This window comes from Pseudomonas sp. BF-RE-21 (assembly GCF_019947305.1).
In the GTDB taxonomy this organism is placed as follows: Bacteria; Pseudomonadota; Gammaproteobacteria; order Pseudomonadales; family Pseudomonadaceae; genus Aquipseudomonas; species Aquipseudomonas migulae.
Map to the genome: position 1 here is coordinate 1 of NZ_JAGYGF010000056.1, position 43,804 is coordinate 43,804.

The window sequence follows — 43,804 nt, forward strand, 5'->3', positions numbered from 1 at the left end:
GTGTGTCAGTCAACATCACTGTGTCTGACACACCATCGCCAGCAAGCCGGCTCCTACAGGGTTTTGTGCTGGGGCAAAAAAAGGGGCAGACCCGCTAAGGTCTGCCCCATTTTTTTGTTGCGCTGACGAGCTTAGTCCGTCTCGATCCGCGAATGTTTGCGGGTGTCTTTCATGGTGATGTACACCAGCAACGACACGGCAATACACGCGGTGACATACCAGTAGTAACCGGTTTCCATGCCAATGCTCTTGAACCACAGCGCGATGTATTCAGCGGTGCCGCCGAAGATCGACACGGTCAGGGCGTACGGCAGGCCAACGCCCAGGGCGCGGATTTCGGTCGGGAACAGCTCGGCTTTCACCACGGCGTTGATCGAGGTGTAGCCGCTGACGATGATCAGCGCCGCCATGATCAGGAAGAACGCGCCCCACCACGACTGGATGGTGTGCAGGGTGGTGAGGATCGGCACGGTAAACAGCGTGCCGAGGATGCCGAAGGCGATCAGGATCGGCCGACGACCGACCTTGTCCGAGAGCCCGCCGATGATCGGTTGCAGGCACATGAACAGGAACAGCGTGGCAGCGGAAATGGTGGTGGAGTCGGAGATGCTCATGCCGACGGTGTTCACCAGGTATTTCTGCATGTACGTGGTGTAGGTGTAGAACGCCAGGGTGCCGCCCATGGTCAGGCCGACCACGGTCATCAGTTCCTTGGGATGGCGCATCAGCGTGCGCATGGCGCTTTCTTTTTTCTCTTTCTCGACCTTGGTGAACGACTCGGTCTCTTCCATGCCACGGCGCAGGTAAAGCGCGACCACGGCACACAGCGCGCCGATGGCGAACGGAATACGCCAGCCCCACGCGTACAGCTCTTCGGTGGTCAGCACTTGTTGCAACACGATCAGCACCGCCAGTGCGATGAGCTGGCCGGAGATCAGGGTCACGTACTGGAAGCTGGAGTAGAAGCCGCGACGTTCCTTGGTCGCCATCTCGCTGAGGTAGGTGGCCGAGGTGCCGTATTCGCCACCGACCGACAGGCCTTGCAGCAGACGGGCGAACACCAGCAGGATCGGCGCGCCGATGCCGATGGTTTCATAACCGGGGCTCAGGGCAATCAGCAGCGAGCCGAAGCACATCAGGTACACCGAGGCCATCAACGCGCGTTTGCGCCCGGCCTTGTCGGCGTAGAGGCCCATCAGCCAGCCACCGATCGGGCGCATCAGGAAGCCCACGGCGAAGATCGCGGCGGTATTCAGCAGTTGTGCGGTGGTGTCGCCTTTGGGGAAAAACGCTTTGGCGAAGTACAGGGAGAAGGCGGCGTAGACGTACCAGTCGTACCACTCGACCATGTTGCCGACCGAACCGCTGAAGATCGATTTGATACGACTGGCGGTGGTTCTTTCTTTGACCGGCACGGCAGCCGACCCAAGGGGCAGGGCGTTGGAGTTATCCATTGAAGGATCCTTCGTTTAATTGTTTTTGTGGAGCGCGTTTAAACGCAGCCTGCGAGGGCTATAGCAGGAGGTGTGCCAACGGGGGGAGGGCCGGTTTAGAGGGGGGTTGAGGTTTGAGTGAGCGGAAATCCGCTTATGGTTGGCGGAGTAACGAGCGAAAATCCGCGCATCTTCGTGATCCTGTAGGAGCGAGGCTTGCCCGCGAAGAACGATAATGCGGTGTTTCAGGTAGACCGCGCTGACTTCTTCGCGGGCAAGCCTCGCTCCTACAGGGTTTGTGTTGGCCGTTAGAGGAACATCTCGCGGGTCAGGCCATGCCGCTGCATCTTTTCATTGAAGGTGCGGCGCGGCAGTTGCAGCTCTTCCAGCACCGCTTTCACATCGCCCTTGTGCCGCGTCAACGCCGCGCGCAGGCAATGCGCTTCGAACGCTTCCTGCTGCGCTGCCAGCGACTGCCCCGGATCGATACCCGCAGGCGTGGGCTCTTCCAGCCCCAGCACTTGCCGTTCGGCCACGTTCGCCAGTTCGCGCACATTGCCCGGCCAGTCGTGACTCAACAGATGGCTCAACTGCGGGCCGCTCAGCGGCGCAAACGTGCGGCCCAGCCGCTCGGCAGCCCTGTGCGCAAACGACTCGAACAACAATGGAATGTCTTCGCGTCGATCACGCAACGGCGGTAAGCGCAACTCGGCAACGTTCAGCCGATAGGCCAGATCCTCGCGAAAACGCCCGGCCCGCGCCTCGTCCAGCAAATCCGGTTTGGTCGCAGCGATGATGCGCAAATCCACGCGAATGCTCTGATTGGAACCCAAGCGCTCCAGCTTCTGCTCCTGCAACACCCGCAGCAATTTCACCTGCTGGGCCAGCGGCATGCTTTCGATTTCATCGAGAAACAGCGTGCCGCCATCGGCGTATTCGAGCTTGCCGATGCGCTTGCCCTGAGCGCCGGTGAACGCGCCGCTCTCGTGCCCGAACAGCTCGGCCTCGAACAATTGCTCGGGAATCGCCGCACAGTTCAGCGCGACAAACGGCTTGTCGGCACGCGGGCCGAAGTCGTGCAGGCAACGGGCGACCAGCTCCTTGCCGCTGCCGGTTTCACCGCGAATCAACACGTTGACCGGCAACGCCGCCAGATCCAGCACTTGCCGACGCAATGTCTGCAAGCCACGGGACACGCCGAGCAAGGTCGCGTCGAGTTTGGCGCGGTTATCCGCCTGTTCGTGCAACGCGCGGTTTTCCAGCACCAGTCGGCGCTTGTCCAGCGCACGGCGCAGGCTGCCGAGCAGGGTTTCCGGGCTGAAGGGTTTTTCGAGAAAATCGTAGGCGCCATCGCGCATCGCATCGACCGCCATTGGCACATCGCCGTGGCCGGTCAGCAGAATCACCGGCAAATCGGCATCGCGGCGCTGCACTTCGGCGAGCAGTTCCAGCCCGGTCATGCCGGGCATGCGCACGTCGCTGAGGATCACCCCGGGGAAATGCTTGGGCAGCAGAGCCAGGCATTCATCGGCGCGGCTGAACAACTGCACCTCGAAACCCGACAGGCTCAGCCATTGCTCGACGGCACTGCGGATGCTGCTTTCGTCGTCGACCACCATCACAGAATTCAGCATGCGCCAGGCGCCTCCGGATCGATGGGCAGGGTGAGGGCGAACACCGCGCCGTTGTCGTGATTAGCGGCGCTCAGGCGTCCGCCCGATTCGTGAGCGATGGCAAAGGATACGGCCAGACCGATGCCCAGGCCATCGCCCACCGGTTTGGTGGTGAAAAACGGATCGAAGACCTTCGACAGATTTTCTTCGGCGATGCCGCCACCGTTGTCGATGACGCTCAGACGCCACAGTTGTTCGTCGGCTTCGAGGCGGATTTCCAGGCGTTTGCAGGGTTTGTCCTGCATCGCATCCAGGGCGTTGCGCAGCAGATTGATCAGCACCTGTTCCAGACGAATCGCATCGCCCCGCACCCACGCAGGGCGTGTCAGGTGCAGCACGGTGCTGACCTGTTCATCGCGCAGGCGCGTGTCGAGCAGTTGCAGCGATTGGTCCACCACTGAAGCCAAGTCCAGCCGTTCGCGCAAGCCGCTGGGGCTTTTGCGGGCGAAGGTTTTCAGGTGGCCGGTGAGGGCGGCCATGCGCGTCAGCATTTCATCCACCGGTTTCAGTGCCTTGTAGGCGTCTTCGACCCGGCCGTGATCCAGCAGCAACCGCAGCGTCGCCAATTGCATGCGCTGGGCGGTCAGCGGCTGATTGATTTCATGGGCCAGCGCTGCCGACATCTGGCCGAGGGCGGCAAGTTTGGCCGATTGCACCAGACCGTCCTGCGCCGTGCGCAGGTCGCGGGTGCGTTCTTCCACTAACTGTTCGAGCTCTTCGCGACTGCGCTGACGCATCTTGGCCAGGCGCCAGCGCTGGTTGAGGAACAGCAACAGAAACACCAGCGTCAGCCACAACCCGGCAGCGGCGAGGGCGGCGTTGCGACTGTCTTCGAACGCCACTTGCGGACGACGCAGCAAGTGCAGCGTCCAGCCCTCGGCGGTCAGCGGCAGGGATTCCCACAGGTAATCCGCTTTGCCGTCCGGGCCTTCGACCCGCGCCAGTTCGCTGTTGTCGTCAAAGCGGCGTAATGATTGATAGTCGAGCAGCGTCAGTGGCTGCTTGTCGTATTGGCGGGTGGCCTTGAGTTCGGCGTGGTCGCTTTCACTCAGCGGTTTCAACTGGCGATAGCGCCAGCCCGGCTGATTGGCGATGAAGATGATCCCGCGTGCATCGCTGACCAGCAGCGTGTCGCTGCCCTGACGCCATTCGCGCTCCAGTTCGGGAAATTCGAGCTTCACCACCATGGCGCCGAGAAACTTCCCGCCGTCATCGGTGACGGCGCTGGACAGGAAGTAACCGGGAATCCCGCTGGTCACGCCCACCGCATAAAATCGCCCGGTGCCTTGGGTGCGGGTCTGGCTGAAGTAGGGGCGAAAGCCGTAGTTGTGACCGACGTAACTGCTGTGCAAACGCCAGTTGCTCGCCGCCACGGCGAGGCCGGTGTGATCGAGCAGTTCCAGGGTCGAGGACTCGGCGGCGCCGTTGATCTTTTCCAGTTTGCGGTTCAGCACGTCCTGCTGTTCCGGTGTCACCGGACCGTTTAGCGCCGAACGCAGCTCCGGGTCCAGCGCCAGCACGGCGGGCAGGGCGCGGTAGCGTTCGATCAGGGTGTGCAGGGACGTGGCGTACAGGCCCAGTTGCAGATTGGCGCGGGCGGCGTCTTCCACCAGGGCCTGGCGCTCGGCGTGGCGCATGGCTAGCGTGGCGGCGATGGCGGCACCGGCAACGATGACAAGGGAGTAGAGTGTCAGGCGCACAGCGCGGGCAGTCTGGATCATGCAATGAGTAACACGCAGCCGTATGGGCGGGCACAATAGCATGTGTTTACAGAGGGTTCATTCTATTTACCAAGTGCCCATTCCTCCAGCATCTATATATCGGGAGAGTGGCATTAGTATGTCCGATTGCGTTATAAGCTCTTCGTTAAGGACCGTGGTTCTACCTGCCTCGTATTCAGCGAAGTGGGTGACAATACTGTCGAATAGAGGGTCTCTTTGTCTTAAAATATCCGTCAGAACACCGGCACCCACCATTGATGTCAGAAGGTTTGTCCTGTCTAGTTTTTTGTCGTGAAGCGTCATGAAACCCAAGCCCATTGGGTCTAATTTTTCAACTGATTTAACTGCTTTATTATAACGTATGACCATTTCATCCAGTATTGCGCTTAATGATGCATTGTTTGCGTGGGCGGCGAATGAGCTGTTGTATATGTGAGGAGTTTTGTTCCAGTCACTAGTGCCAGGTAATAATGTAAGCACTTGATCGGGTTCTGCTTCCAGTGGCGTAGATCCTAGTCGGGAATATCTTCCCTTTTTGTTATCGTCGTAATAGATGTCGTCGGAGTCGGAGTAAAGGCCGCCGCGTTCGTTTACTAAATGCATTCTTAATACATCTACTGCAAACGCCAGATTTTTTTCGCCAGAATTCCTGAAATCGTCGTAGAGGGCCGATGCGGGAGTAGTGTAGAACTTGTTAAAGATATCACTGCCTTGCAATGAGTGCACCTCATGCACTTTTAGGTCTTTGAGGGTTTCGTTAAATGAATCCTCAACATAACTGTCCAGGAAAAGATGTACCTTGTAACCGTCGGCTTGTGAAACGATATTGTTAATGTTTTCTGAGCGATCTTTCAGTTTTTCAGGGTTTTCGCCAGCCCATATTAAAATTATCTCTTTGTTGATTGGAGTTTTTTTCCGACCTTGCATATCTCTGTACGCAACGGGGTTGTTGCCTACCATTTTAAAAAAATTAAGCCCATCAACATCTCCCGCAGGATCCGCACTCACCCACCGCCCCAACCACGGCGCAAAATACCGAAACCCATAATAATAAAGTCCACACGCATCCCGTTCCTTGCCCGAATACCGAACGGTCTTGTAATCCGCATCGACCTTCGAACGCGCCGCCCACCACGCCGTACCGCCATAGGGGTAATAACCCTCGTGGCTGATCACACCCGCGTGTTTATCCAGTTCCAGACTGCAAGACCCCAGATGATCGTCAACGCTGTAGCGCAACTGATCGGCCTCGATATCGCCGGGCTTGCCCTTGACCCAATGCAGGCACCGCACGCTGCCACGGGCCAGCGAAACGCAGATGACCTGAAGTTCTTCGTCGTCATCGCTGGTGCGCACTTCCAGCCCCGGAAGGTAATGAACGACACGCCGATGAGCCACGGCATGGGCCTGTTGGCTGCTGAACTTGGCCACCCGCTCACCGGCTGCGTTGTAGCGATACCCTTCAGCGTCATCGGCCTCGGTCGGGCGGCCGACGGTGGTCACGCTTTGCAACTGATTCAACGCGTCCCAGGTCATCGGCTGTGCACCGGGGGCCAGATATTGCTGGTTGCCGTTTGCGTCGAAATTGCGTGGGAAGTCCGGCTCGTCTTCACCCTCGTTCCACGGCAGGGCACGGTTGCTCTGCGGATCGACGCGCAGCTGTTGCCTGAACGGATTTCCATCACTGACATGACGCAGTTCGGTGCGGTTACCACTGGCGTCGTACGCGTAGTATTCGGTGTAGTTGAGCAGCCGCCCGGGGTCGATGGGACTGGGCGTGATCAGTTCCGGCAGACCGGGGATCTGCCCGGCATTGGCAGTCTCACGACCCGTGGCGCAGATCAGTTGGTAAAGACTGTCGTAGGTGTAAGTGTTTTCTGCCGCTACACGCTGGTTGGCGAAAAACGTGACGGGTTGGGTATGGTCCACCAGTCGCAGGATGTTGCCGACCGGGTCGTACTCATAACGCAGGTCCTGCAAGCGAGCACATGCCGAGGTGGTGGCGGTCAAGCGCTTCAACCGGCCGCTCGCCGCCTCGTAGGTCGCGCTGCCGGTGACGTCGTTGCCGGTCACTTGAGTCAGCAGTTGGCCTTCGGCGTTGTAGCTCGCCGCTTTCAACAGCGGTTGCCGGCCTTGAGAGTCGAGGGTCAGGTCAATGCGTTGCAATTGCCCGGCGCGATCAACGCTGAAGTGTTGTCGATGACCACCGGCATCGGTCTGCTCAAGCACTTGCCCCAACGGCCCGTTGCGGCTCGCGGTGATGTACCCCGCGCCGGGTTGCAGCAGGGCGTCGCGTTCCGCTTCGACGACGGGCCAGTGTGGATGGGCTTCAGAGTGATCCGGCAGAAACCGTCGGCGTTGGCGGATGACGCCGCCGTTGAGCGCTTGCTGGTCGAGCCAGACCACACCGGCCCGATCGTCGTGGCGGATCAGTTGTCCGCATTGATTGCGCTCGGCGAATTCACCCGTGTTGTCGGCGTAGGTCAGGCGTTCAACGGTGCGTGAGGTCGAGTCTCGGGTTTGTTCAAGGACTGCCGTCAGCCGTCGCTGTGTGTCGTACTCGTTCTGCCAATGGCTGCCTCGACCATCCCAATGCTCGCGCATGTGCCCGGTCCTGTCCGGCAAGCCCAGGCGCCATCCGGCGTCGCGACTTTCAGTGCACAACGCAGCGCCAGACAGGCTGTAAACCGTGGCCATGTTCGGGCGGGACGCGGGCGCGAGGAAGCGCGGATCCCGTTGCGCCACCAGGCGACCGGCGCCGTCATGCTCCTGAGCCGTCACCAGCGCTTCGGGCCTGAGCTCAGCCGCGTCTCGCCGCCAGTACGCGACCTGACGAACTGGCAGGCCACGGTTGTCGATGACCGCCAGTTGTGGCGTATGCGAATGGATGCTCATGTTCAATGGAGCGTTCTGTTGGTTCGGCGCTTTTCGGGTGGTGGCGGCTCAAACAGATCATTCTCGTCAAACGCCACGGTGCACCAGATCCAGTACCACATTTCCCGGCGCAGCGGTTTCAGCTCCGGTGGATCACCTTGCAGCATTTTTTTCGCCAGCACGGTTTCGGTCGGACGCCCTGCAGCATCGTAGAACTGCTGGTCGTGATAGGCGTGTTTACGCATTGAGTGGTCTTTGATGTTTATCCACCTATCCGCGAAATACGGCCGGTAGATCCGCACTTTTTCACCCTTGTTGTTGTATTCGACCGGCTCGCTGACCCGCCAGCGTCGCGCGGCTAAGGCTTCGTCCGGGGTGCCATCGTCCTTGAGTTTCAAGGCGCCGTCGTCCAACACCACCCAAGCCTTGCCCGGTTCGACCTCCTGCTTGGTTTGCAGTACCCGGCTGAAGCCGTCCTGATGACTGATGGCGATGCGAATCTGTAACTCCGGATCGCCGGGATAACGGTCTGCTTGCAGGATCGCGATGTGAACCGGCTCACGATGGGCGGCGTCGACGTATTGCTGGAGAAGTCGCTCGGAGGGTGTGGGGGTTTCAAGTTCGTGCAGATGCTCGCGAGCGCGATCACAAAGGTGGCCGCTGGGTAGCACAAACCCTTCTGCCAGCGCCCAGGTCAGCCATTCCTCAGCGGGCGGCTCGGTTGTCGGCAGACGGCCCATCCAGCTGAACGCGTCGCTGAACATGGCCATGGCGTAATTGCCGATGGCGACAAAGGGCGATTCGATGGCATGGGCCGGACTGCGGTCGTCGGGGCGCACGTAGTCGCTCAGCGGGTCGAAGCCGACCGCCTCACCCAGTTCGGTGCCATAAAAACTGGTGACCAGCACTTCGCCAAAAGCGTTGTAGCGCGCTTCCTGGGTGTTTTGATTGGGGTCTTTGATCGCTGCGGGCAGAAACGTGCAGTAATCAGTGTCGACGATCTGAGTGATGCAACCGTCCGGCAATTCGATGGCTGTGTGCAGGCACCAGTAAGGGTCGTAGGTGACTTTGGTGATGCCGTGGCTTCGGGTTTGCTGGAAGGATTCGACGTTGTAGAAACCCTCGGAATCATAGTATTTCGGAAACCCTCGGTGAATCGACCACAGGTATTCCTTCGCGTCAGTCGGGTCGGTGGGCTCCGACTGCTCAACCTCAGGCAAGAACCACTTCATGATGTGGTAACCCACCTCGGGTGATTCGAGCTTCTCCTTGAGGTTGAAGGGCATGTTGCCGTCTTTGTCCTTGAGCTTGTCATAAGCGCTCAAGGCCCTGCGATACAGTTCGGCAATCACCACATGGGCCAGCAGCGCATGGACAGTCGCCTTGCCTTGTTCCAGTGTCTGACTGTTGAGAGGATCGGTGTAGAGCTGCATCGACATGCCCGCGAGCACCGACTGCTTCGCCCATTCACCCTCGTCCTTGCTCCACTCCAGAAAGTTCTCGTGGTGGATATCTTTGATACTCAACTGCGCCTTTTCCAGCACCAGCGCATTACTGCGCTCCCGATACGGCAACCCCAGTCGAAAAGGCATACCCGGCTTCCAGGTCGCTTCGTCGTACACGTGAATGAATTCGGCCTTGGACTCGGTCAAATACCAGCACTGCTGCGCCTCATCGTGGGCGTCCTTCCAGTACCGGTTTTTATGCTCGTCATCAAAGGGGGGCGACTCGTCGGTTTTGCGCCGGGCGTAGTAGACGGTCATCGCGTGGAGCACGCTGCCGAACTCGTCCCATTTCAGGCTGAGGCTGTGCTCGCAGCGCGGGTCGTCCGGCAGTTCAGGTTCGTACTGATAGCTGATCGATTCCAGTGCCATGGGTTGCAGCACGGCATAGGGGTAATGCTCGTTTTTTGCCCGCAGCAGGCGTACCTGATAGCGAGCTTCCGTCACCGCATACGGCACAGCCAGGTTATCCCGAGCGAAAATTTCTGTGCGCAGTGGCGAGCCACTGAGCGCACGTGCGATCTGGCGGGCCGTTTCTTCGTCAGGCTCCAGCGGTTCGCCGGCCTTGTCGCGCGCGTGAAAACGTTCCAGCTTGGTGGCTTTCAGCGCAACGGCCTGCGCATCGCTGCTGTAATACCCGTCCCTTGGCAGATCAATGGTCTTGCCCGTGTGAAACCAGGTTTTACTCAGGATCGGCGCGGTGAAGCCCAGGCTTCTGCGTTCCGCCTCGGTCGCTTCGGTATCGGTCTGCAATAACAGGCCAAAACCGCGGAACTCCCGTTCGAAGGGGTCGTAATAACCCTGGCGGTAACTCATGAGCTGGGTCAGTTTATTGCCGGTAATTTCATCGATCTGGGTCTGGCGCTTGACCAGATGCATGGCGAACGGCACACCGGACTCGACGACTTTGTCTTTATCGATCTGATGGTGCTCGTATTCCTCGTCAAGGAACTCCTGTGCCGAACTGCGATAGTCGATGTGGCTGAGCGTGCCCATGTTGTTGTTGCTGCGGTTGACCAGATACGGTTTGGCTTTGACGAAATCGTAGCGCCAGTGCCGGGGCGACATGTGCGGTACGGTCAGGACCACACTGGTGCAGCCCAGTCCCAGCAGGTCGGCAGTCGTGACCTGGCACAACCGGTCGTAGCGCACGCCTTCAGGCCAGGGCAGATCAATCGACTCGGTGGTGAAACCCTTGCCACAGTGGTTCATGAACACCCGCATCCGGTCGGATTCCAGGTAGATCAGGTCAGTTGCCCCCGAACCATCCAGATCCGCCAGCAAGACTTGCGAAGCGTTGAATGACTCGTAAGGAAACGTCGGGGTGCTGAGCACTATTCGTTTACCAAAACGCCCGTGACCGAGGTTGGGCCAGCACTCCAGGCTGTTGTGGCGCAGACGAAACAGGTGCTGTTTGCCGCTGCCCAGTACATCACTGAAACCGACCACTTCGGTTTCGGAATTGCTCGGCAATGGCAGGGCATCGTCGTTGTCGTGCTCTACATTTCGGCCGGCACTGAACCCTTTGTCATCGCCCAGATTGGTGTACAAACGCACACTGTTGCTGCCGATCAGGGCCACGTGAGTGCGACCGTCGCCTACCAGGTCGGCCATCTGCGCCTGAGGATGGAAGTACTCCAGCGGGAAGGCTTTGTAGGGGACAAATCCTGACCACTGGCGGTCAGGGTTCATGGTGAAGCAGCCATTCATGGTCGGCGCGTGTACACCCCATTCGAGCTTGCCGTCACCGTTCAGGTCGGTGAGCGTCTGACGCAGCGATTTACTGCTGTCGGCCAGCGGAGTGTATGGCTGCTCAGTCAGGTCGCCGTAGCGAACTTCATCGCTGGGGTAGTTATCGCGCAACGGTTCGCGGTAGAACCAGGCCTTGTCGTAGCGACATAAAATGCCGGGCATGCCTTTACCGTACAAATCCACCAACTGGTAACGCTGACCGTCATTGAGGCCTGGCATCTGCGGGAACGCTTTCCAGCCGGGTTGATCGGCTTTTTTCAGATCGAAGGGCGCATAGCTGAATTCGAACGGCGGCCGGCTCTCGACTTTGCCTTGTTGATCGTAGGCCTGAAGATGAGCGGCAGTCAGGTGGTTGTATTCCAGCGCACCCTGGCGGTGCTGCAGAAAAAGCCGTTGGACCAGCGTTGGTGAGTCACCCAGTTCGTTGCGGAAATGGTGAAACATCAGCACCTGCCGACAGAGGCGCCGCGTGCCCAGTTCGAATCCGTAATCGTGATTCCAGAACGGGTCGCTGCGTTCGAGCCATTTGTCGTGCTGATCGCCTCCCTGCAGGTACTCGGGGCCGTAGACCGGTATTTGCGTCAAGTCGTGGCTGCGTTCGCCGTAATCGAACAGCAGATGAAAGTGGAAATCGACATCTTTCCAGCCACCGTCTTTCAACGAATACAGCTCTGACTCCGCCACTGCATTGCCGTACAGCACTCGCTGCAAATACCTCTGGGCACGGTAGTCGCGAAAATCGGGCGCGACCGGATTCTGCGTTTCGGCTTTGTATTCATAGACGATGTGCTCGCCCCGAGGCGTGACGGTTTCGTCCAGCAGCCAGACCCCGACGCGTTCGGGCTCCTGGGGTTTGTTCTCGTCCCTGGGTTCTGCCCGGCGCGAGGCCAGCGTCTTGCCATAGACATGGCGATTGCCGTCGGCGCTATGAATCAACCAGAAACCGGCCGCATCGTCGTCACTGACCAGCCGTTCGATTTTGGCAAAACCGCCCTCGATGCGTGGCTGATAGCGAATGGCTCGATAATTTGTTGTCCCGAGAGTGACGGGTCTGTCAACGATCTCGCCCTGGGCATCCAGCTCCGGCATCCAGGTTTCGCCATCGGCGCCGACCATCAGATCCTTGCGCTTGTCGTAAAGTGGAACGCCCTTGCTCGTGCGCACCGTTATCGCATTGACGGTCAAATGCCAGCCGATACCGAAAATACTGTTGCCCACGTGGCTGCTGTAGCTCAGCGAAAGAGCCGGCACCATTTCCCGATTGGGAGCCTGGGAAATGGGCACCGGTATGGCCAACGAGGCCGAACCTGTAGTCCCCACTGCTCCCCAGCCGCCAAAACTGGCAATGGCGCCGCCGATTTTCGGTTGGGCGGGGGCTGAAATATTGATAGTGCCTTTTTGTTCTTCCGTGGCCATTTCCGTTTCCACCTGACAAGGACGCACAAGTGCATTCAACTTATCAGGGGCAGCGGCGGCTGTGACCTGTCATATCTGACAGGTCAGCCCTGTTAGCCGGGGAAATTCCGGGATTACTCCAGGCGAAAAAAAACCGGTCTGTCGTCACCAACAGGCCGGTTTTTTCAGGTGCGTTTCAGCGCAACTTACTGCACTTCCACCGCCAGACTCTCACTGATCTTTTTCTGCCAGATGGCAGGACCGGTGATGTGTACCGATTCACCTTTGCTGTCGACCGCAACAGTCACTGGCATGTCCTTCACGTCGAACTCGTAGATGGCTTCCATCCCCAGTTCAGCGAAAGCCACCACGCGGGATTTCTTGATGGCTTGTGCCACCAGATAAGCCGCGCCGCCAACCGCCATCAGGTAAACGGCCTTGTGGTCCTTGATCGCGTCGATTGCGGTCGGGCCGCGTTCGGATTTGCCGATCATGCCCAGCAGGCCGGTTTGCTCGAGGATCTGACGGGTGAACTTGTCCATCCGCGTTGCAGTGGTCGGGCCAGCCGGGCCAACCACTTCTTCGCGCACCGGATCAACCGGGCCGACGTAGTAGATGAAGCGACCTTTCAGGTCTACCGGCAGGGTTTCACCCTTGTTCAGCATCTCGACCATGCGCTTGTGCGCAGCGTCGCGACCGGTGAGCATCTTGCCGTTGAGCAGGACGGTTTCGCCCGGCTTCCAGCTCTGAACGTCTTCCGGGGTCAGGGTGTCGAGGTTGACGCGACGGGCCGACGGGCCGGCTTCCCAGACGATTTCCGGGTAGGCGTCCAGCGGTGGCGCTTCCAGCGAAGCCGGGCCGGAACCGTCGAGCACGAAGTGCGCGTGACGGGTGGCGGCGCAGTTCGGGATCATGCACACCGGCAACGAAGCGGCGTGGGTCGGGTAATCCATGATCTTCACGTCGAGCACGGTGGTCAGACCGCCAAGGCCCTGAGCACCGATGCCCAGTTGGTTGACCTTCTCGAACAGCTCCAGGCGCATCTCTTCGATACGGTTGGACGGGCCGCGCTTTTTCAGCTCGTGAATGTCGATGGATTCCATCAACACTTCCTTGGCCATGACGGCGGCTTTCTCGGCGGTGCCGCCGATGCCGATGCCGAGCATGCCCGGTGGGCACCAGCCGGCGCCCATTTCCGGAACGGTCTTCAGTACCCAGTCGACGATCGAGTCGGACGGGTTGAGCATGGCCATTTTCGACTTGTTCTCGGAACCGCCGCCCTTGGCCGCCACGTCCACTTCCACGGTGTTACCCGGAACGATGGAGTAGTGGATAACGGCCGGGGTGTTGTCCTTGGTGTTTTTACGAGCGCCCGCCGGGTCGGCGAGGATCGAGGCACGCAGGACGTTTTCCGGCAGGTTGTAAGCCCGGCGCACGCCTTCGTTGATCATGTCGTCCAGGCCCATGGTGGCGCCATCCCAACGCACGTCCATGCCCACGCGAACGAACACGGTGACGATGCCGGTGTCCTGGCAGATCGGGCGGTGGCCGGTGGCGCACATGCGCGAGTTGATCAGGATTTGCGCCATCGAGTCACGGGCCGCTGGCGATTCTTCGCGCAGGTAGGCTTCGTGCATCGCCTGGATGAAATCCACGGGGTGGTAATAGGAAATGAATTGCAGGGCGTCGGCAACGCTCTGAATCAGGTCGTCTTGCTTGATCACGGTCATGAGTCGCGCTCCTCTAAAAGACGGGAACATTCAATAAGGTGCTTGCAGCTTGGGTGCATCGGTCGGTTGCAAGCACCTTTCAAGGCACGCCGGGCATGCTGGCGCGACGCTAAAAAGGCGCGGCAGTATAACGCGCCTCGCAGGCGGGCACACGCGCCGGCAGTCAATCGTTGGTCGCATAGGCCCGTCAGGCGGATTCGGCTTGCGGGAGCGTTGTTCCCTGTAGGAGCCAGCTTGCTGGCGATGGCAATGGGGCAGTCAGCGTATTTGTATCTGTCAGACCGCTATCGCCAGCAAGCTGGCTCCTACAAAGGTTTGTGCGCAAATTCAGGGCGGGTCTAAAGTCATGCCCTTGACGCCGGTTTTCCGGCCTGAAAATTGAATGGTCATTTATCAGACACGCCACTAAAGTGGCATTCGGTCTGTAGAGTAGGACACTCGGTCAGCCTCCTTTCGCACGGTGAGTCAACGATTGACCCATAACGCTATCCAGCGCCTTTTGCTCAAACGTTTTGCCCTTGCGGCCGGCACCTACGCCCTGGCTCTACTGCTGCTGTGGCTGGCGTTTTTCACCGGTCATTACGATGAACCCCTGGCGAATGTCGCCGTCGGCAGCGCCCTGGTGGTCATCAGTCAGGCGGCACTGTTCGCGGTGTTCTACAGCGGTTGCAACCTGCGGTTTTCCGACCCCAGCCTGACCGAAGCACAAGTGTTGCTGGGGCTGGGCTGGCAAACCTGGCTGATCGCCAATCTGGATGAGGCCCGTGGCGCGTTCCTGGTGTTCTACGTGCTGATTCTGTTGTTCGGGCTGTTTCACCTGTCGCGTCGGGCCTTTTTGCGGTGCGCGCTGCTGGTGTTTTTCAGTTTCAGTGGAATCACGCTGTGGGAGGGCTACCACTTTCAGTTGGCCGATCCGGCGCTGGCCGCGTTGCAGGTGTGCGTGCTGTTTATCGTGCTGGTCTGGCTGGAGCTTTACGCCCGTTACGTCCAGGCCTCACGCCTGCGGATGCGGCAGCGCCGCTTTGCCTTACAGGCGCATCAGGACACCCTGCGCGGAATGATGCGCCAGCTCGAAGACTTGGTGGCCACCGACGAATTGACCGGGCTGTTCAATCGCCGGCATTTCCTGCGCCTGGCCTCCCGCGAGCTCAACGCCATGGAACCCGGCGTGCTGCATGGCCTGGCGCTGATCGACCTCGATCACTTCAAACGCATCAACGACATGCACGGCCACGCCGCCGGCGATCAAGTGCTGCAAGCCTTCGCCGGTGTGGCCAGCGCCTGCCTGCGCGAGGGCGATGTACTGGCCCGTTATGGCGGCGAAGAGTTCGTGGTGTTGCTGCCCGATTGCAGCGGCGAACGCCTGACCTCCTGCTGTGAACGGCTGCGCATTGCGTTCACCGATGTCGAGTTGATCGGCCTCAAGGTCGGCAATCTCAGCCTGTCGGCGGGCATGACGTTGCTGGAGCCGGGCGACGATCTCGACGATGCCTTGCAACGTGCCGATCAGGCGCTCTATCGCGCCAAACGCGACGGCCGCAATCGTTGCGCGGCGGCGTGGGAGAACGTCGATGCCTGAGTTGCGGGTCGGCGATCGCCAATGGTCGGTGGCAGTGGGCAGCAACCTACTCGACGCGTTGAATCAAAACGGCGTGTCCGTTCCCTACAGTTGCCGCGCCGGCAGTTGCCATGCGTGCCTGGTGCAATGCATGCAAGGATTGCCGAGTGATAGCCGTCCCGATGCCTTGAGCGCAGAACAGCGTCAGCAAGGCTGGCGCCTGGCGTGCCAGTGTCAGGTGGTCGAGGATTTGCAGGTGCATGCCTTCGACCCGCTACAGGATGGCAGCCCGGCCGAGGTCGCCGCCGTTGATTGGTTGAGCAGCAGCGTGTTGCGTTTGCGCCTGACCCCTCAGCGTCCGTTGCGCTACAGCGCCGGGCAGCATCTGGTGTTGTGGGCCGGAAACGTGGCGCGGCCATATTCCCTGGCCAGCCTGCCGGGAGAAGACCGCTTTCTGGAGTTTCACCTTGATTGTCGCCAACCCGGTGCATTCAGTGATGCTGCGCGTCAGTTGCAGATCGGCGACTCGCTGCGTCTCGGCGAACTGCGTGGCGGCGCGCTGCATTACGACGCCGACTGGCACACCCGACCGTTGTGGCTGATGGCCGCCGGCACCGGTCTTGGCCCATTGTTCGGCGTTTTGCGCGAAGCCCTGCGCCAGGATCATCAGGGCACCATCCGCGTCATTCACCTGGCCCATGATGCCGATGAGCATTATCTGGCCAAACCCCTGCAAGCCATGGCCGCCAGCCGCCCGAACCTCGGCATCGAGCTGTGGACGCCGACCGAGTTGCCCGCGGCTTTGGCGCAACTGCGGCTTGTTTCCCGGCAAACCCTGGCCTTACTCTGCGGGTCCCCCGACAGCGTCGACGCCTTCGCCCGGCGCCTGTACCTGGCGGGACTGCCGCGCAATCAACTGCTGGCCGACGTCTTCCTGCCCCGCGGTTGAGCGCTGATTTCCAGACGCGAGACCGACCATGACCGATGCCATCCAGATTGAACGCGAACGCGGCCTGCTGACCCTGCGCCTCAATCGCCCCGACAAGAAAAACGCCCTGACCCGGGCGATGTACAGCCACTTGGCCGAGGCGTTGAAAAAGGCTGACACCGACCCCGAAATCAACGCCGTGCTGATCACCGGTTCCGCCGAGTGCTTCACCGCCTGCAACGACATCGCCGACTTCATTCAACAACCGCCGAGCAACCTCGACAGCCCGGTATTCCACTTCATGCTCAACCTGCTCGAATGCCGCAAACCGGTGGTCGCTGCCGTGGCGGGCGCCGCCGTGGGAATCGGCACGACACTGCTGCTGCATTGCGATCTGGTGTATGTCGCCCGCGATGCGCGATTGCGCATGCCCTTCGTCAACCTCGGCTTATGCCCGGAATTCGGTTCCAGCCTGCTTTTACCTCGATTGCTCGGGCATGCCAAAGCGGCGCAATTGTTGTTGCTCGGTGAAGGTTTCAGCGGTGAACAAGCGGCCGAGTGGGGCATTGCGACCGAAGCGCTGGGCAGTGGCGAAGCGGCATTGGCCAAGGCGCGGGAGATGGCGTTGCGGTTTGAGTCCCTGCCACCGGAAGCGGTGCGCATCAGCAAGCAATTGATGAAAGCACCTGACCGCGAGCAACTGCGCAAAGTGATAGAAGAAGAGGGTGCGTTGTTCACTCAGCGGCTGCGCTCGCCGGAAGCGATAGCGGCGTTGTCGGGGTTTATCAACAGGCATTGAATTTGCGGTGCCTGATCTGGCCTCATCGCTGGCAAGCCAGCTCCTACAGGGTTATCACCGCTCTTGTAGGAGCTGGCTTGCCAGCGATGGGGTCCGCGAAAACAACACATCTTCCGGATCAGAAACCAAAAAGCCCCGCCATTCATATGGCGGGGCTTTCTTTTTTCAGCAACCGATCACTCAGACGATCGGATCGCCAGCTTGCAGGATCTTCATGCTGTTGCTGCCACCGATGGTGTGGTGTTCAGGAAGCGGGCGATGAGCGCTGCGTAGCTGACGCCGCTACCCCAATCGCCTAGTACCAGCACCTGCCCGTCTTTTTGCAAGGTCATAGTGTTAGCGACCGTGGAATGATTTTCGAATCGGGTTGAGCTCCAGCCTTTTCCGCGGCCAAAATCGGTATCCAATTTGCCGTTAATCAGGTAGCGCACCACCACGAACTCGGGGGTGTTGTCTTCTTGCCAAAACCTGCCTGATGCAATGATTTTTCCATCAACCAGTCCAACACCAAAAAACATCACCCCTTCTCCGAGGGATTGAAGCAGCACCTTTGCGTTATTGAATGTGGATTCAAACTCACCGTTTTCGGTGAGGCAGGCCAGTACGCCATGGCGTGGAGTCAACCCCCAACCTGCAACAAGAACACTTCTATCGGAGTACGGGGAGAGCCTTTCGAACGCGACGCCAAGGTTGTCGAATACTTTGAAACCCTTGTCTGCAAAGATCTGGTCGAAAGAGCCATCCTCATTCACACGAGCCACCATGCCATGACCTGCCAGTGTTCCGCACACGGTGATTTTTCCGTTGCGCACCAGCATGTCGCTGATGGTGCTGTTGCCCCAGTGTTGATTGGTCACGGCGACATAGCCACTCTTGTTGAAGCCGGTATCATACGAGCCATCAGGGTTGAGCCGGATCAGTAACGCGACCCTGGCAATCCAGATCGGCATGTACATTTCCATGACCACATAGATTTTCCCCTCCGCCACCGTGCAAGGCCCCGAGGCGCCGCTGCTGGTTGTCGTCAGCGGTGTAGAGCCCAGACCAAGGCTCTCGGAAAGGTTGGCGGGCAGTTTGACCGTTAGCTGACCTTTCACGCCAAAGCGTTCATCCACACGCCCGTCAAGATGAAGGCGAGCAAGTACAACCTCGCCTTTTTTCGTATCGATACCGGACAGCAGGATTCTTGTTTCACCCCCGACCGTCACAAACAGGATTTGCCGCAGATGGGTGTCCTGCATAGGGCCAAAACGTACGATTACGTACCCTTTGTTGCCAAAATCGACGTTCGGAGTGCCATCTTTGTGCAGGCAGGCAATACCTAACTTGTGAATGATGTCATCGCCGTCTGCATCGACGGCGCCGCCGACATAGATGTTGCCGTCGGGGCCTTCGACAATACATTCGCCTGAAGTATCTCGGGCATCGAGGAAACGTAGAATCTTCTTACCGTCTTTATCGTCGCCAAATGTCGGGTCGAGATCACCGTCGGCGCGAGCGGTCAGGGCTGTGTACTGGCTCATCGTTCTATTCCTTTATTTGGAGTTTCCGGAGTGAGTTATCCATAGAGAACTGCCAATGACAGGCCGCAACAGCCAAGCGTGAGAAAACCTTGATGACAGCGATAGCAGGTGGACGGAGTCGATTAAAGGGGCTGAACGCAGGGGCGTCTACTGTCAGATATGACAGGTAGGAAGCGGTAAATCATCTATCAGACTGCTTTTAAACAAAAAAAGCTCCGCAGCGTTAACTGCGGAGCTTTTGCGTTTCAGCGGTCTGAAACTCAGACCATCGGATCGCCAACGTGCAGGATTTTCATCCCGTTGGTGCCGCCAGTGGTGTGGTAGCTGTCGCCCTTGGTCAGGATGACCCAGTCGCCTTTTTCCACTACGCCACGCTTGACCAGTTCGTCGATTGCCGCCTGGCTGACTTCATTTGGCGCCAGCGAAGCCGGGTCGAACGGAATGGTGTACACGCCACGGAACATTGCGGCGCGAGCCTGAGCTTCGCGGTGTGGGGTGAACGCGTAGATCGGCACCGAGGAACGGATGCGCGACATGATCAGCGGGGTGTAGCCGCTTTCGGTCAACGCGATGATGGCCTTCACGCCCGGGAAGTGGTTGGCGGTGTACATGGTCGCCAAGGCAATGCTCTCGTCACAGCGCTGGAACTCTTTGCCGATACGGTGGCTGGAGGTCTTGCTGGTCGGGTGCTTTTCAGCACCGACGCAAATGCGCGCCATCGCTTGCACCGCTTCCAGCGGGTACAGGCCGGCAGCACTTTCGGCCGAGAGCATCACGGCGTCGGTGTAGTCGAGCACGGCGTTGGCTACGTCGGACACTTCGGCGCGGGTCGGCATCGGGTTCTGGATCATCGACTCCATCATCTGGGTCGCCACGATCACGGCCTTGTTGTGGCGGCGAGCGTGCAGAATGATCTTCTTCTGGATACCCACCAGCTCGGCGTCGCCGATTTCCACGCCCAGGTCACCACGGGCCACCATCACGGCGTCGGACGCATTGATCAGGCCATCGAGGGTTTCGTCGTCGGCCACGGCTTCGGCGCGTTCGATCTTCGCTACCAGCCAGGCAGTACCGCCGGCCTCGTCGCGCAGCTTACGGGCGTATTCCATGTCGGCGGCATCGCGCGGGAAGGACACGGCGAGGTAGTCGACTTCCATCTCGGCAGCGAGCTTGATGTCGGCCTTGTCTTTCTCGGTCAGGGCTGGAGCGGTCAAGCCGCCGCCGCGACGATTGATGCCTTTATGGTCGGACAGCGGGCCGCCGATGGTCACGGTGCAGTTCAGTTCGGTGGCGGTGGCGGTATCGACACGCATCACCACGCGGCCGTCGTCGAGCAACAGCTCGTCGCCCACGCCGCAGTCTTTGACCAGGTCCGGGTAGTCGATGCCGACCACTTGCTGGTTGCCTTCGGTCAGAGGATGGCTGGTGGAGAAGGTGAATTGATCACCGATCTTCAGCTCGATCTTCTTGTTGGCGAATTTGGCGATACGGATTTTCGGACCTTGCAGGTCACCCAGCAGGGCAACGAAGCGGCCATGCTTGGCAGCGAGGTCACGCACCAGCTTCGCACGAGCCTTGTGCTCGTCGGGGGTGCCGTGGGAGAAGTTCAGGCGGGCGACGTCCAGGCCAGCCAGAATCAGCTGTTCGAGAACTTCCGGCGAGTTACTGGCCGGGCCAAGGGTAGCGACGATTTTGGTACGACGGACGGACATGCAAAGACTCCTGAGTTCAAGCGCTGAGTGAGGCTACTATGCTCTTGGGGTGTAGTCATTGTTCGTTTGCACTACTTATTCGTTTTTATCTTTAAATGAACATTCCTGAAGATTTTCGCCCACGGGTCGATACAGAGCTCAAGACAGGAGAACCCCCATGCGATTCGTGCTCATAGCCGCCCTTGCCCTCAGTGTCGTGGGCTGCACCCGTTTTTCGATGAACCATCATTTGAATAATGCCTACAGCGCTTATGACCGTGGCAATTGCGAGCAAGTGACGCTCGAACTGTCCAAAGTCGAACGCGCCAGCCGCGCGCGGCCTTATGTGTGGCCAGAAGTGTCGATGCTGCGCGGCTTGTGCCTGGAACGGCAGAAAATGTTCGTGGATGCGGCGCAAACCTACCAGTTCATCCAGGCATCGTACCCGCAAAGCGAGTACGCCTACCGCGCCCGCGCCCGGCTGGAAACCTTGCAGTCGCTGGGTCACTACCCGCTGCGCAGTGCGGCGGCGGTGCGGCCTACACGGTTCTGATTGCAACGGTCATTCAACCACTGGCCCAGCGCCGGTGGTGAGCTATAGTCGAATAAACCGGTTTAGAGCCTTGTTTCTAAATCGACGTAACACCTGTGATCGGCAGGCGTAGGCGGCAGCGGTTCCATGGACTGCCGCACCGGGATCAGGGAGAGCGCGCTCATTGCCTGGCCCTTGTGATAACGGCAGGCAGGCCCGTTCCGAAGCATTAGTGCGGCCCTGCTTAAGGGCCTTGCGTAGCGAAATCAGCATGTTCACTGACCGCCGGATCGAGCGGCATCAACTGCCGTATTTTCTGAAAGTGTTCAACAGCGTCACCGACAAACCGATTGGTTTCCTGGGCAACGTCTCTGAAGACGGGCTGATGCTCATCAGTCAGTTACCGATGATGATCGGCGCCGATTTTGATCTGCGCCTGAAAATCCCCATGGCCGATGGCTGCCAGCAGATCATCGACCTCAAGGCCTGCTGCCTGTGGTGCCATGAAGATGCGACACCTCACCACTATGACGCCGGGTTCAGCCTGCAATGGGCACCGCCGGAGTTTGGGCAATTGGTGGAGGCGTTGAAGCAGTACTTCAGTTTTCAGCCGTTGCCGGCGTCTGCGTGAAATCTGCGGTGCATTTGTGATCGTTTTCGCGAGCAGGCCTGGCAACACATCCCGAACTCGGAGACTTTAAGCCGCGCTGTCGGCCAGATGGAACAGAAGGGAATTGTGGGAACAAAAGTCTTGCTGGCAAGTGGGTCTTACGGATCGGTGAACAGTGCTGATCATTGATCAAAACCGACAGGCGGTAGCAATTTTTCGGGGTGTCGAGTAACCACCTGTTATTTCTGACAGTAGCCAGACGCTTTAGTAAGGAGGCTAAATAGCAACAACAATGGTGCGCTGCATTTGTTCCCGGAGCACCGCATGCAAAAAGGAGAAACCCATGGTAACCCCTCGCGTCATGCCACCTAAAGAATTCAACTCCGCGGAACCGTATCCCTACCCGCCTGATTCATTACCTCAACCAAATACGTTTGTAGCCAATCCGCTTAGATTTAGCGGGTTTGCTTTTTTTTATGGGTATCCGAATGCAACTGCCGGAGTATTAGTCCATTACGAAGATGAACGACAATACGCCGTCCGCTTTGACGGTTCGCCTTATGATGTTTCGGTACCAGTAGATCCAGGTCCTATGCAGGTATTTGTACATTTCATGTGGATAGAAGGCAATAAGGGGGATAAAGCGGAGTTTATTTTCGATATATATGTCTTGACCCCTCCCTCCTAGTTCGACTCCCGCAAACTTTCCTTTCAGATATCTGCGGGGCAATTGAATTTCCAGAAACATCATTTTGCGGAATAGCTCGTAAGGAGTTCTATTGCGCGCCGCGTTAACAATACCGTTCGTCGTGACTGTCAGTTTTAACAGGTAGAAGTCGCGGTATACGCAGCGTAAAAAACAACTCAAGACGACAACAGATTTGCCTTTCGCATTCCGTTCCTCCCAGCCTCGCTCGCAGGAGAAGTTCAATGAGTAATAGCCATTCCAACCCTGCCCTTGAGCAGCTTTTCAGACTTACTCTTGACACTGACGAACCCTCGGTAATGAGTCGGTGCCAGGGTTTCATTCAGGAAGGTGGGACGGTATTCGACCTATTGGACATGGGGTCACAGGGCATTGTAAAAAAGTTCGATGTGCACTTACAGGACGTCCATGGATTCCTGAAACAGGCCACTGTCCTGGCGGTCCATGCTGCTCGCGAATTCAGTGAGCATCAGTTGGTTCTTCAAGGCCCGTCCAATCCGCTCCACTATACGGGGATCAAGCCGCCAGGAGACTCGCCGACATTCGATGATCTGTTCAAGCCTGACTGGGAAAACTGCACGCCTTCGCAAAGTCCGGATGCACATAATGGCCCGTGCGCTTATCTGGTCAGGTTGTATGAGTTGGCCCGTCAGCTGGAAGCTGCTGCGGGTGGCACTCCAATTAAAATCAGCAGTCGCAGGCCGGATATCGGCACTATGCGGCTCGACCCGACAAGCCTGTATCAGGTCAAACGAACGATCTCGATCGTCAACGAAGTCATGGAATCAATCATTGAAGCCTCTGTTCCGCTTCAAGCTGATCATGTGGTTGATGATTTGATGCTGGAGTCGCGGTACCCGTTCCCCAGTATGCCGTTCGAGTGGTACTTCGTGCAGTGGAGTCAGGTGCTCCAGCAATTCAATATAATGTTGGGTGAGGTGGTGCGGACCATTGATCCATCAGCTCCGTATTTCAAACAGAAAGGCGCGCACGGGGCGTCTTCCGATGTGGCACTGCGTCAATCCAGTTGCGTGGGCCCTGTTGGGCAGCTATTGCTGACAGAGAATTTCAAGTTTCCCCAGACCAAACCTTCCGAAAATGATGATGCAGCGCCTGATGCTGGCAAGCAGCGAAAGATAACGCTGGGTACACCGTATGAGGATTTCATAAAAGAGAATTTCGACACAACCCCTTCAGACCTACTGGACTCAGTGCACTTTTGCCATAAAACGTCCATTGATGCCGAGGCGTTGACTGCCTTCCTTTCAATCGAAAACTACGTAACCAATCGATCAAAAAATCAGACAATCCTGACCAATCCATCCTTCGGGTCCGCGCAATTTGGTTCTGTCTTCATCAATGATGGCCAGGATCCTGCCTTGGGTTTGAGTCCTGCAGTAAAAGGTTCGACCCGTCAGTTGATCAATACCCGCGAAAATCGCCTGGAACGCATCAACCGAATGTTGCGTCTGGCACGTTGGCTGAAGTTGTCCCACCAACAGTGCGATCAACTGGTGGTTGCCGCCAACAGGGCCGAGCAACGACTGGACTTGCAAAGTAGCGCTGATCCGAAACCCAAGCCATTGCGGATTACCAACAATACGCTACGGGCGATTGGACTGTTTCAGGAGTTCCATAAGGAGTTCAAATGTACGGTTGAAGAATTCACAGCGATGATTGACGAAGTGTCCCTGTTTGGTACTGGAAAGGCACTCGCTCAGTTCGACTCTATTTTTAACGAAAAGGCTTACTTTGATGCTCCGTTGATAGTTGACGATGGTGCTTTTTTTATCGATGCGCAGACGCGTGCGGACAGGCGCACCGTCGATCAAATATGCAGTGCTTTGGGGCTGAACCAGGAAGCCTGGCGTTACTTGGCTCGAGTGGTTGCCAAAGGGCACAATTTGACCACGCAGTTAAAGCGCAGTCTGCCCGTTCTTTCATCGCTCTATCGCATTGTGAAGTTGGCTTCTTTACTGAAAGTTACCCCAATTGAAATGGTCGCGTTGCTCGAAACCCTCAGTGATCGTGGTGCGGGCGGGGTACTTCAGAAAGTCACCGGAGAGGCGCGTATCTCGGTAAGTGGGATCACGGGAGATGGTGACATTTTAAGCGTGATGCGAGCCGCAGCAGATTGTGTGCAATGGTGCCGGGAGAATGATCTGAGCGTGCTCTTTGTCGTTCAAATGGTGTCACCTCTGACACCACCGCAATTGCCTACCGCAGCCGAAACAAGTTTGCTTGAGACTTTACATAAACGTTTGCAGCCAGTGTTGTTCACAGAAGACAAATTACTGGAAGCCGGTGTCCCTACTAGCCAGAATTTATACTATGCAGGTTGGCTGGATTTACTGAAAGAATTGGTCGACGCCCGCGGATTGGTGATGGCTTCTGCAGCTAATGACGGGGAGGAATACGAGAGGCTTGCCCGTGCAGAAATCGAATTCGCGGTGAGTGAAGAAAAACTTCATCGAGATGAAGCCGAGCGTGTGGTGTCGATCATTTTGGCAATACTGCTGCAAATCCAGGCTGCCCAAAGCGCCGTGGTACAGGAAACGCTGTCCGTCTATCTGGATTGCTCTCAGGATTTGACGTTGCCACTGCTCAAATGGGTGAGTCAGGGTGGCGTTCCACTCTTGCTCACGGAAGCTGCACGAGCCTTGAATGCCGTGACTTCAGGTGCCGATAAAGTCAGGGTCGGTGACGAGGTATTATCGTTGCTGGCGCATTTGGTGCGCCGTGCGGCAGTTGTAAAAAAACTCGACTTGAGCTCGGCGATGCTGGTCACGCTGACCACCCGTGAAAACTGGAAATGGTTCGGTCTCCTGCAAGCCAAAGACCTGACGCTGCACACGATGTACAAACTGACGTTGTATCGGCGTGCAGTGATTCATACCGAACAACCGGCCGAACGATTGCTGGACTATTTAAAGCTGGTCAACAGTTTGCCGAGCATTTTGACCGCCGAAGATCTGCGACTGATTCGCGACTCTGCTGCAACTCAGCTGGCCCATGTGTTGAGGTGGGGGGTAAGGGAAGTACTTGAATGTATCCTGTTCCTTCTTCCTGCCAGACCGGTTGTTCAAAGCTTTGATGTTTTGGATACGTTGCTGCGTATTCGCGGTCTGGCTGCGCGCAGTGGCCTCGATGCGAAGGCCATCATCAAGCTGGGCGAGCTAACGCCCGACAGTGGCAAGACTGCTTATCGCGCTGCGGCAGAACACATGATGGAGTCCTTGTCCGAAACGTCGGTCAAGGGGGACGACCAGTCGTTTGGCGAGCTGGGGCAAAGCAATACTGCAGAGATCAACTGTATCGGTACTCCGCTTATTGCCAATGCCGGTGAGCAGGTAGCCTTGATCGAGTTGAAAGTGCGTGACTTGACCGATAAACCTTATGTAAATCTCACCGTGAGATGGAGCTGCGATCGGCCAGGTTTGCTCGATGAAGAATCCTTTACTGATCAAGACGGACGTGCCGTGGCGCGGTTCAAGGCTGGCAGCTGGATGGGAGTCGCGCATGTGAAAGCCGTCTATGGCTTGCAACAGGTAGCGATTGCCGAAGTCGTGATCGATTGTGATGAGCGATCGCTAGGGTTTGATCTGGACAGCCTTCGCGTTGACACCAGAGACTATCTGGCGGGTGGCGTTGACTTCATCCCTGTCGAAGTGAAGTTGGTAGATGATCACTCCAATCCCGGTGTCGGTCGTACTGTGGAGTTTGGCGGTCTGGGCATCCTAGCCGATAAGTTGTCGGCGACAACGGATGACAAAGGGATTGCCAGGGTGCGCGTCACAAGTATGGAACCCATTGAGAAAGCGACGTTGCTTGTTCGTTACAGCACGCTCAGCCCGAAACTGATACGCAATCTAACGTTCGTTGGTCTGCCTTCCATCAGATTGTTGGTGGCAGAAAGCATGGCCGTAAGAGGGATGGAACTGATCCTGCGATGCCATGTGATTTTGTTAAGTGGAGCCGTCGCGCCCGATGTCGATGTAACGCTCAAGTACGGGGACAAGACTCTTGGCCCATTCAAGACTGATGCAAACGGAGTGGTTCGGTTCACCGTGCCCGGGTTTGAAGCATCAGGCATGCAAACATTCACCGCCGCGGTCGGAGCAAGTGAACAAGCCTTGAAACTCTACGTGGCCGATGGCGCAGTAATACACGGCCAGGCGACGGATTATCTCTATCCGGTAGCCGGAAAAGAGTCCTCTACTTTGCTGTGGGTGAAAGTGCTTGAGAAAGCGGATAATCAGGCCCGTCCTGTGCCCAATTGTTCAATTGCATGGACGGTAGAACCGATCAATGAACCTGAAGCTGGGCGTTGGGCCTCTACCATTATCTTGACGGATGAGAATGGGCGCTCTGCCTATCCGTTTGAAGCCAAGGAGCCGGGAAAATACAAGGTCACCGCGCAGCGCACGGACAAAGTTGAAGAAACCGTTTCGTTCTTGCTGGATGTAGTGCCCGCCATTGACTGGCGTTATGAGTGGGTCGATCTAAGTCAGTCTGATAAACCTTGCCTGGAGGCGCCTCTATTGTTTGTCAGAGGTCATGAATACCGCCTTGATATTCACTTGCCAAAAGACGTGGACCTTGAAAATGCCCGCGCGATGCTGAGTTGGAGTGGCGATTTTTCCGCCAAGGCACTGGGCTTGAATTTCACACCCCTGACAGGCGCATACGTACAGATCAAACCCGATGACCTGATGCTCAGCTGGCTGATCAAGTGTGCTGATGAACGTAACGGCAGTTTCAAACTGACGTTCTTCTGCAACCGCCTTAACCAGCGTCTGGAATTACCGGGACGCCTGGACGCTCCGCCTCCTGTCCTGACCTATCCAGAAGATGGGGACCAGGCGGTTGAAGTCCAGCCACTGCTGACCGGCTTTGGTAGTGCCTACGCGGAAATAAATGTATTTGAAGGGCGGAACAGTAACACGCGCCTCGCTCAAACCAGTGTGAATGCCCAGGGTGGTTGGTCGGTGAGGCTGGCAGAAGCGGTACCTCTTGATTCCCATGTGTTCTCGGTTATGCAACGTCATTTCGATGGAAGTACAGCTTGGGCGCCGGACGCGCATGTCAAGGTGACGAACTACATCGATAAACCACACATCATCAGTCCGCTGATGAACGCCAAGGTAGGGCCTTCGTCCTGGGTTGATGGGGTGGGCTTGCCTGGGGCGGAAATCCGATTGTTGAGTAATGTGGGTGACGCTGAAATTGCCAAAGGCATAGTTGCTAAGGACGGTCATTTCAGGGTGCAGTTTTCTCCACCACTCGCGAGTGGGACCTTAAAGTTCAAAGCGGTATTGCGTGTGAATGATGTAACTTCTGACGCCTTGGAAAACTATATCGTAGAGGTGGTTGATCGAGGTTGATCGACCGCTGCAATACTGTGTGGCCTGAATTAGCTTGTTTGATGAATGGTATTCAACTGAATGCTGCGGTAGCGTTTTTTTCAAATTCCGAAGAAGGTATTTCGAAAGGGATTATAAAATGGAAAAGTCCATTATTGGTGTGCTTGATGAGTATCGCAGTGAAGCGCTGGCCGACTTTTATCGTGCAAAGGTAGCCCCCGCAAAACCGGAAATTCCAGAGCTGTCTTCGCTGGAAGATCTGTTTCAGTACTTGTTGCTGGATACACAAGTCAGCTCATTAGTGGACTCGTCCCGAGTGGCTGAAGCCATTGCTGCAATGCAGGTCTATATTGGCGCGATTTACTGCGGTATGGAGCCCGGCCACCAAAGGGACTTTTCCAAGGAAGAGTTGGAAGCCTGGCATAAGCGTTATTGCAATATTAGTGATTGGGCGGGTTATTCAACTCTTGAGTATTATGCAGAGAACTATATAAATCCGAAGATGCGCCTGAACAAAACAGCTTCCTTCAAAGCTCTGGAAGACGATCTTGCACAAGCCAGTGTGAGTAATACGGCTGTGCAGAAGGCCCTTTATGAACACCTTAAAAGGTTTGTGGAGACCTGCAATCTCGATCTGATATCTGCTTATATAGATGAAACCGAAGATGGCAGCGAGCAGTTCAAGAACGCGGTGTATTATTTTTTAGGTCGTCGTCGGGAAGAACCCTGTGGTTATTATTGGCGTAAGGCAACTGTTGAGCTAAAACAGGAAAGCAAGTATCTGCATCCGGCATGCTGGAGTGAATGGCTGCCTATTGATCTACCGCTAGGCCCTGAAGTATTGGCCATCCGGCCTGTTTATTTTGCTGGACGGTTGATGGTCGTGTATGTCGAGGGCATTCGTGACCCGGATCTGCACTTTGAGAACGGTACAGTCGCTCCGGGCCAGTGGCATCTGGAAATGAAACTGGCCCAGTTGGCGATCAATGGCCGTTGGTCACTTCCCATCAGTCTCGGAAAAAAGGACTTCTCGGTTGTACCCAAGGATTCCGCACGTCTGCTGGCGGTCACTTTTGGAGGGGCGCGCAAATACGTGGATGATGTATTAGCCGTTTGCTTTACGACAACGGATGTACCCATCGAGTCGTCGAAGGACGCCATGCGGAGGGCTGACGAAGAGAAGCCAGGGTGGATGTTTGCGTCATTGAACTCAAGGTTCGAACCGCAAGATGCTCAGGAGGAAAGTCTCGAAGTAATGATCAATGGGCGATTTGCGAATCCCATGGCATTGCAACATCAGTTGCACATCAACGAGCGTTCCCTCGTGCGTCAGTCGCTTGTTCCGGCATCGGTGTCCACAACAAGTTACTCCACACAGGAAGGATTGATCAGTAAGTACATGTCGACCAATATTAGTTTAAAAAGTCGATTGGACGTAGTAGGTGGGGAGGAGGTGGTTTTAAATGTGTTGCAGGTCCAGGGCGTATGCGAAGTTGATAGGCCTGACTACACATTGAATCAATTGGTGTTTGCTACTAGTGCATATGTTTCGTCGTTGATGACCTATTTTGAGCTTTCAAAAGTCGGTGCGAAAGGCATAAAGCTGACTTGCCATCATCAAGGTGAGACAGGCTTTGACTTTTCTTTGCATTTAGAAAATGAAGGTGCGGAAACTGCCGATGTGTTGGTATCTATTACCAAGACTGATTTTGTCAGGACGGCGTTTGGGGTCCAGTTGGTAAAAGATGTTACGTTGACTCATGCTCAACTGGAGAGACTCTGGATGCTTTCATCCAGTAGTGTTCGGAGCGGCGCTGGCTTTTTTATTGCTCATGGTTTGTCCAGCGCTGCCAATGAGGTGTTTTTAGGTAATTCCGTCAATAGGTTGGAGGTGCAAAAAAAACCAGAGACAGTGCCGATGGAGCTGAAAATAATTGATGGAGGCATTGTTGCGGGGGATACCTGGAAAGGCACAGTTGAATTGAATGGTTGGGGGCAGTCTGGTTGGATTTCACATAGTTGGAAAGGTAATCCTGTCAACAAGAGCTTCGATATAGTATGGGGTCAAAGCAGCGACGGAGAGTATGGCCGCAATCGTTATAAGCTGGAGGTGTTGCAAGTACCTAATACCAGTCCTGTGCCGTTGATCAGCAAGCAGGATTCCGGAGGGCAGTTTCTGGATCTACGGCCATTGGGTACCGAGTTGCGATGGGTCCAGCTTAACTCTACCTTTGGCGATAAACTTGTCGCTAAAGCGGCGATTTCCATTGACGAAGTATTGTCCAGATCCACCCAGTTTACTCACGAGCCCGCGCCTTGGGAGTCGCCCGATAAGGCACCGAATCCATTGACCATTCCGATGGACTTCAACAGTGCCCATGGCATGTTTTATTGGGAGTTGTTTTTTCACCTGCCGTTTTTGATCGCCTATCGACTGGCTGAAGAGCGCAACTATCGAGAGTCACAAAATTGGTATCACTACATTTTCAATCCACAGCTGCGGATGAACCGTGCTGGCGCAATGGTTAACAATGAACGTTATTGGCTCTGTCGGCCTTTGCTGGAATCGGGTGATATCAGTTTTGTTGCCAAAGACTTGGTGGACCCCGATGCCATCGCTTTTGCAAAACGCATTCATTACCGTAAAGCGATTTTTATCGCTTATGTACGGTGCATCATTGCCCATGCCGATTCGCTTTACCGGCATTTGACCCGCGACAGTCTGGCGGCGGCAAAACTGCAGTATATCCGTGCTCTGTTTCTGATGGGTGATGCTCCCAAAGCGAAGGCTATGAGCCATTGGGAACCGACTAGTGTGGACAAGATTCTTGCCCGTCGCCAGGCCGGCACTCACAGTGCATTGGAAAATTTCAGTCGTACCCTGGACGTACAGGTGGCGAATTTGCCGGCCAGAATTTCCGGGTTAACTGACTTTTCAATTATTAGAAAAGATGTTTTCCGCCCCACAGCCAATGAAGATGTACTGGGTATCTGGAAGTACATCGACAACTGCCTTGGCAATATGCGCAATAACTTGACGATCGATGGCAAGCAGTCGTCCATCCCTCTATTTGCTGCACCGACAGACCCGAAGAAGTTGCTTCAAGCTCAGGCTGGCGGATCGTCCGGTGCATCCCGTAGTGCGGGGGGCTGGCGCAATATTCCGCACTATCGGTTCCGGGTCATGTTGAGCACGGCCCAAAACGCAGTGCAAACACTTATCAGCTTTGGCCGCGAAGTCCGACAATGCATGGAAGCGCGTGATCGAAGTTTGCTCGAGGAGCAGTTGCAAAAGCAGCAAATTGAACTGGGAGCCTACGCCAGGGCGATCCAACAGGAGTCGCTGAAACAACAGGAGGAGTCGCTGAAGTCGCTGCAGGAAAGCAAAAAAGTGATTGATGGGCGCATCGATCATTATCGCCAGTTGCTTGATCAGAGGGTGTCTGTGGGGGAAAGCGCGGCGCTTGAGGACCAGATGGCAGCCAGAACTGAAATGAGCGATGCGAGCCAGGCTTACATCGCAGAAGGCTACGCTAACAATGTGCCGAATATGATGATCGTGGGTGTAGCTGCGGGTACCGGCGGCGTCGTACTCGGTGGCTCATTTCGAGCAATGGGACTCATGCTGGGAGGCGCGGCGGAAAAAGAACTGATTGCCGCGGACAGGTCAGCAACCAGCTCTCACTATGGACGCAGATCGGAAGAGTGGGGACTGGCGCTCAATCAAGGTGAACGTGAAATGCAAGTATTGGACGCGCAAATAGCAGCACAGATGCATGCGGTCTATGCTGCGCGAGCCAGCCTGGAGCATGCTGAAAGAGCCAACGCTCATGCTCAGGATGTGTACTCGTTCTATAAAACCCGTTCAACCAATGTCGAACTGTACCGCTGGTTATTGAGCCAGATGGCTGTGCTGTACTTCCAGGCATACGATGCAGTCGCCGGATTGTGCCTGAGTGCCGAAACCAGTTTTCAGTACGAAATGGGCGACTTCGATTCGCAGATCATTCGCCCCAATATGTGGATGGATAACTACTACGGTTTGTGCGCTGGCGAGTCCATGCTGTTTGACTTGATGTCGCTTGAGAAGGAGTTCCTCAGTCGAAACGAGCGTCGCCTGGAATTGATCAAGACAGTTTCTCTGCGTCAGCTGTTTGAAGCGGGCGAATTTATTAAGCCGAAAAAAGACTGGGATAACGTACTTAAAGGAATAAAAGAGACAGGGAAATTCGACTTTGAATTTACCCAGCAATTATTTGACTGCGATTATCCAGGGCACTACTGTCGCCAGATTGTCAGCGTTTCGATAACTCTCCCGGTTGTACTTGGCCCTTACAGGGATGTATGCGCAACACTGACGCAAACCGCCAGTACCACGGTGCTTAAACCAGACATTGGGATACTCGATTACTTTTATGGCGACAAGGATCAAATGCCGCCACCGTATGTTCTTTTAAATCTGCGCAGCCATCAACAAATAGGCGTCAGCCGCGGAATTGAGGATGCCGGTTTACATCAAATGATGTTTGGTGATGAGCGCTATTTGCCCTTTGAGGGGACGGGTGCGGTATCCAGATGGCAACTGCACTTTACACGGCACGACACGCGACAGAAGGCCTTGATTGACAGCTTGACAGATATCATTGTCGAGGTTCGTTATCTGGCGAAGGCGGGAGGAAACGACTACACAAATGCTGTGATGGACCTGTTGCCCGGCTGAGTGGCCCTATCAAATTCGAAGCGTTTCGAATACTACAACAGCAGCTAACAGAGAAAGGTGAGCATCATGAGTGCAGAAAAAATCCGTGGTCGTAATCTGGTAAAAAGCGGGAGGTTTCCTAGTGGCTGGGACACGAATTGGCAGCGCGTTGGTAGCGGCGGTGGGGAGGGGTGGTATGAAAGTATTTTGTACGGAAACTTTTTGATGTTGAACGGGAAAAGAGTCTACTCGCAGTCTGTTTCAACGGCATCCTTTACGGGTTCGCAATTTGCGCAAGTTGAGTATTTGTTGGGCTTTCAATATGAAAACAAGGGCGATGGTCCAGGCTCGAAGGTTATTCTAAGGTTCAGTAACGGTACGGAGGATTCGATTGATTTAAGTGGGAAGAAAAAAGACTTGGTGGAGGACGAAAGCTGGAATCCTTATCTAAGGCACACCCTCACTGTACTTCAGGCTGATCAATCTGTTGCTCTTCAAATTCATGGTGCCGACATTACGGGTGCAAGAGGATTGCGGACTACCGATTTTGATATTCAGATCGAGCTGCCTCCATTGGAGTTAAAGAGTCTCACCGTAGATAACGTTGAGTATTGGAGACCGGATTGATGTGTCGATATGAGTGATGTCCACCCATTCGTCCAAGTGAAAAAGCAGTCAAGGAGCTCCACTGCGTTTCCAGGCCAGGTACTGTGTCACCAATTCTGGTCCCAGCTCTCTGGGGCGGACATCTTTTACCGGAATTCCATGGGCGACCAAGCGTTCATGGAGTTCTGCTCGTGAGTTCAAATAGTCAACTGTTCCGCTGTAGTTCAGCGCTTCCGACAAGGTTTGCACCGTCATTTGTCGTGTGGTGTCGAGGACCTCTTCGCGCATGCTTGCTATCAATACGCGATGTTGCTTGCTCAGCCGTTGAACAGCGCTTATCAGTTCCTCATTGTCTTCATCCCGCAGGTTAGTGATCAATATCACCAATCCTCGGCGCTTCTGTCGGGCCATTAATTGGCTGATGGCAGCCTGATAATCAGAGGGGCGCTGGCTGCTGTCCAAATCGTAAACAGCATTGAGTAGCACGTTGAGCTGACCGGCACCTTTAACCGGTGCGAGATAACGCGGTTGATCGCTGGCAAAGGTACTCAGACCCACCGCATCACCCTGACGCAACGCCACGTAACTCAACAGCAAACACGCATTCAGCGCATGATCGAAATGCGCCAGTTCGCCATCATGACTGCGCATATGCCTTCCGCAATCGAGCATGAAAATGATCTGCTGATCGCGCTCGTCCTGATACTCCCGGGCAATCGGTGTGCGTTGCCGGGCGGTGGCTTTCCAGTCGATCTGGCGCAGGCTGTCGCCTTCGCGAAATTCCCGTAACTGATGAAACTCCATACCCAGGCCACGTCGTTGTCGTTGGCGTACGCCGAGCTGGCTGAGCCAGTTGTCCACCGCCAGCAGTTGGCCGCCGTAGAGGCGGGCGAAGTCGGGGTAGACGCGGGTGTGGTCGGTGACGCTCAGAAGCCGTTTGCCGGACCACAGGCCCAATGGGCTGGGCAGGTTGATTTCGCAGTGATCGAAGCTGAAGTGGCCACGTTTGAGCGGGCGCAGGCGATAGCCGACCTGGCTGTGCTGGCCGGGCTGAAGTTCGACTGACAGGGGGAGGTTTTCGAAGTTCAGGCCGTCGGGGACGTGGTCGAAAATCTGGACCGTCAGTGGTTGGGGAAAGTTGTGCTCAACCTCCAGTCGAACTTCGCTCCAGCGACCGAGGGCCAGGCTGCCGGGCATTTGTCGTGTTATCCGGGGCGAGTGCAGGCGCGTGAGGCGCAAGGCATCGAGTATTGCCAGGGCCAGTAGCGCCAGCAATAAACCCCACTGGATCGACAACAGGCTTGAGGGCAGCGCAATGTCCAGTGCGCGCAAGGTGCCCAGCACGATGCCGATGGCCAGCAGGATTGCGAGCCAGATCAGCAGCAGGCGCGAGGGTTTCACAGACGTGGCGCCGGCACTTGATCGAGCAGTTGCCGCAGCACGTGATCGACCTCCAGCCCTTCGATATCCAGCTCCGGTGCGATGCGTACGCGATGGCGCAACACCGCCAGCGCGCAGCCCTTGATGTCGTCCGGAATCACGAATTCGCCGCCGCGCAACAAGGCCCGCGCCCGAGCGCAGCGCACCAGCGCGATGGAGGCCCGAGGCCCGGCGCCGAGGGTCAGGCCGGGCCAACTGCGGGTGGTGCGGGCCAGGCGTACGGCGTAGTCGAGGACCTGATCGTCCAGGGGCAAATCGCTGGCGATGCGTTGCAAGGCCAGCACGTCCTTGGCTTGCAACACGGTGCGCAGTGGTTGCACATCGAGCATGTCGGCCCGGGTAGAACGGCTGACCTGACGCACCATGTTCAGCTCTTGCTCGACATCGGGGTAGTCCATACGCACCTTGAGCATGAAGCGGTCGAGCTCGGCTTCGGGCAGCGGGTAAGTGCCTTCCTGTTCGATGGGGTTTTGCGTGGCGAGCACCATGAACGGTTGCGCGATGGGCAGGGCGCGGCCTTCGAGGGTGACTTGCCGTTCCTGCATGGCTTCGAGCAGCGCCGCCTGGGTTTTCGCCGGGGCGCGGTTGATTTCGTCGGCGAGCAACAGGTTGGTGAACAATGGCCCTTTGCGCAGTTTGAATTGCTCGGTTTGCAGGTCATACACCGCGTGGCCGGTGACGTCGCTGGGCATCAGGTCCGGGGTGAACTGAATGCGCGCGAATTCGCCACCGAAGCAGCGGGCGAGGGCGCGCACCAACAAGGTCTTGCCCAGCCCCGGCACGCCTTCGAGCAGCACATGACCGCCGGCAATCAACGCGGTGAGTACGTCATCGATCACCGTGTTCTGGCCGATCACGGCTTTTTGCAATTCAACTCTTATCGCTTGGGCCAGATAACTGGCGCGCTGGCGTTGCTGCTCGGCATGGCTAGGCGCGCCGGGCTCGATCTGTTCACTCATAAGGCGTTCCTCAAGGTTTGCAGGTGGGCGACCTGACGGCTGAATTCAACGCTGGACAGCCGTTGCTTCGGTCGCGGGCTCATGGCCTGGCTGATAGCGCGTGTGGGTTGGCCTGTCAGGCGTGCGAGCACCAGCCATTGTTCGGCGACGCCGAGTTGATCAAAACCGGGATGACGACGCCGTACCCGGCGCAGGATGTCTTGCTGCAAGGCTTGCAGCAGACTGTCCTGACCGCTGCGGCGCAAGATGAAATCGGCGCTGGCACGCAGGTGTTCCTGAAGTTGTCGACGGGCTCTCGGCGCCGGTTCAATCAATGGGCCGTGGCGCACACCGACATGCCAGAGGCCAAGGCCGATCAGGGCGATGAGCGCGACCAATGCCTGGGGGAAATAGCGCAGCAACAAGGTCAGCAAGCTGTCGTGATCGGTGTTGAACAGCAGCGTCACCTGGGTGTCCGCGGTCAGGTACCAGAGCAGCCAGGCATTGTCGTACTCGTCGATGGCCGGGGTTTTCCACAGGTCGGCGTCGGTGACCACAATGATCGAGCCGAGCCCTTGGTTGAGCTGCATCATGTGCGTGGCCTTGCCGCTGTTGGCCCAGGCTTGCGCGAGATTGTTCGGGTCTTCGAGATGGAACGCGGTATCGAAGGAGGCGTAGGCCGGGGCGTCTTCATCCTCAAGATACAGTTTGGTCAGGTTGGGGTAAGGATCCTCACCGGTAGCGGGTGGCGGGTCCTTGAGGTCTTTGCTCAGTGACTGGTGCACCTGCACCCGGTCGAGCAGCAGGTCATTGCTTTGGCCGGTTTTTTCATCCCACAGTGATTCGGCGATGAACAACAGGCGCCCACCGGCGCGGGTCCAGTTCATCACTTGGTCAATCTGCCGTGGCGTCATGTTTTGCCGGTCGCCGAGCAACAAAAGGCTGTGCTGGCGCGGGTCCAGCGTCGGCAGCACGTCGAGGCTGTTGGCATGGCCGACGGTAAGGCCCTGTTTGCGCAGGAAGTGTTCGGCGGCCAGATAAGGGTTGGCCTGGGCTTCGGGCGAAGGGCCGTGATCGATGTCTGCCTGATAGGGCGTTGCCTTGAAAAACAGATAAACACTCAGCGCAGCCAATAGCACCGCGATGAACACGCCGACCGCCAGCCAGAGACGCCGGTTCAATGCGCCGCTCCCGGGCCGAACAGCGCCCGCCAGCCATCACAGAGTTCCTGTTGCACCTGCGCGGGGGGCAGGCGATGCCCGTAGGCCATGTTCTGCCAGTGCCCCGTCAGTTTTTTGCTGAAAGTCAGCAGCGCGGGTTGCTGCAGGTGTTCAACGCGCTCGAGCACTTCACCTTCGGTGTCGGCCGGTTTCAGCGCCATGTTGTAGTCGTGCAGCAAGTGACTGAGCAGGGCGCGATAAAGCAATCCGAGAGCTTCACGCGGGTTGGTTTGCCAGAGGCTTTCCGCACTGGCGGCGATGTCGGCAGGCAGGGTTTCACGGTTGAGGTCCAGGCCGAATGCTTGCTGTGGCAGCGGCCGTGCAACTTTGCGCGGCAACCTCGGTCGGCGACTGACGAACGCCTGCAACCAGTCGCGGTAACGCCAGATCAACAAACTGATGACCCCGATCACCGTCCCCCACAGCAGCACTTCAATCAGGGTGGCCAATGCACCGAAACGCTGGTTATCCAGCAACTTGAGCAGCGCCTTCAGCCACTCGGGGGCCTTGCCATCGTCTGGGGTTTCGGTGGCGGATTTGTCTTCGCCGCCAAAACGATAGCGGGTGACCGTTTCCTTGTTCTTGAACGGCGGCTGATCGAGGATCGCCTTGATACTGTCCCGGGACGCCTGGCTGGTCAGAGGCTGCTCCAGCAGACGCGGGCTGTCCGGTGAGATTGCGGGCTCGGCGGCCCACACGGTTTGCGCCGCTGGCATCAGCAAAAATGCCGCCAGCAGCAGGGCGACGGCGGTACTGCTCAGACGTTGACGCAGACGACGGAACACCAACTCGATATCCCAGGCCTCCAGCACCGTGCGCCGGTTCAGATAAAGGCTGAAGCCGCAGGCCACGTAAACCGGTTCCCACACCACGAGCACCAACACGTAAAATACGTTGGTCAGGTGTTCCAGCCAGCGCCAGTCTTGTGTGGCGGCGGACAGCAGCGTTTGCCAGCTCCAGTCCAATTCAACCTGTTGCGGCAGGAACAGATAAAACAGCACCATCAAGCCGACCCACAGTGCACTTTCCAGATGTACGCCGATGATCGTCAGCCAGCGCGCTGCGCCGCCGTCGCGTTGCAACAGCACCTGCAAGCGCTGTTGCCGCGCTTGCCCACTCAGGCCTTCGAGTTGCACCACCGGCATCAGGAAACTGCGACTCAGACTCAAGCGTCGCCAGGTGAGGCTGGCGAGCAGTTGTGGCTTGAGCAATCGCGGCCATTGGCGCAGCGCCTGTTTCAAGGTGGGCGTTTCACCGAACATGGCTTTGGACAGGATGTACAGCGGCAGGCGTTCGAACGCCGGTTTCAGCCACCAGAAAATGAAGGCGGCGAGGGACGGTGAATCCCACAACAACAAGGTGAGCAAGGCGAAAACCGGCAAGGTCACCATGGCCCAACTGGTCATCAACAGGCGTCGGTGCCGCTGGCTCAGCAGGACGCCGAGGTCCATGGCTTCCCAGGTTGTTCGAGGGCGGATCACCACGGTCGCGTCACTCAGGCGCATGACGAGTCCGTCCGGCAAACAGCAGATACATTGCTACCAAAAACCACAGCGTCGCGCCGACCAGATACTTGGTCATCGGCGCCGGCGCGGTCATGGATGACCAGTAGGCTTCGATGAATGCAGCGATCAACAGAAACAGCATGACCCCGCAAATCAGTAATACGCTTTTGCGCGCCGCGACTCGCAACGCTTCGGCGCGTGGCAGGCGCCCCGGTGCGATCAATGCCCAGCCCAGTTGCAGGCCGGCGGCACCCGCCAGGGCAATGGCGCTGAGTTCGAAAGCACCGTGGCCGATCACGAACGACCAGAAGGTTTGCCCGTAGCCGATCTGTGTCAGGTGCCCGGCCACCGCGCCGATCATCAAGCCATTGAAGAACAGGAAAAACGCGCTGCCCAGGCCAAACAGCAAACCGCTGGCGAACGTCTGAAAAGCGATGCCGATGTTGTGCATGATGTAGAAGCCGAACATCACCCAGTCTTCGCTGGCCGCCCGCTCCGCTGAGCGACCCAGGTGTCCGGCGTTGGGGTCATACATGCTTTGCATGTCGCTGACCTGTTGTGCCGGGATCAGGTTGTAGACCAGGTCCGGGAACAGATACACCAGCAGCGCGAAGCCGATCAGGCTGCCGAAAAACATCAGGCTGGCGGCAAGCACGAAGCGCCACTGTTCGCGCACCAGCCGCGGAAAATCCGCGAGGATGAAGCCGAGCACATTGGCACCCAGGCGGCTGCGGTGTCGATAAAGTTGTTGATGGCCGCGCAGGACCTGTTGCTGCAACGAGTCGATCAGGAAACTGCTGTATCCACGTTCCTGAGCCAGCGCCAGGTGCTGGCATAGCCGACGATAGTCTTTCGCAAAACTGGCGACACGTGAGGTGTCTTTATTGCGTTCCAGACTGTCGAGCATGAGGGAAAACTGCGCCCATTCAGCCTTGTGGCGATTCTCGAAAAGACTTTGCTTCATGCGGGGCCCAACAAGCCGCGGGCGATGCCGTTGAGTTCCGACACCGCCCGTGGCGCTGGGACGTTCAACGGTTGGGCGAGGATAGAAGCGAGTTCATTGACCCGCGCTTCGGAGAGTTCACCCTGGCGTTCGGCAAACCCGAGGATGGCGCGTTGCTCGGTCAGCGTCATGGCGAAGGCCGGACGTCGCGGTTCGGCGTCGGGTACTTGCGGTCGGGTGAGCGGCTGTTCGCGGTAAATGACCAGCGTGCCGGCGGCGAGGTCGCCGAGGCGTTTGAAGCTGGGGTGTTGCAGGCAACTGATGGCGCCGAGGAAATAGCCGAACGGCAACAGGTCGACAAATCGCAGCAGGTTGCGCAACAGCGAAGCGGACCAGCCGATCGGCGTGCCGTCATCCTGCACCACCCGCAGGCCCATCCATTGCTTGCCCGGCGAGCGCCCCTGATTGAGCACTTCGAACAACACCATGTACCACCAGCTCACTGCGAACAGCAGGATCGAGCCCAGCCCGGCGCCGAGTTTCCCCAGAAACGCGAGGACGATAAACAGCAGACCCAGAATCAGCCCGCGAAGCCCGAGGTCGATGGAGAACGCCAGCGCACGGACCATCAACCCGGCCGGGCGCAGTGGCAAGTCGATGCCTTCCGGCGTTTCAACCTGATACCGCGTATCCAGTGGCGGGGACAGCGTCGCTTTCCTTTGCAGTGCTGTGGTCTCGAGCATGGGCAACCTGATGATGTGGCCTGATCGGGATTCTCTGTGCGTCCGATGCTAGCAGCCTCACGGGGGGAAACGACATAACTATGTATTGCACGGTGCGTGGTCAGAGGTGATTGAATGCAAGATTACTGGCCGGGGCGGGATGTGAACGCCTAGACTTCGCCGATCTTCAGTTCAGGAATAGCCCGTGACCTCGATCTTCTGGTACGACTATGAAACCACCGGCATCAACCCGCGTTGCGACCGTCCACTGCAAGTGGCGGGGCTGCGCACTGACTTTGATCTCAATGTCATAGACGAGCCGGTCAATCTTTATTGCCAGCCCAGTGAAGACATCCTGCCGCATCCGGCGGCCTGCGCGATCACCGGCATCACGCCGGGCCAACTGACCGAACACGGTTTGAGCGAAGCCGATTTCATGACGCGGGTTCACGCGCAACTGGCGGCACCGGGCACTTGTGGCGCGGGTTACAACACCTTGCGTTTCGACGACGAGATGACTCGTTACAGCCTGTACCGAAATTTCTTCGACCCCTATGCCCGCGAGTGGCAGGGCGGTAACAGTCGCTGGGACCTGATCGATGTGGTGCGTGCGGCGTATGCCTTGCGGCCCGATGGCCTGGTTTGGCCGACGGACGACGAAGGACGGGTGACGCTCAAACTCGAACGCCTGACCGCTGCCAACGGCATCGATCACGGTAATGCTCACGAAGCGCTGTCGGACGTTCGCGCAACCATCGCACTGGCACGTCTGATCCGGGAAAAACAGCCGAAGCTCTACGACTGGCTGTTTCAGTTGCGCAGCAAACAAAAGGTGATGGATCAGATTCGGCTGTTGCAGCCGATGGTGCATATTTCCGGGCGTTTTTCGGCGGCACGCAGTTATGTCGGCGTGGTGTTGCCGCTGGCCTGGCATCCGCGCAACAAGAACGCGCTGATTGTCTGTGACCTGCACCTGGATCCCCAGGGGTTGCTCGACCTGGATGCCGAGACCTTGCGCCAGCGTTTGTATACCCGCCGCGATGAACTGGCCGAAGGCGAACTGCCGGTGCCGCTCAAACTCATCCACATCAACAAATGCCCGGTGGTGGCGCCGTTGTCGGTGCTTCGTCCCGATGATCAGCAACGACTGGGGCTGGATATGGCGCTTTATCAGGAACGCACGCTGCGACTAAGTGCCGCACAAACAATTTGGCGAGATAAAGTTCAGGCCATTTATGCCCGAGAGGATTTCGCCCAGAGCCAAGACCCTGAACAACAGTTATACGATGGTTTTATCGGTGATCGGGACCGGCGTCTTTGTGAGCAAGTCCGGGCGGCTGACCCGGCGCAATTAGCGCAAGAGCAATGGCCTTTCGATGATGAACGTTTGCCTGAATTATTGTTTCGATATCGCGCACGTAACTTTCCCGAAACGTTGAGTTTCGAAGAGCAAGAACGCTGGCGAGTATTCTGTCAGCAACGTTTGTCAGCGCCCGAGTGCGGGGCACCCAATACCCTGGAAGCATTTGTAGAAGCTGCAGCCCAATTGAACATTACTGCGACGCCATTCCAGCAAGAGGTGCTCAATGAGTGGAACAATTATGTCCAGGCATTGCGCAAACGTTTGAATCTTTGAAAATGAAAATGCACGGGCCTGAATCTCGGGCATAAAAAACGCCAGCGATTGCTGGCGTTCTTTTTTGTCGCGGATGGGTCTGCGACAAGCTTTGCGGCTTAGCCCAGCAGGGTAGCCCAGCCTTCAACCACGTCGCCGCCCCACTTGGCTTTCCACTCTTTCAGAGTTTTGTGGTTGCCACCTTTGGTTTCGATGACTTCGCCGTTGTGCGGGTTTTTGTATTGTTTAACTTTGCGAGCACGCTTGGTGCCAGTAGTTTTTACTGCGCCGCCGCGTGGTGCTTTGGTTTTGGATTCTGGATCCAACAGCGCAATGATGTCACGCAGGGACTTGGAGTATTCGCCCATCAGGGTGCGCAGTTTGCCTTCGAATTCCAGCTCGGTTTGCAGTTTGTCGTCTTGGGACAGGTTCTTCAAACGGGCTTGCAGCTCTTTGATAGCTTCTTCGGTGGCACGATATTCGTTGATCAAGGACATGGGGACTACCTTATGTTGTGCGCTGGATGGCAGGGGACAGTGCGGCAATAATAGTCAGGGTGTTTCATCAAGTAAACATTTAACCGGGGTTTATTTAAATTAGTTGCGATGAATAGGGCGCAAATTGGATGTACAGTTAAATAGTGTGACGCAGGTATCACAGATATTCACAATTGAATGCTTGAAGAATGCTGACAGGATCACCATCGCGCAGGTAACCGACAGCCCTCAACGCTTGTGCCACCGGCCTTCGTGCAACGCGAGGTGTCATCTATACTGCAGTTTTTTTGCGCAATCGCTAGAATGGCGGCCTTTGCGAAGTTCTGGAGTTTCCCCCTCATGCGCACTTTTCGGCTGGTGATTGCTTGCCCGGACCGCGTCGGCATCGTTGCTAAAGTCAGTAACTTTCTGGCGTCACATAACGGCTGGATCACTGAAGCGAGCCACCACTCGGACAATCTCAGTGGCTGGTTTTTCATGCGTCACGAAATTCGTGCCGACTCGCTGCCTTTTGGTATCGAGGCTTTCCGCGAGGCGTTCGCGCCGATTGCCGAAGAGTTCTCGATGAACTGGCGCATTACCGATACCGCGCAGAAGAAGCGCGTGGTGTTGATGGCAAGCCGTGAGTCCCATTGCCTGGCCGACTTGCTGCACCGCTGGCACAGCGATGAACTGGATTGCGAAATCTCCTGCGTGATTTCCAACCATGATGATTTGCGCAGCATGGTCGAGTGGCACGGCATTCCTTACTACCACGTACCGGTCAATCCGCAGGATAAAGAGCCGGCGTTCGCCGAAGTCTCGCGCCTGGTCAAACAGCACGATGCCGAAGTGGTGGTACTTGCCCGCTACATGCAAATCCTGCCGCCCGAGTTGTGCAGCGAGTATGCGCACAAGGTCATCAACATTCACCACAGCTTCCTGCCGTCGTTCGTTGGCGCCAAGCCGTATCACCAGGCTTCCATGCGTGGGGTGAAGTTGATCGGTGCGACGTGCCACTACGTGACCGAAGAGCTGGACGCCGGCCCGATCATCGAGCAAGACGTTGTGCGCGTCAGCCACAGTGACAGCATCGAAGACATGGTGCGTTTCGGTCGCGATGTCGAGAAAATGGTGTTGGCCCGCGGTCTGCGTTATCACTTGGAAGATCGGGTGCTGGTGCACGGTAATAAGACTGTAGTGTTCTGACCGTCACACGACGCGGTTGAAATTCGAAGGGCCTGGGCGTTCAATCGTTCCAGGCCCTTCGCCGTTTCTGCACTGAGGACATGACCATGGCTGATCCACTGGACAAAGCTACTTCCAAGGCTCCCGCGACATTGGGGGAGGGGTGTTTGAGTCGTTATGATCCGGATGATTTGAGTGCCGAAGACGGCACGGAATTTCCCGGTGCGGCGGAGTTGTGGGAGCAATTGAATCCTGAGCCTGACCTTGTAGGAGTTGGCTTGCCGGCGAAGCGGTCTTGAGGTCTGGCGTTCGCTTGTTTTGATTGTGTACATATCCGTTTCTTTGGTAACGGCGGCTATTGGTTTCGCCCTTACGGCGAGTCACTTTGGAAAAGCCCCAAAGTAACCAAAAGGCTCTTGCCCCTTTCGTTCGGTGCCTCGCTAAGGCTCGGCATGCCCTCGCTCCGGTCCTGCTCCGTGGGCCCGCCGCCATCGGCCATCCATGGCCGGGGGCGGCTAACCCGGCATCCATGCCGGGTTGCCCACTGCGCAGAACCTCCACTCGGCCTCTCGAGGGGGCGCTCAGATCAAAAGCGGAAGGCGAGCTAACGCTCGGCCTGATGAGTGGTGGAAATCAAAAGCAAACGCGATTCCCTGTAGGAG

The 43,804-nt window shown here is 57.0% G+C and carries 27 protein-coding genes; 12 read left to right on the top strand and 15 right to left on the bottom strand.

Translation table 11 applies throughout. The annotated features are described in order from the left end of the window. Positions 1 to 131: 131 nt before the first annotated feature. The 6 genes from KGB25_RS25380 to KGB25_RS25405 form a co-directional block, all read right to left on the bottom strand. Positions 132 to 1,454, bottom strand: a complete 1,323-nt coding sequence (locus KGB25_RS25380) for an MFS transporter (RefSeq protein ID WP_008034303.1) — start codon at positions 1,452 to 1,454, stop codon at positions 132 to 134. A 287-nt stretch (positions 1,455 to 1,741) separates the two neighbouring features. Further along, entirely contained in the window at positions 1,742 to 3,067 is a 1,326-nt protein-coding gene (locus tag KGB25_RS25385) for a sigma-54-dependent transcriptional regulator (RefSeq protein WP_223437197.1), read from the bottom strand. Then, positions 3,061 to 4,869, bottom strand: a complete 1,809-nt coding sequence (locus KGB25_RS25390; RefSeq protein ID WP_411740527.1) for an ATP-binding protein — start codon at positions 4,867 to 4,869, stop codon at positions 3,061 to 3,063. The genes KGB25_RS25385 and KGB25_RS25390 overlap by 7 nt, the downstream gene beginning before the upstream one ends. Before the next feature lie 24 nt (positions 4,870 to 4,893). Continuing rightward, the gene (locus tag KGB25_RS25395) at positions 4,894 to 7,722 is read right to left on the bottom strand and encodes an RHS repeat domain-containing protein (protein WP_223437201.1); all 2,829 of its coding nucleotides are present in this window, start codon (positions 7,720 to 7,722) and stop codon (positions 4,894 to 4,896) included. Positions 7,723 to 7,724: 2 nt separating this feature from the next. Further along, positions 7,725 to 12,371 (bottom strand): SpvB/TcaC N-terminal domain-containing protein, encoded by a 4,647-nt coding sequence (locus tag KGB25_RS25400; protein WP_223437203.1) that lies wholly within the window; start codon positions 12,369 to 12,371, stop codon positions 7,725 to 7,727. A gap of 185 nt (positions 12,372 to 12,556) precedes the next feature. Then, positions 12,557 to 14,080, bottom strand: coding sequence for a fumarate hydratase (locus KGB25_RS25405; protein WP_150633235.1), 1,524 nt, complete (start codon positions 14,078 to 14,080; stop codon positions 12,557 to 12,559). Between the two features lie 472 nt (positions 14,081 to 14,552). Here KGB25_RS25405 and KGB25_RS25410 point away from each other — a divergent pair, with 472 nt between their 5' ends. Genes KGB25_RS25410 through KGB25_RS25420 form a run of 3 tightly spaced genes read left to right on the top strand, consistent with a single transcriptional unit; the run spans position 14,553 to position 17,365 of the window. After that, positions 14,553 to 15,659 carry a GGDEF domain-containing protein gene (locus tag KGB25_RS25410; protein WP_008041969.1) on the top strand — a complete coding sequence of 369 codons (1,107 nt, stop codon included), beginning with the start codon at positions 14,553 to 14,555 and terminating at the stop codon, positions 15,657 to 15,659. Continuing rightward, the gene (locus KGB25_RS25415; RefSeq protein ID WP_223437205.1) at positions 15,652 to 16,587 is read left to right on the top strand and encodes an iron-sulfur-binding ferredoxin reductase; all 936 of its coding nucleotides are present in this window, start codon (positions 15,652 to 15,654) and stop codon (positions 16,585 to 16,587) included. Before KGB25_RS25410 ends, KGB25_RS25415 begins: the two co-directional genes overlap by 8 nt. Before the next feature lie 28 nt (positions 16,588 to 16,615). Continuing rightward, positions 16,616 to 17,365 (top strand): enoyl-CoA hydratase-related protein, encoded by a 750-nt coding sequence (locus KGB25_RS25420; protein ID WP_223437207.1) that lies wholly within the window; start codon positions 16,616 to 16,618, stop codon positions 17,363 to 17,365. Between the two features lie 212 nt (positions 17,366 to 17,577). Here KGB25_RS25420 and KGB25_RS25425 read toward each other — a convergent pair whose 3' ends face one another. Next, positions 17,578 to 18,888: a delta-60 repeat domain-containing protein gene (locus tag KGB25_RS25425; RefSeq protein WP_223437209.1), complete on the bottom strand. Its 1,311-nt coding sequence runs from the start codon at positions 18,886 to 18,888 to the stop codon at positions 17,578 to 17,580. Positions 18,889 to 19,148: 260 nt separating this feature from the next. Then, complete coding sequence (gene pyk, locus KGB25_RS25430) at positions 19,149 to 20,600, bottom strand: pyruvate kinase (RefSeq protein ID WP_008031711.1); 1,452 nt, start codon at positions 20,598 to 20,600, stop codon at positions 19,149 to 19,151. 157 nt (positions 20,601 to 20,757) lie between these two features. Between pyk and KGB25_RS25435 the strand changes: the two genes are divergently transcribed. The 6 genes from KGB25_RS25435 to KGB25_RS25460 all read left to right on the top strand — a co-directional run bounded on the left by KGB25_RS25435 (position 20,758) and on the right by KGB25_RS25460 (position 33,116). Beyond that, complete coding sequence (locus KGB25_RS25435) at positions 20,758 to 21,132, top strand: tetratricopeptide repeat protein (protein WP_008031709.1); 375 nt, start codon at positions 20,758 to 20,760, stop codon at positions 21,130 to 21,132. A 250-nt stretch (positions 21,133 to 21,382) separates the two neighbouring features. Then, entirely contained in the window at positions 21,383 to 21,742 is a 360-nt protein-coding gene (locus KGB25_RS25440; RefSeq protein ID WP_223437210.1) for a PilZ domain-containing protein, read from the top strand. Between the two features lie 322 nt (positions 21,743 to 22,064). After that, on the top strand, positions 22,065 to 22,409 hold the full coding sequence (locus KGB25_RS25445) for a hypothetical protein (RefSeq protein WP_207285833.1): 345 nt from the start codon (positions 22,065 to 22,067) through the stop codon (positions 22,407 to 22,409). A gap of 242 nt (positions 22,410 to 22,651) precedes the next feature. Then, complete coding sequence (locus tag KGB25_RS25450; RefSeq protein ID WP_223437212.1) at positions 22,652 to 27,811, top strand: Tc toxin subunit A; 5,160 nt, start codon at positions 22,652 to 22,654, stop codon at positions 27,809 to 27,811. A gap of 118 nt (positions 27,812 to 27,929) precedes the next feature. Further along, a complete protein-coding gene (locus tag KGB25_RS25455) occupies positions 27,930 to 32,510 on the top strand; it encodes a neuraminidase-like domain-containing protein (RefSeq protein ID WP_223437214.1) in 4,581 nt (1,526 codons plus the stop codon). 66 nt (positions 32,511 to 32,576) lie between these two features. After that, the gene (locus KGB25_RS25460) at positions 32,577 to 33,116 is read left to right on the top strand and encodes a hypothetical protein (RefSeq protein WP_223437216.1); all 540 of its coding nucleotides are present in this window, start codon (positions 32,577 to 32,579) and stop codon (positions 33,114 to 33,116) included. A 48-nt stretch (positions 33,117 to 33,164) separates the two neighbouring features. On the opposite strand, the gene KGB25_RS25465 is transcribed toward KGB25_RS25460, so the two are convergent. From KGB25_RS25465 to KGB25_RS25490, 6 genes are read right to left on the bottom strand one after another with little or no spacing between them, the layout of a single operon-like run. Then, positions 33,165 to 34,496, bottom strand: coding sequence for a DUF58 domain-containing protein (locus KGB25_RS25465; protein WP_223437218.1), 1,332 nt, complete (start codon positions 34,494 to 34,496; stop codon positions 33,165 to 33,167). After that, positions 34,493 to 35,494, bottom strand: coding sequence for an AAA family ATPase (locus KGB25_RS25470; RefSeq protein WP_223437220.1), 1,002 nt, complete (start codon positions 35,492 to 35,494; stop codon positions 34,493 to 34,495). Before KGB25_RS25470 ends, KGB25_RS25465 begins: the two co-directional genes overlap by 4 nt. Then, positions 35,491 to 36,654: a DUF4350 domain-containing protein gene (locus KGB25_RS25475; protein ID WP_223437222.1), complete on the bottom strand. Its 1,164-nt coding sequence runs from the start codon at positions 36,652 to 36,654 to the stop codon at positions 35,491 to 35,493. The genes KGB25_RS25470 and KGB25_RS25475 overlap by 4 nt, the downstream gene beginning before the upstream one ends. Continuing rightward, positions 36,651 to 38,198: a DUF4129 domain-containing protein gene (locus tag KGB25_RS25480; protein WP_223437224.1), complete on the bottom strand. Its 1,548-nt coding sequence runs from the start codon at positions 38,196 to 38,198 to the stop codon at positions 36,651 to 36,653. Before KGB25_RS25480 ends, KGB25_RS25475 begins: the two co-directional genes overlap by 4 nt. Next, positions 38,185 to 39,162 carry a stage II sporulation protein M gene (locus tag KGB25_RS25485; RefSeq protein ID WP_223437226.1) on the bottom strand — a complete coding sequence of 326 codons (978 nt, stop codon included), beginning with the start codon at positions 39,160 to 39,162 and terminating at the stop codon, positions 38,185 to 38,187. The genes KGB25_RS25480 and KGB25_RS25485 overlap by 14 nt, the downstream gene beginning before the upstream one ends. Further along, the gene (locus tag KGB25_RS25490; RefSeq protein WP_008041935.1) at positions 39,159 to 39,884 is read right to left on the bottom strand and encodes an RDD family protein; all 726 of its coding nucleotides are present in this window, start codon (positions 39,882 to 39,884) and stop codon (positions 39,159 to 39,161) included. The genes KGB25_RS25485 and KGB25_RS25490 overlap by 4 nt, the downstream gene beginning before the upstream one ends. A 184-nt stretch (positions 39,885 to 40,068) precedes the next feature. On the opposite strand from KGB25_RS25490, the gene sbcB reads away from it, so the two are divergent. Next, positions 40,069 to 41,499 carry an exodeoxyribonuclease I gene (gene sbcB, locus KGB25_RS25495; RefSeq protein ID WP_008041932.1) on the top strand — a complete coding sequence of 477 codons (1,431 nt, stop codon included), beginning with the start codon at positions 40,069 to 40,071 and terminating at the stop codon, positions 41,497 to 41,499. A 98-nt stretch (positions 41,500 to 41,597) separates the two neighbouring features. Here the strand turns inward: sbcB and mvaT are convergent, their stop codons facing one another. Further along, on the bottom strand, positions 41,598 to 41,975 hold the full coding sequence (gene mvaT / locus KGB25_RS25500) for a histone-like nucleoid-structuring protein MvaT (RefSeq protein WP_007933316.1): 378 nt from the start codon (positions 41,973 to 41,975) through the stop codon (positions 41,598 to 41,600). Between the two features lie 339 nt (positions 41,976 to 42,314). Between mvaT and purU the strand changes: the two genes are divergently transcribed. Continuing rightward, on the top strand, positions 42,315 to 43,163 hold the full coding sequence (gene purU, locus KGB25_RS25505) for a formyltetrahydrofolate deformylase (RefSeq protein WP_008031689.1): 849 nt from the start codon (positions 42,315 to 42,317) through the stop codon (positions 43,161 to 43,163). 86 nt (positions 43,164 to 43,249) lie between these two features. Beyond that, complete coding sequence (locus KGB25_RS25510; protein ID WP_223437228.1) at positions 43,250 to 43,441, top strand: hypothetical protein; 192 nt, start codon at positions 43,250 to 43,252, stop codon at positions 43,439 to 43,441. Positions 43,442 to 43,804 lie beyond the last annotated feature (363 nt).

Coding starts and splice junctions, on each gene's coding strand:
- KGB25_RS25440 (WP_223437210.1), top strand. CDS start 21,383: ATGTTCACTGACCGCCGGATCGAGCGGCATCAACTGCCGTATTTTCTG.
- KGB25_RS25425 (WP_223437209.1), bottom strand. CDS start 18,888: ATGAGCCAGTACACAGCCCTGACCGCTCGCGCCGACGGTGATCTCGAC.
- KGB25_RS25490 (WP_008041935.1), bottom strand. CDS start 39,884: ATGCTCGAGACCACAGCACTGCAAAGGAAAGCGACGCTGTCCCCGCCA.
- KGB25_RS25435 (WP_008031709.1), top strand. CDS start 20,758: ATGCGATTCGTGCTCATAGCCGCCCTTGCCCTCAGTGTCGTGGGCTGC.
- KGB25_RS25395 (WP_223437201.1), bottom strand. CDS start 7,722: ATGAGCATCCATTCGCATACGCCACAACTGGCGGTCATCGACAACCGT.
- purU (WP_008031689.1), top strand. CDS start 42,315: ATGCGCACTTTTCGGCTGGTGATTGCTTGCCCGGACCGCGTCGGCATC.
- pyk (WP_008031711.1), bottom strand. CDS start 20,600: ATGTCCGTCCGTCGTACCAAAATCGTCGCTACCCTTGGCCCGGCCAGT.
- KGB25_RS25415 (WP_223437205.1), top strand. CDS start 15,652: ATGCCTGAGTTGCGGGTCGGCGATCGCCAATGGTCGGTGGCAGTGGGC.
- KGB25_RS25380 (WP_008034303.1), bottom strand. CDS start 1,454: ATGGATAACTCCAACGCCCTGCCCCTTGGGTCGGCTGCCGTGCCGGTC.
- KGB25_RS25485 (WP_223437226.1), bottom strand. CDS start 39,162: ATGAAGCAAAGTCTTTTCGAGAATCGCCACAAGGCTGAATGGGCGCAG.
- KGB25_RS25455 (WP_223437214.1), top strand. CDS start 27,930: ATGGAAAAGTCCATTATTGGTGTGCTTGATGAGTATCGCAGTGAAGCG.
- KGB25_RS25450 (WP_223437212.1), top strand. CDS start 22,652: ATGAGTAATAGCCATTCCAACCCTGCCCTTGAGCAGCTTTTCAGACTT.
- KGB25_RS25480 (WP_223437224.1), bottom strand. CDS start 38,198: ATGCGCCTGAGTGACGCGACCGTGGTGATCCGCCCTCGAACAACCTGG.
- KGB25_RS25470 (WP_223437220.1), bottom strand. CDS start 35,494: ATGAGTGAACAGATCGAGCCCGGCGCGCCTAGCCATGCCGAGCAGCAA.
- KGB25_RS25400 (WP_223437203.1), bottom strand. CDS start 12,371: ATGGCCACGGAAGAACAAAAAGGCACTATCAATATTTCAGCCCCCGCC.
- KGB25_RS25445 (WP_207285833.1), top strand. CDS start 22,065: ATGGTAACCCCTCGCGTCATGCCACCTAAAGAATTCAACTCCGCGGAA.
- KGB25_RS25420 (WP_223437207.1), top strand. CDS start 16,616: ATGACCGATGCCATCCAGATTGAACGCGAACGCGGCCTGCTGACCCTG.
- KGB25_RS25510 (WP_223437228.1), top strand. CDS start 43,250: ATGGCTGATCCACTGGACAAAGCTACTTCCAAGGCTCCCGCGACATTG.
- KGB25_RS25390 (WP_411740527.1), bottom strand. CDS start 4,869: ATGCTATTGTGCCCGCCCATACGGCTGCGTGTTACTCATTGCATGATC.
- KGB25_RS25460 (WP_223437216.1), top strand. CDS start 32,577: ATGAGTGCAGAAAAAATCCGTGGTCGTAATCTGGTAAAAAGCGGGAGG.
- KGB25_RS25405 (WP_150633235.1), bottom strand. CDS start 14,080: ATGACCGTGATCAAGCAAGACGACCTGATTCAGAGCGTTGCCGACGCC.
- KGB25_RS25385 (WP_223437197.1), bottom strand. CDS start 3,067: ATGCTGAATTCTGTGATGGTGGTCGACGACGAAAGCAGCATCCGCAGT.
- mvaT (WP_007933316.1), bottom strand. CDS start 41,975: ATGTCCTTGATCAACGAATATCGTGCCACCGAAGAAGCTATCAAAGAG.